Source organism: Streptomyces sp. 3330 (assembly GCF_031456635.1).
GTDB lineage: Bacteria > Actinomycetota > Actinomycetes > Streptomycetales > Streptomycetaceae > Streptomyces.
Genome location: NZ_JAVDVA010000012.1, coordinates 57672 through 114482, shown reverse-complemented (window position 1 = coordinate 114482; position 56811 = coordinate 57672). Strand labels below are relative to the sequence as shown.

Genomic DNA, 56811 nt, shown 5'->3' with positions numbered 1-56811 from the left:
GAGGGCGGGCGGGTCGTCGGTGTCGCCGCCCCAGGTGAAGATGCCCTCGGCGGGCGGGCTCGCGAAGGGGACCTCGCCCTCGAAGCGGTCGACCGGGACGGGGGCGGGGTCGTCGGCGCCGGACGCGCCGGCGGCGGTGGTCATCGGGAGCAGTGCGGCCAGCAGGGCGGCGGAGGCGAGCAGGGCGGTTCTTCGCATGGAACGTCCCTCTACTCTCGTGGTCCACTCATGACTTAGATCACGGCGTGAGTTAACTGGTGGGCCGTGCCGCCGTCAAGACTTCACGCCGGAACTGGTACGGCCGCAACACCCGTCCGGATCAGGGGCGTTGTTCGTTCGACAGATGAACGCGCGACCCCTTGACGCGGCCCGGAAGCCGTCATTTACTCACGCCTCGCACGCCTCCCGTTCCCCCACCTCAGAAGGGCGGCGCTCCATGAGGAGATCCACTCGCGTCCTCCGGCTGCTCCTCGCCGGTCTGCTCACCTCCGCCGGGATCACCGCGGCGGTCGCGCCCGCGCACGCCGCCGGGGAGCAGGTCACGGCCTGGCTCACCACCACGGACGACGCCGGCGGACGGCACGTGGTCCGCGGTCTGCAGGCCCAGCCCGCGTTCGCCTTCCAGTCGGGCGCCGGCGGCGGCGGCGAGAACATCACCGTCGACGAGAACACCGGGTACCAGACCTTCACCGGCGGCGGCGCGTCCTTCACCGACACCGCGGCCTGGCTGATGAACGGCAGCGGCGCGCTGTCCGCGGCGACCCGGGAGGCGACCATGCGCAAGCTGTTCTCGCCGACCGAGGGCATCGGCCTGTCGTTCCTGCGCAACCCGATGGGCGGTTCGGATCTGGCGCGCTTCGGCTACACCTACGACGACGTGCCGGCCGGCCGGACGGACCCCGCGCTGTCGCAGTTCTCGATCGCGCACGACCTGGCGGACGTGGTGCCGCTGACCCGGCGGGCCCGGGAACTGAATCCGGCGCTGACCGTGATGGCGTCGCCGTGGACGGCGCCCGCCTGGATGAAGGACGGCGGGCGGCTCGACGGGGGCTGGCTGAAGGCGGAGAACTACGGGGCCTACGCCTCGTACTTCGTGAAGTACCTCCAGGCGTACCGGGACCAGGGCGTACCGGTGGCGTACGTGACGGCCCAGAACGAACCGACGTGCTGCTCGGGCTACCCGTCGATGAGCTGGAACGCGTCGGGCCTGGCGTACTTCACGAAGAGCGAGCTCCTGCCGAAGCTGGCGGCGGCGGGGCTGTCGACGAAGGTGCTGGCGCACGACTGGAACTGGGACACGTACGACGCCTACGCGGCGCAGACGGTGGACGACGCGGCGGTCCGCTCGCACCCGAACTTCGGCGGGATCGCCTGGCACGGCTACGGCGGGGACGTGGCGAAGCAGACGTCGGTGCACGACCGGTACCCGCAGCTGGACGCCTTCGGCACCGAGCACTCGGGCGGGACGTGGATCGCCGACCAGCAGCGCGAGGACATGCTCAACATCGTGGACTACACCCGCAACTGGGCGAAGTCGGTGACGAAGTGGTCGCTGGCGGTGGACCAGAACCGGGGGCCGCACAACGGGGGCTGCGGGACGTGCGACGGATTGATCACCGTGCACGACGGGGACGGGGCGAGCGGGACCGTCGACTACACGATCGAGTACTACACGATGGGGCATCTGACGAAGTTCGTCCGGCCGGGCGCGCAGCGGATCGCGTCGACGGCGTCGTCGTCGGTGCCGAACGTGGCGTGGCGCAACCCCGACGGCTCCAAGGCGCTGATCGCCTTCAACGACGGGTCGGCCGCGAAGACGGTGACGATCAACTGGGGTGCGCAGCACGCGACGTACTCGCTGCCGGGGAACACGTCGGCGACCTTCACCTGGTCGGGGACGCAGTCGGGCGGCGGCGCCCGGTCGGGGGCCTTCACCGGTCTGGCGGGCAAATGCCTGGACGTGGCCGGTGGTTCGAGCGCCAACGGGACGGCGGTGCAGCTGTACGACTGCAACGGATCTGCGGCCCAGCGGTGGACGGTGCAGACGGACGGCTCCGTCCAGGCACTCGGCAAGTGCCTGGACGTGACCTCGGCGTCGACGGCGGACGGGGCGAAGGTGCAGCTGTACGACTGCAACGGGACCGGGGCTCAGCGGTGGTCGTACGACGCGGCCACCGGTGATGTCGTGAACACCGCGGCGAACAAGTGCCTCGACGTCACGGACAACTCGTCGGCGAACGGGGCACGGGCGCAGATCTGGGCGTGCACGGGCGCCGCCAACCAGAAGTGGCAACTGCGGTAGGTCCGGGCCGTCGGCCGGGTGAGGGGCCTCGGCGGGCCCGAGCGGCTCGCCGAGGACTCCCGCCGGGTGCCGCCTACTCGGCGGGCTCGACCTTGGCCCGCAGCAGCCCGTACGTGTAGGCGTCCTCCAGGGCCTGCCAGGAGGCGGCGATCACGTTCTCCGCGACGCCCACCGTGGACCACTCGCCCGTGCCGTCCGTCGTGGAGATCAGGACGCGGGTCGTGGACTGGGTGCCGTGGACGCCCTCCAGGATGCGGACCTTGTAGTCGACCAGGTCGAGCTTGGCCAGCTGGGGGTAGATCTTCTCCAGCGCCACGCGCAGGGACCGGTCGAGGGCGTTGACCGGGCCGTTGCCCTCCGCCGTCGCGACGATGCGCTCGCCCTTGGCCCACAGCTTGACCGTGGCCTCGTTGGCGTGGGTGCCGTCGGGGCGGTCCTCGACGATGGCCCGCCAGGACTCGACCTCGAAGTACTTCAGCGGCCGGCCCTCGACCTCGGCCCGCAGGAGCAGCTCGAAGGAGGCGTCCGCCGCCTCGTAGGTGTAGCCCTGGAGCTCGCGTTCCTTGACCCGCTCCACCACCCGGCCGACCAGTTCGCGGTCGTCGCCCAGGTCGACGCCGAGCTCCTTGCCCTTGAGCTCGACCGAGGCCCGTCCGGCCATGTCCGACACCAGCATCCGCATGGTGTTGCCGACCTGCTCGGGGTCGATGTGCTGGTAGAGGTCCGGGTCGACCTTGATGGCCGAGGCGTGCAGGCCGGCCTTGTGGGCGAAGGCCGAGACCCCCACGTACGGCTGGTGCGTGGACGGCGTCAGGTTGACGACCTCGGCGATCGCGTGCGAGATGCGGGTCATCTCGCGCAGCCGGCCCTCGGGCAGGACCTTCTTGCCGTACTTCAGCTCCAGGGCCGCGACCACCGGGAACAGGTTCGCGTTGCCGACCCGCTCGCCGTAGCCGTTCGCCGTGCACTGGACGTGCGTCGCGCCCGCGTCCACCGCGGCGAGGGTGTTCGCCACGGCGCAGCCGGTGTCGTCCTGGGCGTGGATGCCGAGCCGGGCGCCGGTGTCGGCGAGGACCGTCGAGACGACCGCCTGGATCTGCGCGGGCAGCATGCCGCCGTTGGTGTCGCAGAGGATGACCACGTCCGCGCCGGCCTCGGCGGCGGCCCGGACGACCGCTTTCGCGTACTCGGGGTTGGCGCGGTAGCCGTCGAAGAAGTGCTCGCAGTCGACGAAGACCCGGCGGCCCTGTTCCTTCAGGAACGACACCGTGTCGCCGACCATCGCCAGGTTCTCGTCCAGCGTCGTGCGCAGGGCCAGCTCGACATGCCGGTCGTGGGACTTCGCGACCAGGGTGATCACCCCGGCCCCCGACTCCAGCAGCGCCCTGACCTGCGGGTCCTCGGCTGCCTTCGCGCCCGCCCGGCGGGTGGCGCCGAAGGCGACCAGCTGGGCGTGCTTGAAGTCGATCTCCTCCTGGGCGCGGGCGAAGAACTCCGTGTCGCGCGGGTTGGCGCCGGGCCAGCCGCCCTCGATGAAGCCCACGCCGAAGTCGTCCAGGTGCCGGGCGATGGCCAGCTTGTCGGCGACGGTGAGATTGATGCCCTCACGCTGCGCGCCGTCGCGCAGGGTGGTGTCGAAGACGTGGAACGAGTCGTCGAGTTCGCTGGTTGCGGTCATGGTCTGAAGGCTCCTGTGTCGGATCTCGGTCGTTACCGGAATGACCGGCTCCACCATCCCCCCATGCTCCCTCGCGCTCTCGCTCCCGGCTGTGGGTGGGCCAGAAAAGCGAAAAACCCCTCGCGGGTGCGAGAGGTCTGCGCGCGGGTCGAGGACGACGATGGCCGCTCGTACCTGGTCGTACGGAGCGGTCACTGCGGACCGGCGCGCCTGCTGCCAATAATCATGGCGAACGAGAGCACGGCGGCAGTCTGGCACAGACCGTCCGATTGCTCACCGACTGTCTCAGGATGCGAGCGGTCCGTTCTCGCGGATCACCCGGAACCCCCGGCACGGATCACGCCCGCCGCCACGCAGCCGCGTCCCCGCCCGTCCGTGATCTCACCCGTCCACGAGCAGGCTCTCGGCCAGGAACTCCCGGACGTGTCCGAGGACCTGTTCGCGGCCCGTGCCCCGCAGTCCGATGGCCACGTGGATGGAGAAGCCGTCGAGGAGGGCGCGCAGCCGGGCCGCGAACCGGTCGGGGTCCACGCGCCGGAACTCGCCCCGCGACACCCCTTCCGCCAGCAGGGCGGCCAGGTCGCGGTGCCATGCGCCCTCGATGGCCGCCTGGCGGTCCCGGGCGGCCGCGTCGACGGCGGCGTTCTGCGACCGGTTCCAGACCTCCAGCCAGAGCGTCCAGTGCGGATCGCGGGGGCCGTCGGGGACGTACAGGCCGACGTAGGCGTCGAGGCGCTCACGGGCGGGGGCCGCGCGGGCCAGCAGCCGCGCGCGCTCGGCGCCGAGCCTGCCCTCGCTCCACTCCAGGGTGCGCAGCAGGAGTTCGTCCTTGGAGTGGAAGTAGTAGAGGAGATGGCCGCTGCTCATCCCGACCTCACGGCCGAGCCCCGCCATGGTGAGCTTCTCCAGACCGCGCTCGGCGATCATCTCCATGGCGGCGGCGAGGACGTCCTCGCGGGGCGGTGCGTTCCTGCGTGCCCGTGCCGCTGCGGCCATGGCCGGCTCCCCTTCGTCTCGTCGCCCGGATCTCAGACCCTCGGCTGCTGCTGGGTGATGCAGTGGATGCCACCGCCGCCGGAGAAGATCGTACGGGCGTCCACCAGCGTGACCGTGCGCTCCGGGAACAGCCGGCGGAAGACGCCCGCGGCGAGCTCGTCGCGCGGGTCGTCGAAGCCGCAGAGCACGACGCCGCCGTTGCAGAGGTAGTGGTTGATGTACGAGTAGTCGGCCCAGCGGCCGTCGGCCTCCAGCACGGTCGGGGCGGCGACCTCGACGACCTCCAGTCGGCGGCCCCGCGCGTCGGTCTGCGCCCTCAGCAGTCCGATGACCTCCCTCGTCACCTCGTGGTCGGGGTGGGCCGGGTCGGGCTGGTGGTGGGCGACGACGACTCCCGGGCGGGCGAAGGCGGCGACGATGTCGACATGGCCGAGGGTGCCGAAGCCGTGCGGAGGATAGTCGCCGGTGAGTCCGCGGGGCAGCCAGATCGCCTTGCGGGTGCCGAGCATGGCGTGGATCTCCGCCTCGACCTGCTCCCGCGTCCACCCCGGATTGCGCTCCGGGCCGAGCTGGACCGTCTCCGTCAGCAGGACCGTGCCCTCGCCGTCGACATGGACGGCGCCGCCCTCGTTGACCAGCTTCGAGGCGTACGTCCGCGCGCCCGCGAGGTCCGAGACATGTGCGGCGATCTTCGCGTCGTGCTCCCAGCGGGCCCAGCCCTGGGCGCCCCAGCCGTTGAACGTCCAGTCGACGGCGGCGAGCCGCCCGTCCGCTGCGGTCAGGAAGGTGGGGCCGATGTCCCGCATCCAGGCGTCGTCGAGCTCGCGCTCGACCGTGTCGACGCCCGGGCCGAGGAGGGCGCGGGCGTCCGCCGACTGTCCGGGGCCGCACACCACCGTCACGGGCTCGAAGCGGTGGACCGCGCGGGCGACCGAGGCCCAGGCGGCCCGGGAGGCGGTCAGGTCCTCGGGATCCTCGAACGTGGGGTTGGGGCCCGGCCACGCCATCCAGGTGCGCTCGTGCGGGGCCCATTCGGCGGGCATGCGGAAGCCGTCGGCGGCAGCAGACATCAGGGGTCCTCAGAGGAAGTACAGGCGGTTGAGGGAGACGGACTCGGCCGGCTCGGAGCGCAGCGGTTCGCCGTCGAGGGTGACCAGGCCGGTGCGCTGGTCGACGTCGACCGCGCCGGTACGGGAGTTGCGGAGCAGGTCGGCGGGTCCGATGCCGCGGGTGCCGCGGACGGCGACCCTGCGGCGGCGGGTCGGCATCGAGTCGCCGCCCTGGTCGAGGGCGGCCCGGGCGACGAAAGCGACCGAGATGTCGGCGGGCGTGGCCCCGTACGCCCCGAACTGCGGTCCGAGGACCAGGGGTTCGCAGGTGTCGGTGGCCGCGTTCGGGTCGCCGACCACTCCGTACGCGGGGAAGCCGGACTTGAGGACGAGCTGCGGCTTGGCGCCGAAGTACTCGGGGCGCCACAGCACGATGTCGGCGAGCTTGCCCACCTCGATCGAGCCGACCTCGTGCGCGAGGCCGTGGGCGAGGGCGGGGTTGACGGTCAGCTTGGCGATGTAGCGCAGGACGCGCTCGTTGTCGTGGTCGGCGTCCGGGGCGCCGAACTCGGCCTTCATCTTCCCGGCCATGGCGAAGGTGCGGCGGACCGTCTCGCCCGCCCGGCCCATGCCCTGGGCGTCGGACGAGGTGATGCCGATCGCGCCCAGGTCGTGCAGGACGTCCTCGGCGCCCATGGTGCCGGCCCGGATCCGGTCGCGGGCCATGGCCGCGTCGCCGGGCAGGTCGGTCTTGAGGTCGTGGACGGAGACGATCATGCCGTAGTGCTCGGCGACGGCGTCCCGGCCGAACGGGAGGGTGGGGTTGGTGGAGGAGCCGATGACGTTGGCGACGCCCGCCATCTTCAGCACGTTCGGCACGTGACCGCCGCCGCAGCCTTCGATGTGGAAGGCGTGGATGGTCCGGCCCTCCAGCACCCTCAGGGTGTCCTCGACCGACAGGCACTCGTTCAACCCGTCGCTGTGCAGGGCGACTTGGACGTCGTGCTCCTCGGCGACGCGCAACGCCGTGTCCAGCGCCCGGGTGTGGGCGCCCATGTCCTCGTGCACCTTGAAGCCCGAGGCGCCGCCCTCCGCGAGGGCCTCCACCAGGGGCGCGGCGGAGGAGGACGAACCCCGGCCGAGGAAGCCGATGTTGACCGGCCAGGCGTCGAACGCGGCGAAGGCGTGCCGCAGCGCCCAGGGCGAGTTGACGCCGACACCCCACACGGGCCCGAACTCCTGCCCGATGACCGTGGTCACCCCGGAGGCGAGCGACGCCTCCATGATCCGCGGCGACAGCAGATGGACATGGGTGTCGACGGCGCCGGCGGTGGCGATCAGCCCCTCGCCGGACACGATGGACGTGCCCGTGCCGACGACGACGTCGACGTCGTCCAGGGTGTCGGGGTTCCCGGCCCGTCCGATCGCGTGGATCCGGCCCTCGCGGATGCCGATCGACACCTTGCGGATGCCCTGCACGGCGTCGATCACGACGACGTTGCTGATCACGACGTCACAGGTCTCGCGGACGGCGGCGGCCTTGAGGTGCAGCCCGTCCCGGGCGGTCTTGCCGAAACCGGCCAGGAACTCGTCGCCGTGCAGCTGCGCGTCCGACTCGACGCGGACGACGAGCCCCGAGTCGCCGAGACGGACGCGGTCGCCGGCCCGGGGGCCGTGGGTGGCGGCGTACTCGTACGGGTTCATCGGGTCCCTCCGGCTGCCGCTCCCAGGTATCCGCAGGCGGCGGCCCGGCGCAGGGCCTCGTCCTTCGCCCCCGGCGCGTCGAGCGGTCCGTCGACCAGACCGGCGAAGCCGATCGCGACCCGGGCGCCGCCGATCGGGACGAGCCCGACCTCGCTGCTCTCCCCCGGCCCGAAGCGGACCGAGGATCCGGCGGGGACGGCGAGCCGCATGCCGTAGGTCTTCTCCCGGACGAAGTCGAGCCGCGGGTTGGCCTCGAAGAAGTGGAAGTGGGAGGTGACGGAGACGGGCACGGTCGCGGTGTTCGTGACCGTCAGCCGGACGGCGGCCTCGGGCTCGGCGTGCTCCGGCCCCGGCAGCAGGGCTCCCGGCGCCCGGTCCCCGAGCGTGCCCCCGGCGATGGGGTCGGCGACGACCGCGAGCCGCGAGCCGTCGTCGAAGACGGCCTCGACATGCACCTCGGTGACGACGTCCGCGACGCCCGGCAGCACGTCGTCCGGGCCGAGGACCGATCGGGCGCGCTCGATCGCCTCGGCGAGCCGGGCGCCGTCGCGGGCGGCCTCGCACACCGTGTCCGCGATCAGCGCGGTCGCCTCCGGCACGTTGAGCCGCAGCCCGCGGGCCCTTCTCGCCCGGGCCAGCTCCGCCGCGCCGAACAGCAGCAGACGGTCCCGTTCGGTGGGAGTGAGTCGCACGATGCTCTCCCTTTCTTTGAGCAGCACTCTAAACGTTCGACTCGATGATCAGAAGACATGACGAGCAGATTTTGAGCGCTGCTCAAACAGTGGACAGCCCCGAGAACGCGTCAGGGCCACCCCGGACGGGGTGGCCCTGACGGGAAAGAGGCGACTAGCCCAGCTCGTGCATCCAGCCGTGCTTGTCCTCGGCCGTGCCGCGCTGGATGTCCAGCAGGGCCTGACGGAGCTTGAGGGTGACCTCGCCGGGCTCGCCGCCCGACTGCCGCCACTCGCCCGCGGTGCGCTTGACCGTGCCGACCGGGGTGATCACGGCGGCGGTGCCGCAGGCGAAGACCTCCTTGAGGGCGCCGCTCTCGGAGTCGCGCTGCCACTGCTCGACCGAGACCCGGCCCTCCACGGCCTCGTAGCCGAGGTCGCGGGCGACGGTGAGGAGGCTGTCGCGGGTGACGCCCTCCAGGATGGAGCCCGTGAGCGACGGCGTGATGATCTTGTCGTCGTACACGAAGTACAGGTTCATGCCGCCGAGCTCCTCGACCCACTTGCGCTCGACCGCGTCGAGGTAGCAGACCTGGGCGCAGCCCTGGGCGGCGGCCTCGGCCTGGGCGAGCAGGGACGCGGCATAGTTGCCGCCCGTCTTGGCGTCGCCCATGCCGCCGGGCACGGCGCGCACGTGCTCCTCGGAGACCCAGATGGAGACGGGCTTGACGCCGCCCGGGAAGTAGGCGCCGGCCGGCGAGGCGATGACGAGGAACAGGTACTCGTTGGCCGGCTTCACGCCCAGGCCGACCTCGGTCGCGATCATGAACGGCCGCAGGTACAGGGACTCCTCGCCGCCGTGGGCGGGCACCCAGTCCTTGTCCTGGCCGACCAGCGCGTCGCAGGCCTCGATGAACGTCTCGACCGGCAGTTCGGGCATGGCCAGGCGGCGGGCCGAGCGCTGGAAGCGCTTGGCGTTCTGGTCCGGGCGGAAGGTGGCGACCGAGCCGTCGGGGCGGCGGTACGCCTTCAGTCCCTCGAAGATCTCCTGCGCGTAGTGCAGGACGTTCGTGGCCGGGTCGAGGGGGATCGGCGCGTACGGAACGAGCTGACCGTCGTGCCAGCCCCGGCCCTCGGTCCACTTGATCGTCACCATGTGGTCGGTGAAGTGGCGGCCGAACCCGGGGTTCGCCAGGATCGCCTGCCGCTCGGCGGCGGAGGTCGGACTGGCGGAGGGCTTGAGCTCGATCGTGGGCGTCGTCATGAGTGGTTGTCCTTCACCGGTTGTAGTGACGGGCCGCGCTCACGCCCGTACGGCCAGTGGCCGGTGCTAGGACGTCCGAGCATTGCCTCATACCGCGGCTCCGCGTTCGATTATCGCAAGCGGCGGACCAGGTCCAAAACGGCGTGAATGCGACCCAGGGTTGATGGTGGCACCCGGCGGGGGACATGCGGAAGCCGCCGGGTGCGGTTGCGACCCGGCGGCTTCGAAAGGTTTCGCGCAGCGCGGGGTCAGCCGGCTACGCGTACGGCGAGCGCGTCGCCGATCTCGGAGGTGCTGCGCGCGGGCAGCGAGCCGCGCTCCTCCAGGTCGGCGGAGACGGCCTCCTCGATGCGGACGGCCTCGGCCTCGTGGCCGAGGTGGCGCAGCAGCAGGGCGACGGACAGGACCGTGGCGGTGGGGTCGGCCTTGCCCTGGCCGGCGATGTCCGGGGCCGAGCCGTGCACCGGCTCGAACATGGACGGGAACTCGCCGGACGGGTTGATGTTCCCGCTCGCGGCGACGCCGATGCCGCCGGAGACGGCCGCGGCGAGGTCGGTGATGATGTCGCCGAAGAGGTTGTCGGTGACGATGACGTCGAACCGCGCGGGGTCCGTGACGAGGTAGATCGTCGCGGCGTCCACGTGGATGTAGTCCGTGGTGACGTCGGGGAACTCCTCGGCCACCCGGTGGAAGACGTTCGTCCAGAGGTGCCCGGCGAAGGCCAGCACGTTGTTCTTGTGGACCAGCGTGAGCTTCTTGCGGGGGCGGGCCTGGGCGCGGGCGAAGGCGTCCCGGACCACGCGCTCGACACCGAAGGCCGTGTTCACGGAGACCTCGGTGGCGACCTCGTGCGGGGTGCCCTTGCGGATCGTGCCGCCGTTGCCGGTGTACGGACCCTCGGTGCCCTCGCGGACCACGATGAAGTCGATCTCGGGCTGGCCCGCCAGCGGGGTGGCGACACCCGGGAGGAGCTTCGACGGACGCAGGTTGACGTGGTGGTCGAAGAGGAAGCGCAGCTTGAGCAGGAAACCCCGCTCCAGGACGCCGGAGGGGACGCTCGGGTCGCCGATCGCGCCGAGCAGGATGGCGTCGTGCCGCTTGAGCGCCTCGGCGTCCGCGTCGGTGAGGGTCTCACCGGTGGCGTGGTAGCGCCGGGCGCCGAAGTCGTACTCCTCGGTCTCCAGCTTCACATCCTGCGGGAGGACGGCGGAGAGGACCTTGAGACCTTCGGCCACGACCTCCTGGCCGATGCCGTCACCGGGAATCACTGCGAGATTGAGGCTGCGAGACATACGGGAACCGTACTCCTCGTCCCATGGGATGACATGGACTGTCCGCCATACGGACACAGAAGTCGCGGCGCGGACCCGGTGGAGCGGATCCGGCAAGGGGTGCGGACCGGCGTGCGCATCGGGGTGGGGGGCGGAGTGCGGCGCGGTCCCGAAGTCCCGTTCGGGGTCCGCGCCGCACCCCGTGCGGGTGCGGCTCCCGGACTGCTGGGCGGCTCGGCTCAGTGGCCGGTCTCGCCACCGTTGTCACGGCGGTCGAGGGCGCGCTGGAGCGCCGCGGCGGCGTTCTTGCGGTCGGAATCGCTCGTACGGGAGATGTGACGGACTCGGCGGCGGACGGTCGTCTCGGCCATGGGAAATCGACTCCTTCGAATTCCAGGGAGTGCGGAAGGGGGTTGCGAGACGCCGGATGGGGCGGGGAGCGGGCCGCAGGGGTTGCCTGCGTGGGGCCCGGCTCACGACCGCCATTCGCTTGGTCGAGCGAGACGTTCGGCTCCTACAAAGCTAAGGGAGGAGCACGCGACTGTCTCCACAATTACTCGGGCTTCCTACTATCTGAGACGGCGCTCCGGCTCACCCCGTGCCGACCTGCGGTTTCGCCGACGACCTCAATTCCCGGACGAGTGCCCGGACGGCCGACGCCGCGGCCGACCCCGGGGTCGTGACACAGCCGACCCTGACGGGTGGGCCGCTCGGGGCCCAGGTCGGTGATCTCCGCCCCGGGGGGCGTCCGGGCGAGGGAGAGCACGGGCGTGATCGCCGTCCCCGGACCGCCGCCCACCCTCGACAGCGCCGCCCCCGTCGTCCTCGCGGACGCGCCGGACGCGGGCGCCGGCCGGGGCGGTCCGGGCGCCGAACGTCCGCGCCCGAACAGGACGACCCCCACCATGACCTCGATGCCCCAGCGGATCGTGGACGCGTTCCTGCCGATGCCGCGCGGCGGGAACACGGGGAAGATCCCGGCATGCCGGTCACCTAACCCTTAAAAGTCTCTTGACCGGTTAGTGACGTCCGTGGTGCACTCGGTGCATGACCCTCCACGCCCCTCGCCAGGTCCGTCACCGCACCACCACCGTCCGCGGCCACGAGGTGTACTACCGGGAGGCAGGCCCGGCCGACGCGCCGGTCCTGCTGCTTCTGCACGGCTTCCCGAGCAGCTCCCACATGTTCCGCGACCTGATCCCGCTGCTCGCCGACAGCCATCGCGTCATCGCCCCCGACCACATCGGCTTCGGCCGGTCGGCCGCGCCCGCGGACTTCCGGTACACCTTCGACGAACTGGCCGCCGTCACCGGGGAGTTCACCGAGCAGCTCGGCCTGAAGGAGTTCGCGCTCTACATCCAGGACTACGGCTCCCCCATCGGCCTGCGCCTCGCCCTCGCCCACCCCGACCGGGTGACCGCGATCGTCACGCAGAACGGCAACGCCTACGAGGAGGGGCTCGGGGAGCAGGCATGGGCGCCGGTGCGGGCGCTGATCGCGGAGCGGACCCCGCGGACCGAGGCGGCGGTGCGGGAGATCAGCAGCCCGGAGGGGATCAGGTGGCAGTACCTGCACGGGGTCCCGCCGGAGCGGCAGGAGTTCGTGAGCCCGGACGCCTACGAGCACGACACGGCCCTGATGGCCCGGCCCGGCCGGCCGGAGATCCAGCTCGACCTGATCTCCGACTACGGCTCCAACTTCGCCCTCTACCCGGCCTTCCAGGAGTACTTCCGCACCCGTCAGGTCCCGCTGCTGGCGGTCTGGGGCGCGGGCGACGAGATCTTCGTCCCGGCCGGCGCGCTCGCGTTCCGCCGCGACCTGCCGGGGGCGGAGGTGCACCTGCTGCCCACCGGGCACTTCGCCCTGGAGACGCACGCGGGCCAGATCGCGGCGCTGATCGAGGACTTCCTCGGAAGGGTCCGCACCCGCTGAGGCGGGGGAACGCGGAGGCGGGGAGCGGCGCGACGGGGGGAGGGGACGGGCGTCCGCCCGTCCCCTCCCCCCGTCGTACGACGACGCGTCAGCCCATGTGCGGGTACGCGTAGTCGGTCGGCGCGACCAGCGTCTCCTTGATGGCGCGGGTCAGGGTCCAGCGCATCAGGTTCTGCGGCGCGCCGGCCTTGTCGTTGGTGCCGGAGGCACGGCCGCCGCCGAAGGGCTGCTGGCCGACCACGGCGCCGGTCGACTTGTCGTTGATGTAGAAGTTGCCGGCCGCGTAGCGCAGCTTCTCCATCGTGTACGCGGCGGCCGCGCGGTCGCCCGAGACGACCGAGCCCGTCAGCGCGTAGTCCGAGACCGACTCCATCTGCGTCAGCATCTCGTCGTACGCCTCGGGCGAGCTGTCGTCGTACACGTGCACGGCGAGGAACGGGCCGAAGTACTCGGTCGTGAAGACCTCGTTCTCCGGGTCGGTGCACTCGACGACGGTCGGGCGGACGAAGTAGCCGACCGAGTCGTCGTAGGAGCCGCCCGCGACGATCGTGCAGGTCGGGTCCGCCTTCGCGCGGTCGATCGCCGCCTTGTTCTTGGCGAACGACCGCTCGTCGATGACGGCGCCGATGAAGTTCGACAGGTCGGTGACGTCACCCATCGTGAGGTAGTCGACCTCGGCCGCGAACTCCTCCTTGAAACCGGAGTTCCAGATCGACGCCGGGATGTACGCGCGGGAGGTCGCGCTGCACTTCTGGCCCTGGTACTCGAAGGCGCCGCGGGTGAGGGCGGTCTTCAGGACCGCGCGGTCCGCGCTCGGGTGGGCGACGACGAAGTCCTTGCCGCCGGTCTCCCCGACCAGACGCGGGTAGGAGCGGTACTTCTCGATGTTGGCGCCGACCGTCTTCCACAGGTGCTGGAAGGTCTTCGTCGAGCCGGTGAAGTGGATGCCGGCGAGGTCGCGGTGGTTGAGGGCGACCTCGGAGACCTCCAGGCCGTCACCCGTGACCAGGTTGATCACGCCCTTGGGCAGACCGGCCTCCTCCAGCAGCTGCATGAGCAGCACGGCGGCGTGCGTCTGCGTCGGGGACGGCTTCCACACGACGACGTTGCCCATCAGCGCGGGCGCGGTCGGCAGGTTGCCCGCGATGGCCGTGAAGTTGAACGGCGTGATCGCGTAGACGAAGCCCTCGAGCGGCCGGTGGTCGAGGCGGTTCCACACACCCGGGGAGTTCGCCGGGGGCTGCTCGGCCAGGATCTGGCGGGCGTAGGCCACGTTGAAGCGCCAGAAGTCGACCAGCTCGCAGGGACAGTCGATCTCGGCCTGCTGGGCGGTCTTCGACTGGCCGAGCATGGTGGAGGCGGCGAGCGTCTCGCGCCAGGGGCCGGCGAGCAGTTCGGCGGCGCGCAGGATGATCGCGGCCCGGTCGTCGAAGGACATCGCGCGCCAGGCGGGCGCGGCGGCGAGGGCCGCGTCGACGGCGTCCTGCGCGTCCTGCCGCGTGGCGTTGGCGTAGGTGCCGAGGCGGGCCTTGTGGTTGTGCGGCTGCACGACGTCGAACCGCTCGCCGCCGCCCATCCGTCGCTCGCCGCCGATGGTGCAGGGCAGGTCGATCGGGTTGTCGGCCAGCTCCTTGAGCTTGGCCTCCAGCCGGGCGCGCTCCGGCGAGCCGGGGGCGTAGCCGTGCACCGGCTCGTTGACGGGGGTGGGGACCTGGGTTACCGCGTCCATGTCTTCCGTTACTCCTTCTGAGCGGGTGTTTCTGGCGGGGGGTGCGGGCTCAGCCCTTGCTGATCATCGAACGGACGAAGAACCGCAGGTTGGCCGGCTTCTCCGCGAGCCGGCGCATGAAGTAGCCGTACCAGTCGGTGCCGTAGGCGGTGTAGACGCGCATGCGGTGGCCCTCGGCGGCCAGCCGCAGGTGCTCGTCGCCGCGGATGCCGTACAGCATCTGGAACTCGTACTCGTCCAGCTTGCGCCCGGCCTTGCGGGCGAGCTCCTGCGCGATGGAGATCAGGCGCGGGTCGTGGGACCCGATCATGGGGTACCCCTCGCCCTCCATCAGCGTGCGCAGGATCCGGACGTACGCCTTGTCGATCTCGTGCTTCTGCTGGTAGGCGACCTCGGCGGGCTCCTTGTACGCGCCCTTCACGAGCCGTACCCGGCTGCCGCTCGCCGCGAGGCGGCGGGCGTCGGCCTCGGTGCGGAAGAGGTAGGCCTGGATGACACAGCCGGTCTGCGGGAAGTCCTTCCGCAGTTCCTCGTGGATGGCGAACATCGAGTCGAGGGTGGTGTGGTCCTCGGCGTCGAGGGTGACGGTGGTGCCGATGGCGGCGGCGGCCTCGACCACCGGGCGCACGTTGGCGAGGGCCAGCTCATGGCCGCCGTCCAGCGCCTGGCCGAACATCGACAGCTTGACGGACATCTCGACCCGCTCGCCGAGCTCCAGCTCCGCGAGCCGGTCGATCAGCGCCAGGTAGGCGTCCCGGGCGGCGGCGGCCTGCTCGGGGGTGGTGATGTCCTCACCGACGACGTCCATCGTCAGCTCCAGCCCGGAGGCGGTGAGCTCCTCGACGATCGGGACGATGTCGTCGACCGTCTCACCGGGGATGAAGCGGTCCACGACCTGCTTCGTCACCGGGGCCGCCGAGATCAGGCGTCGCATCCGGTCGCTGCGCGAAGCGGCGAGAATCACGGGACCCAGCACGGGGCACCTCCACATACCAACCCATACGAGGCCGTCGCCCGACGATCGGGGAACGGCACGGAGAACCACCGTGAAACCTAAGGATCCCTCCGATCGTGGGCCATCGACAGCTGTCACGCATCCGCGTCGTGGATCTCAGACAGATGTATGAAAGGGCGGCGGTCATGCGGGAGAATGCCTGGGTGACAGCCGACCACACAGGTGACCACCAGGAGCTCGTCGACGAGATCTCCGAACTGCTCGGCGCTCCCGCGACCCTGGAGAACCGGGATTTCGAGCTGATCGCCTTCGGCGCGTACGACAGCGAGGGCGAGCTCGACGCGTCGGCGCTGGATCCGGTGCGCACCCGCTCGATCCTGACCCGGCGCTCCACGGCCGCGGTCCGCACCTGGTTCGAGGGCTTCGGCATCACCCGCGCGACCGGCCCGGTGCGGATCCCGCCGACCCCGGAGGCCGGCGTGTACCGGGGGCGCGTCTGTCTCCCCGTACGGCACCGGGGAGTCGTCCTCGGCTACGTCTGGCTGCTCGACGACGACCCCGGGCCCTCGGACGCCCAGCTGGCGGCCGCGATGGAGGTCACCGGCCGGATCGGCGCCCTGCTCGCCGACGAGGCGCAGCACGGCGCGGACCTCACCCGTGAGCTGCGCGCGGTGCTCACCGCTCGGCCCGACTGGCAGCGGGACATGGCGGTGGCGGAGCTGCGCACCGCGCTCGGCGCCCGCGCGGACGGCCCGCACACGGTGGTGTGCGTGACGCCCTGGCCGTCCGCCGACCCGGACGACGCGCCCTCGCTGCGTACGCTGCCGGGGGCGACGGCACTGTGCACCGTCCCCCGGGGCGCCGCTTCCCAGTCCCTGGCCCTGCTGGTCCGGCTGCGCTCGACGGACACCCTGACCCCGGCGACCTCGGCGGCGGCCCGGCTGCTGGAGCGCGCGGGGGCGTCCGCCGCGGGCGTGGCCGCGGGGCGGGTCGGCCTGGCGGAACTCGGCGCCGCCTGGCAGGAGGCGTCGGCCTCGGCACGGGCGGCGCTCGCGGAGCCCGGCCTCGGCCCGGTCGCCCGGTGGGCGTCCATCGGCCCCTACCGCCTGCTGACCACCCTGCCCAGGGAGACCGCCAAGGACCCCGCCGTCCGCACGCTGTTGGCGCCCGCCCACCGCGAACTCGCCCGCACGGCCGAGGTCTACCTCGACCGCGCGGGCCAAGCGGGCCGCACGGCGGCCGAGTTGGGAATCCACCGGCAGACCCTCTACTACCGGCTGTCCCGGGTGGAACAGCTGACCGGCCTGGACCTGGACGACGGCGAGGACCGGCTCCTCCTGCACATGACCCTCAAGGCGGCCCGGCTGCCCTAGGCGCCTGTCCGGCGGCCCGGCGGCTCAGCTCTTCGTGGCGCCCTTCATCACCCGGCGCAGCCCTTCGGTGAGCTGTGCCGCGTCGGTCGCCGAGTCCGGGTCGAAGAGCCACTGGACCATGAGCCCGTTGAGGAGCGTCTGGTAGAAGCGGCCCTCCGTGTCGACGGTCTCCTTGTCGAGCTGGTCCTCCGGGACGCCGTTGAACATGGGCACGATCCCCGAGCGGCCCTCCTCCTGTGCCGCGGCCAGCAGCGTGCGCACCTCGGGGAGCCGGTCGCCCTGGACGATGAGCTCGAAGCTGAGCAGCCAGACGGCCCGCGTCCGGGGCACCGAGCCGATGATGCCGGCCCACACCTCCTGGAAGCGCTCCAGCGAGCCGGGGGCCGCCGCCGTCTCGCCCCCCACGCCCCAGCCGGGGTCGAACTCGTCGCCCGCACCCTCGATCAGCGAGACGTACGCCTGCACCAGGAGCGCGTCCTTCGAGCCGTAGTGGTAGCCGATGGACGCCAGGTTGGTCCCCGACTCCTTGACGATGTCCCGCGCGGTCGTCCGCAGGAACCCCTTCTCCAGCAGGCAGCGCTTGGCGCCTTCGAGCAGATCCTCACGGTGTCCCATGGCCGCCAGCCTACCTTCGATCCATACAGCCGTCCTATACGTATGACTTATACATGTGTTCTAGACAAGCGTTTAATACGCTCGTACAGTCACCGCCATGACCCACTCCGCGAACCCGACGAACCCGACCGGCACGAAGACCCCGGCGGACTCCCCCGCGCCCCCCGCGGGCCGTGCCGGCCGCCGTGAATGGACCGCGCTGGGCGTCCTGATGCTGCCGCTGCTGCTGGTCTCCATGGACGTCTCCGTCCTCTACTTCGCCATCCCGGCGATCAGCGCGGACCTGCGGCCGACGGGCACCCAGCAGCTCTGGATCTTCGACATCTACGCCTTCGTCCTGGCGGGCCTGCTGATGACGATGGGCTCGCTCGGCGACCGCATCGGCCGCCGCAGGCTGCTGCTGATCGGCGCCGCCGCCTTCGGCGCCGCCTCGCTGATCGCCGCGTACGCGGACAGCGCCGAGACCCTGATCGCGGCCCGCGCGGTGCTCGGCATCGGCGGCGCGACCCTGATGCCCTCGACCATGGCCCTGATCCGCACGATGTTCACCGACCCGGCCCAGCGCGCCAAGGCGATCGGCCTGTGGTCCGCGGTGATGACGGGCGGCATCGCGCTCGGTTCGGTGATGAGCGGCCTGCTGGTCGAGTACTTCTGGTGGGGCTCGGTCTTCCTGGTCAACCTGCCCGCGATGGTCCTGCTGCTGGTCCTCGGCCCGGTCCTGCTGCCGGAGTCCCGCGACCCCGCCCCCGGCCGCTTCGACCGGCTGAGCGTCCCGCTGTCGATGGCCGCCGTACTGCCCGTGATCTACGGCCTCAAGGAGATCCCGTCCGAGGGCTGGCACGCGCGGTACGTCGTCTCGGTCACCGTCGGACTGCTCTTCGCGGCCCTCTTCGTCCACCGCCAGCGCACCACGGCCTCACCGATGATCTCCCCGGCCCTGTTCCGCGGGTACGGCTTCGCCCCCGCCCTCGCCCTCAACCTGGTCTCCGCCTTCGGCATGATGGGCTCGGCGTTCTTCACCACCCAGTACCTCCAGTCCGTCCTCGGCAGGAGCGCGCTGGAGGCAGCCCTGTGGGCCCTGCTCCCCTCGGTGCCGATCGGCCTCGCGGCCCCGGTGGCGACCTCCCTGGTCCAGAGGGGCGTCCACCGCGCCTACGTGGTGACGGCCGGCTTCGCGATCGGCGCGAGCGGCTATGCGCTGCTGGCCCTCGCGGGCACGGACTCGATGTGGCTCGTGCTGACCGCCTGCGCGGTCCTGGCCTGCGGGATCGTCATGGTCCTGTCCCAGATGACGGACCTGGCGCTGAGCGCGGCCCCGGTCGAACGCGCCGGATCCGCGTCCGCGCTGCTGGAGACCGGCACCGAGTTCGGCGGCGCCCTCGGCATGGCCGTCCTCGGCTCCATCGGCACGGCGATCTACCGTCACGACATCCCGGCCACGGCCCCGGGCGAGGCCCGCGAGACCCTCGGCGGCGCCCTGGCGGTGGCGGGCCGGCTCCCGGGGCGCACGGGAGACGCCCTGGCGGCGACGGCACGCGAGGCGTTCACGAGCGGGATGCAGGGCGCGGCGATCGCCGGCGCGCTCCTCCTGGCCGGAGCGGCGGCAGCGGCATCGGTCACGCTGCGGCGGATCCGGGTCGACGGCAAGAGGTGACCCACGCGGAAGGAGCCGGGCGGGCTGGATCGCACCAGCCCGCCCGGCTCCTTCGTCCGAGTCGCGTTCAGTGAGGTGAGGCCACCTCAGACGAGGTTCACCGCACGCGCGGACGTCGCGCCGATCTCCTCGGCGACCTCCGCCAGCACCGCGGCGGGAACGGTGTCGTCCACCGTCAGCACGGCCAGCGCCTCGCCGCCCACGGCCGCACGCGCGACCTGCATACCGGCGATGTTGATGCCCGCCTCGCCGAAGACCCGGCCCACGGTGCCGACGACACCCGGACGGTCCTCGTACTTGAGGACGACCATGTGATCGGCGAGCGCGAGGTCGACGTCGTACTCGCCGACCGCGACGATCTTCTGGAGGTGCTTCGGACCGGCCAGCGTGCCGGAGACCGACACCTCCTCGCCGTCCGAGAGCGTGCCGCGCACGGTGACCACGTTGCGGTGGTCGGCCGACTCGGAGCTGGTGGTCAGCCGCACCTCGACGCCGCGCTCCTGCGCGAACAGGGGGGCGTTGACGTACGAGACGGTCTCGTCGACGACGTCCTCGAAGACGCCCTTGAGCGCCGACAGCTCCAGCACCTTCACGTCGTGCTGGGTGATCTCGCCGTACACCTCGACGTCGAGGCGGACCGCGACCTCACCGGCGAGTGCGGTGAAGATCCGGCCGAGGCGCTCGGCGAGGGGCAGACCGGGCTTGACGTCCTCGGCGATGACCCCGCCCTGGACGTTCACCGCGTCCGGCACCAGTTCCCCCGCGAGGGCGAGGCGCACCGAGCGCGCGACCGCGATACCGGCCTTCTCCTGGGCCTCGTCGGTCGAGGCGCCGAGGTGCGGGGTGGCCACGACCTGGTCGAACTCGAAGAGCGGGGAGTCCGTGCAGGGCTCCTTCGCGTACACGTCGAGGCCGGCGCCGGCGACGCGGCCCTCCTTCAGCGCCGAGTACAGCGCCTCCTCGTCGACGATCCCGCCGCGCGCGGCGTTGACGATGCGCACGCTCGGCTTGACCTTGCGCAGCGCCTCGTCGCCGATGAGACCGACCGTCTCCGGGGTCTTCGGCAGGTGGACCGTGATGAAGTCGGAGACCTCGAGCAGCTCGTCCAGCGAGAGGACCTTCACGCCCATCTGCGCGGCGCGGGCGGGCTGGATGTAGGGGTCGTACGCGACGACCTTCATGCCGAAGCCGGACATGCGCTGCGCGACGAGCGCACCGATGCGGCCGAGGCCGACGACGCCGAGGGTCTTCTCGGCCAGCTCGACGCCCGTGTACTTGCTGCGCTTCCACTCGCCGTTCTTCAGCGCGGCGTTGGCCTGCGGAATGTGGCGGGCGGTGGCGAGCAGCAGACCGCAGGCCAGTTCGGCCGCGGTCACGATGTTGGAGGTCGGGGCGTTGACGACCATCACGCCGGCCTTGGTGGCGGCGGGCACGTCGACGTTGTCCAGGCCGACGCCGGCTCGTGCGACGACCTTCAGTTTCTTCGCGGCGGCGATCGCCTCGGCGTCCACCTTGGTGGCCGAGCGGATCAGGATCGCGTCGACATCGGCGATGGCCGGGAGCAGTTCGGCTCGGTCCGCTCCGTTGGCGTGCCGGATCTCGAAGTCCGGGCCAAGCGCGTCCACGGTCGCGGGCGACAGCTCTTCAGCGATGAGTACGACAGGTTTCGAGCTCACGTGAGTCCTCACAAGTCCAATGCGTGCGGACGGCCGTCCCGACGGCCGCAGGCGGAGGAGGGGCTAGCCGCGTGGAAGACGCACGACGCTGTGGGCCTGACGCGTATGTAGTGCAGCAGTGTAGTGCTGCGACGGAGGTCGCCTTACGCCTCCGCGGAAGGATCACCCGTCCGTGGTGGGACAGGATGGACAACGGGGCCGGAGCGATCTGCTCCGGCCCCCCGGTCCGAGGCTTTACGCCTCCTCGTTCACCCAGCTCATCAGCTTGCGCAGCTGCTTGCCGGTGGTCTCCAGCAGGTGCTCGGAGTCCGCGTCCTTGTACTCGTTGTACTTCTTCAGACCGCCGTGGTACTCGTCCATCCAGTTCTGGGCGAAGGTGCCGTCCTGGATCTCGGCGAGGACCTGCTTCATCTCGGCCTTGGTGGCGTCGGTGATGATGCGCGGGCCGGTGACGTAGTCGCCCCACTCGGCGGTCTCGGAGACGCTCCAGCGCATCTTCTCCAGGCCGCCCTCGTACATGAGGTCCACGATCAGCTTCAGCTCGTGCAGGCACTCGAAGTAGGCGATCTCCGGCTGGTAGCCGGCCTCGACCAGGGTCTCGAAGCCCGCCTTGACCAGCGCGGAGGTGCCACCGCAGAGGACGGCCTGCTCACCGAACAGGTCGGTCTCGGTCTCCTCGGTGAAGGTCGTCTTGATGACGCCGGCGCGGGTGCCGCCGATGCCCTTGGCGTAGGACAGGGCCAGCGCGAAGGCGTTGCCGGTCGCGTCCTGCTCGACGGCGGCGATCGCGGGGACGCCGCGGCCCTCCTCGTACTGGCGGCGCACCAGGTGGCCCGGGCCCTTCGGGGCGACCAGGGCGACGTCGACGCCGGCCGGGGCCTTGATGAAGCCGAAGCGCACGTTGAAGCCGTGGGCGAAGAACAGCGCGTCGCCGTCCTTCAGGTTCGGGGCGATGGACTCCTCGTAGACCTGGGCCTGGATCGGGTCCGGGATGAGGATCATGATGACGTCGGCCTCGGCGGCGGCCTCGGCGGGGGTCACCACGCGCAGGCCCTGCTCCTCGGCCTTGGCCTTGGACTTGGAGCCCTCGTGCAGACCGACCCGGACGTCGACACCGGAGTCACGGAGCGACAGGGCGTGGGCGTGGCCCTGGCTGCCGTATCCGATGACCGCGACCTTGCGGCCCTGGATGATGGACAGGTCGGCGTCGGCGTCGTAGAACAGCTCGGCCACTTTGGGTTCTCTCCTTGAGTGCAGGTGTTGCTTCCACCGTATGACGGCGAACGGAAGGGAAGTCTCGGGGTCTCGGCATACGGGCGGTCGGCGATCACCGACCGCCCGGATCCGTTCGTGCGAAGACCGGTTGTGTACTTACGCCGACCGGTCGAGAGCGCGCAGCGATCGGTCCGTGATCGAACGCGCGCCCCGGCCGATGGCGATCGTGCCGGACTGGACCAGTTCCTTGATGCCGTACGGTTCCAGCATCTTCAGCATGGCGGACAGCTTGTCGTTGCTGCCGGTGGCCTCGATGGTCACGGCCTCCGGGGAGACGTCGACGGTCTTGGCGCGGAACAGCTGGACGATCTCGACGATCTGCGAGCGCGTCTCGTTGTCGGCACGCACCTTCACCAGAACGAGTTCGCGGTGAACGGCCTGTCCCGGCTCCAGCTCGACGATCTTCAGCACCTCGACGAGCTTGTTGAGCTGCTTGGTGACCTGCTCGAGCGGCAGGGCGTCGACACTCACCACGATCGTGATGCGGGAGATGTCGGCGTGCTCGGTGACGCCCACGGCGAGCGAGTCGATGTTGAAGCCCCGGCGGGAGAACAGGGCGGCGATCCGGGCCAGGATGCCCGGCTTGTTCTCCACCAGGACGGAGAGCGTGTGCTTGGACATGTCTTCTTACGTCTCTCTCGCTCAGTCGTCTTCGTTGTCGCCGAAGTCGGGGCGGACGTCCCGTGCGGCCAGGATCTCGTCGTTGGAGGTGCCGGCGGCGACCATCGGCCACACCATCGCGTCCTCGTGGACGATGAAGTCGACGACGACGGGACGGTCGTTGATGGAGTTCGCCTCCTCGATGACCTTGTCGAGGTCGTCCGGGGACTCGCAGCGGATCGCGTAGCAGCCCATGGCCTCCGACAGCTTCACGAAGTCGGGGACGCGCGTACCGCGGGCGTCCGGGTTGACGTCGTTGGGGCCGGAGTGCAGCACGGTGTTGGAGTAGCGCTGGTTGTAGAACAGGGTCTGCCACTGGCGGACCATACCGAGGGCGCCGTTGTTGATGATGGCGACCTTGATCGGGATGTTGTTCAGGGCGCAGGTGGTGAGTTCCTGGTTGGTCATCTGGAAGCAGCCGTCGCCGTCGATGGCCCAGACGGTCCGCGCGGGCGCGCCCGCCTTGGCGCCCATCGCGGCCGGGACGGCGTAGCCCATCGTGCCCGCGCCGCCGGAGTTCAGCCAGGTGGAGGGCTTGTCGTACTGGATGAAGTGGGCGGCCCACATCTGGTGCTGGCCGACGCCCGCCGTGAAGATCGTGCCCTCGGGGGCGAGCTGTCCGACGCGCTCGATGACCTGCTGCGGCGAGAGCGAGCCGTCGCCGGGCTGGTCGTAGCCCAGCGGATAGGTCTCGCGCCAGCGGTCGAGGTCCTTCCACCAGGCGGTGTAGTCGCCGGTCTGGCCCTCGCTGTGCTCCTTCTGCACCGCCTGGATCAGATCGGCGATGACCTCGCGGGCGTCACCGACGATCGGCACGTCGGCGGCGCGGTTCTTGCCGATCTCCGCCGGGTCGATGTCCGCGTGCACGATCTTGGCGTAGGGGGCGAAGCTGTCGAGCTTGCCCGTGACGCGGTCGTCGAAGCGGGCGCCGAGGGCGACGATCAGGTCGGCCTTCTGGAGACCGGTGACGGCGGCCACCGAGCCGTGCATGCCCGGCATGCCCAGGTGCTGCGGGTGGCTGTCGGGGAACGCGCCCAGCGCCATCAGCGTGGTGGTGACGGGGGCGCCGGTCAGCTCGGCGAGGACCTTCAGCTCGGCGGTGGCGCCGGCCTTGACGACACCGCCGCCGACGTACAGGATCGGCCGCTTGGCGGCGGTGATCAGCTTGGCGGCCTCACGGATCTGCTTGGCGTGCGGCTTGGTCACCGGGCGGTAGCCGGGCAGGTCCATGACCGGCGGCCAGGAGAACGTCGTCCTCGTCTGGAGGATGTCCTTGGGGATGTCGACCAGGACCGGGCCGGGGCGGCCGGTGGAGGCGATGTGGAAGGCCTGCGCGATCACCCGGGGGATGTCCTCGGCCTTGGTGACCAGGAAGCTGTGCTTGGTGATCGGCATGGTGATGCCGACGATGTCCGCCTCCTGGAAGGCGTCCGTGCCGATCGCCTTCGACGCCACCTGGCCGGTGATCGCCACGAGCGGCACCGAGTCCATGTGGGCGTCGGCGATCGGGGTCACCAGGTTGGTGGCGCCCGGGCCCGAGGTGGCCATGCACACGCCCACCCGGCCGGTGGCCTGCGCGTAGCCGGTGGCCGCGTGCCCCGCGCCCTGCTCGTGGCGGACCAGGACGTGGCGGACCCTCGTCGAGTCCATCATCGGGTCGTAGGCGGGCAGGATCGTGCCGCCGGGAATGCCGAATACCGTGTCGGCGCCGACCTCCTCGAGAGAACGGATGAGGGACTGCGCACCCGTCACGTGCTCGACGGTCGCGGAGTGTCCTCCGGATCGGGGCCGCGGCTGCGGATGGGCCCCGGTGGCCTGCTCGGTCATCGGCATTCTCTTCTCGATGCTGAGGGTTTTACTGAGGGTTTCGCTGGGGTCTTGCGTGGGGGGAGCTTTTCCGCTGCGGCACGAGTGCCGCGGCGGGTTTTGTGCAACAAAAAACCCCTCGTGCCAAAAGGCAAGCGAGGGGAGCGCGCCGGGTGGGGTCGCTGGGAGTTCCGGGTCCGTCCGGAGCGTCACCAGCTTCAGCCGACGCGCTTTCCAAGTACGAGAATTCGGGTGCGCATGGCATTGACCCTCCCCCCGGCGCGCACCGACTGTCAAGTGGGTGGGACGGGCGTCTCATTATGTGAGCGAAGGGCACTTCCGCTCCCCAGGACGGCCGTGACACCGCCGGACACTCCGCCGGCGTGGACACCACCGGTGTACACCCCCGCGCCACCGCCCGCGAACGCGGGCTCGGCCGGCCCGTGCGGCACCGGATAGCGGCCGGTCGCGAGCGCCCGGCGCAGCCGGTACTCGTCGAGCGGCCCGGAGAAAGCCATGCCCTGGCCGTGCGTGCAGCCCATCGCGCGCAGGGCGACCACCTGCTCGGGCAGATCCACGCCCTCGGCGACGGACTGGAGCCCGAGATCGGTGGCGATCCGCAGCAGCCCGCTGGTGATCTTGTGCAGCCGCGCGGACTCGACGACCCCCTCGACCAGCGAGCGGTCGAGCCGGAGCACGTCGACGGGGAGCCGCCGCAGCGCCGTGAGGGCCGCGTAGCCGCTGCCGAAGCCGTCGAGGGCGATCCGCACCCCGAGGCGCCGCAGCGCCCCCAGCCGGCGCTCCAGCTCGTCCAGCGGCACCCTCGGATCGGTGTCGGACAGCTCGACCACCAGGGATCCCGACGGCAGCCCGTGCCGGGTCAGCAGCGCCTCCACCGAGCCCAGCGGCAGCGACCGGTCCAGCAGCCGCCGGGCGCCCACCCGCACGACCACCGGCAGGGTGAGCCCGCTCGCGGCCCGGTCGGCGGCCTGTTCGACCGCCTCCTCCAGCATCCAGCGCCCCAGCTCGGCCGTCCTGTCGCCGTCCTCCGCGACCCGCAGGAACTCGGCGGGCGTGAAGAGCACCCCTTGGGAGGAGCGCCAGCGGGCCTGGGCGGCGACCGACGAGATCCGGCCGTCCTCCAGACGCACGACGGGCTGGTGCAGCAGCGCGAACTCGCCGTCGTGCAGCGCGGCACGCAGCCGCGTGGCCAGCTCCGCCTTGCGTACGACGTCCTGCTGCATCTGCGGCTTGTACAGCTCGACCCGGCCCTTGCCGCCCGCCTTGGCGCGGTACATGGCGAGGTCGGCGTTGCGCAGCAGCTCACCGGCGCCCAGGCCGGCTTCGGCGAAGGCGACGCCGATGGAGGCGGCGACCCGGACCTCGTTGCCGTCGATGAGGTAGGGCTGCGACAGCGTGAGCCTGAGGCGGTCGGCGAGTTCCACTATGTGGCGTTCCCTGGCGGCTCGGTCGCGGGTGCCGTCGCCGACGATGAGGGCCGCGAACTCGTCGCCGCCCAGGCGGGAGGCGGTGTCTCCCTTGCGGACCGCGTCCTGGAGCCTGCGGGCGGCCTGGACGAGCAGTTCGTCGCCGGCGGCGTGGCCGATCGTGTCGTTGACGGCCTTGAAGCCGTCGAGGTCGATGAAGAGGACCGCCGTGTTGCGCAGCGCCGGACCCCGGTCGGAGCTGCGGCGGCCGGACAGGGCCTGCTGGACGCGCCGGGTGAACAGCGCCCGGTTGGGCAGGTCGGTGAGCGGGTCGTGTTCGGCGTTGTGCTGGAGCTGCGCCTGCAGCCGGACGCGCTCGGTCACGTCCCGGCTGTTGAAGATCAAGCCGCCGTGATGGCGGTTGACGGTCGACTCGACGTTGAGCCAGCCCTCCCCGCTCTCGGCTCCGTTCGAGCGGGAGGCGCCCCCGTCGCCCGAGCGGAAGCGGCACTCGATGCGTGTGGTCGGTTCCTCCAGGGGGTTGGCGGCGAGGAAACGGCGCACCTCGTGCACCACGCAGCCCAGGTCCTCGGGGTGGATGAGGTCGGCCAGTTCGGAACCCACCAGATCCTCGGCCGGCCGGCCGTACACCCCGGCGGCGGCCGGGGAGACATAGCGCAGGACGCCGCTGGGCGCGGCGATCATGATGACGTCGCTGGAGCCCTGCACCAGGGAGCGGAAGTGGTTCTCCTTCTGCGCCAGTTCCTGGGTGAGGGTGATGTTGTCGAGCAGCATGATCCCCTGGCGCACGACGAGGGCGAGCACGACCGTGCCGCCGGTCAGCAGCACCACGCGGTCGACGCTGCGGCCGTTGAGCACGTTGTAGAGGATGCCCAGGGTGCAGACGGCGGCGGCGAGATAGGGCGTGAGGGCGGCCAGGGAACCGGTGATGGGCCGGGTGACCGGGTACCGGCTGTGATCGCCGCCCTGGGGAGCGGCCTGGTCCGGGCGCTGGGCGGCCGCCTGTGCGGACGGGTGCGCGGACGCGTGTGCGGACGTCTGTGCGGACGCGGCGTCCGTCGTGCGTGACGGTCCGTGGGGGCGCCCGGTGGGGCGCTGGCCGGGTACGTGTTCGTGCACCACACGCGTGTGCCCCTCATCCGCGGCCGACCGCTGCTGGCGGGAGGCGGCCCAGGGCGCGTACGCCAGGAGCAGCGAGCCCGCGAACCAGCCCGCGTCGAGGAGCTGGCCCGAGCGGTAGTTGTTGTGCAGCAGCGGGGAGGTGAACAGGGCGTCGCACATCACGGTCAACGCGAGCGCGCCGACGGCCGTGTTGACCGCCGTGCGGTTCACCGCCGTACGCCGGAAGTGCAGTACCAGGACCATGCTCACCAGGGCGATGTCGAGCAGCGGGTACGCGAGCGACAGGGCGGCGTGCGCCACGCTCGGTCCGTCGAACTTCGCCGCCTGGGCGAGCGCGAGGCTCCAGGACAGGGTGAGCAGCGAGCCCGCGATCAGCCAGGCGTCCAGGGCCAGACAGACCCAGCCCGCCTTCGACATGGGACGGGCGGCGAGCACGAGCAGCCCCACGATGGCGGGGGGCGCGAAGCACAGGAAGAACAGGTCGGCGAAGCTGGGGCTGGGCACCGGCCGCCCCAGGACCACCTCGTACCAGCCCCAGACCAGGTTGCCGAGGGCCGCCATCGCCGAGGAGATCGAGAACAGCAGCCAGGCGGGTCGAAAGCGGACGCGGCGGCGGCGCGCGTAGAGGAAGCAGGACACGGCGGCGGTGCCCGCAGCGGCGGTCAGTCCGAAGTCGCCCATGATCAGCGCGAGTCGGTCGGAGCCCCAGCCGAGCGCGGAACCGACGGCGTATCCCGCGCTCAGGAGGGCCAGCAGCAGTTGGTGGACCAGATGGGTCCCGGTGGCGCCCGTGGACGGCGGCGCGGTGCGCGGCGCCCCCGCCGAAGGCTGCGTCCGCAGCGCTCCGTCGAGGACGGACGTGGAGGTCGGCGGCGGACTCACCGGGTCCTCCCGGTCCGCGTCACTCCCGGATCCCTCGGGTCCCGGACCGCCGGTGGCGCGTGCTTGCCCTGGCCGGCGCACCGGTGGCGGTGGCGGCCGGGGTGAGTTCCGTGACCGTGTCGGCGCGTGGTGGAGCGCCAGGGTCGCCGCCGGCGGCTCCGCCGCGTCGGATCGTTCGTCCATAGGCCGTGCATCGCCCGTCGCCCCCCTCACAAGTCTGAAATGTCCATCCCTGACGCCGAACGTGCGCGGCGTAGCCCCTGTCGGGACGATACACCAGTCTCGTCACTCAGGGACATAGTTCCTCTACGCTGCGTGACGATCATCGGCATATGCGCCCGGAAGAGGTACGGACCGCGTCCGGAGGACTGCGGAGGGTGCCCGAACCCGGCTACAGGTGTGCCCCGCCCGTCACGATCCGTTCGCCGTGCCCGTAGTGAGGATCACGTTGCGCAGCGGCTCCCGGTTCACGAAGCGGCCCAACTGGTCCACCAGCAACCGCACCGCGCGGGGCAGGAAGGCGGAGGTGGGTCCGCCGACGTGCGGGCTCACGAGGACGCCCGGCGCGCTCCACAGCGGGTGGCCCGGGGGGAGCGGCTCGGGATCGGTGACGTCCAGCGCCGCGGTGAGACGGCCGCTCCCGACCTCGTCGAGCAGGGCCTCGGTGTCGACGACCCCGCCGCGGGCCACGTTCACGAGCAGCGCGCCGTCCTTCATCCGGGCCAGGAAACCGGCGTCGACGAGGCCGAGGGTGCTCTCGTTCAGCGGCGTGCAGAGGATCACCACGTCCGCTTCGGGCAGCAGGGCGGGAAGTTCGGCGATCGGATGCACGGGGCCGCGCGCCGTCGTGCGCCAGGAGCGCGCGACGCGCGCCACCCGCGCCACCTCGAAGGGCACGAGCCGGTCCTCGATGGCGGAGCCGATGGAGCCGTACCCGACGATGAGCACGTTCTTGTCGGCGAGCGCGGGCCGGAACCCGGCGAGCCACTCCCCCCGGTCCTGGGCACGGACGAAGTCGGGGATGCCGCGCAGCGACGCGAGGATCAGGGTGAGCGTGAGCTCGGCCGTGCTCGCCTCGTGCACCCCGCGCGCGTTGCAGAGCCGCACGCCGGGCCGCAGCGAGGCGAGGGCCGGCACCACGTGGTCGATGCCGGCGGACAGGGTCTGGACGACCTCCAGCGAGGTCATCTCCGGCAGCGGGCGCTGCCCGAGAGCCGCGGGCTTCATGTAGGGGACGACGTAGAAGGCGCAGTCGGCCGGGTCCGCCGGAAAGTCCTCCTCACCGTTCCAGAAGCGGTAGGTCGGCCCCTGCGGGAGGCCCTCGATCTCTTCCGGGGGAAGGGGAAGCCAGACGTCAGCGCTCATGGTCAGGAGGCTATGTCAGGTACGCGCGCGTGCAGAGGTTAGGTTGGGGGCTCGGGAGAAGGAGGGTCACGGGCAGGTGGAGCGCAGGACGATCGGCGCGGGGGCGCTCGAGGTGGGTGCCGTCGGTCTCGGGTGCATGCCGATGAGCTGGGCGTACAGCGGGTCCCGGCAGCGGGGCGACGAGTCGCTCCGGGCGGTGCGCCGGGCGCTGGACGCGGGCTCGTCCCTGCTGGACACCGCCGACATGTACGGCCCGTTCACCAACGAGCTGCTGGTGGGGCGGGCGTTGAAGGAGCGGCGCGAGGACGCGTTCGTGTCGACGAAGGTCGGTCTGCTCGTCGGCGAGCAGCACATCGTGGCCAACGGCAGGCCGGGATACGTGCGGCGGGCCTGCGACGCCTCCCTGCGGCGCCTCCAGACGGACGTCATCGACCTCTACCAGCTGCACCGGGCCGATCCGGAGGTCCCGGTCGAGGAGACCTGGGGCGCGATGGCCGAGCTCGTCCGGGCCGGCAAGGTGCGGGCGCTCGGGCTGTGCGCGGTGGGGGCCCGGGGCGGCCGCCGTTCCGGCGGGCTGTACGACGGAACGATTCGCCAGTTGCGGCGCGTCCAGCAGGTCTTCCCGGTGAGCGCCGTGGAGGCGGAGCTGTCGGTGTGGTCGCCCGAGGCGCTGGAGACCCTGCTTCCCTGGTGCGAGGCGCGTGGCGTGGGCTTCCTGGCGGCGATGCCGCTGGGCAACGGCTTCCTCACCGGCACGCTCACCCCCGGCCAGGGCTTCGAACCGGACGACATGCGCGCCCGGCACCCCCGTTTCACCGCCGAGATGATGGCCGCGAACCAGCCGATCGTCGTCGGTCTGCGCCGGATCGCCGCCCGGCACGGCGAGGCCGTGACGGCCGCGCAGGTGGCGCTGGCCTGGGTGCTCGCCCAGGGCCGGCACGTGATCCCGGTCCCGGGCGCCAAGCGGGAGCGCTGGGTGGCGGAGAACGCGGCGGCGGCCGGCCTGCGGCTGACGCCGCAGGATCTGACGGAGGTGGCGGAGCTGCCCGGGGCCCAGGGATCGTGGGAGTAGTCCCGCTTTCGGGTCGCGAAGGCCCGGATCGGGAACCCGTGGGACGTGTACGGCGTAGGACAGGTGAGACCCGCCGCAGGAACCGCCGCGTCGAAGGGACCAGGATCGTGCAACGTCGAGCTGTGTCGGCCGTGTTGGCCGCGAGTGCTCTGCTGGTGACCGCCGGCTGCTCCTCCGACGCCGGGGGGTCCTCGGCCGCCTCGGCCAGCGCGTCCCCGGGCAGTACGGCGGCCCAGGCCTCCCCGTCCGCCGAGACGACCCCGCCCGCGAAGGGCACGGTCAAGGTGGTGCGCACGGTCGCCGAGGGCCTGAACACGCCCTGGGGCCTCGCACCCCTCCCCGAGGGCGGCCTCCTGGTCGCTTCACGGGACGAGGGCACGATCACCCGGGTGGACACGGAGACGGGCGGGAAGACCGAGCTGGGCGAGGTGCCGGGGGTCTCGGCGGCGGGCGAGGGCGGTCTGCTGGGCCTCGCCCTCTCCCCCGACTACGCCTCGGACCACATGCTCTACGCCTACTTCACCTCGGCCTCGGACAACCGCGTCGTCCGGATGATCTACGACCCCGCGCGGCCCTCCGGCGACCAGCTCGGGGCGCCCGACACGGTCTTCAAGGGCATACCCAAGGGCATGATCCACAACGGTGGCCGGATCGCCTTCGGACCCGACCGGCTGCTCTACGTCGGCACCGGCGAGAGCGGCGACCGGGGTCTGGCCCAGGACAAGAAGTCCCTCGGCGGCAAGATCCTCCGGCTGACCCCGGAGGGCGAGCCGGCCGCCGGCAACCCGTTCCCGGACTCCGCCGTGTACTCGTACGGCCACCGCAATGTGCAGGGGCTGGCCTGGGATTCCAAGCAGCGCCTGTTCGCCGCGGAGTTCGGCCAGGACACGTGGGACGAACTGAACGCGATCGCGCCGGGCGCCGACTACGGCTGGCCTGCGGCCGAGGGCAGGTCCGACGACAGCGCGTTCCGCGACCCGGTGTCCCAGTGGCACACCGACGACGCCTCGCCCAGCGGCATCGCCTACGCCGAGGGCTCGATCTGGATGGCGGGCCTGAGGGGGCAGCGCCTGTGGCGGATCCCGCTGAAGGGCACGGCGGCCTCGGCGGACCCGCAGGCCTTCCTCCAGGGCGACCACGGCCGGCTGCGCACGGTGGTGTCGGCGGGCGGCGACAAGCTGTGGGTCACGACCAGCAACACGGACGGCCGCGGCGACCCGGCGAAGGGGGACGACCGGATCCTGGAGCTGGAGGTGAGCTGAGAGCCGGAGGTGAGCCGAGCGGGGTCACTCGTCCCCGTCGGCCGGCGGCTCGGAGGGCCGTACCACGACCTTTCCGGACGCGAGGTCTATCGGCCCGCGCCCGGGATCGCCGTCGCCGACGTCCTCCCTGGTCAGTTCCAGCCGGTTCTGCTCGTCCCGGGTGTGCTTGCGGCCCGGCGCGAAGAGGTCCTCGAATGCGTTGAACATCGTTCTCCCAAGCCGGGCCGGATCACGGTCGGCGCCTGTACGGCTCCTCCCTGGTGGCCTGCCCCATTATCGCGCGATCAGCCGTTCTTCGGCCTCCGGCGGGAACAGCCCCAGCCGGTGCGCCACCGCCGCCGCCTCGCCGCGGCCCGAGACGTCGAGCTTGGACAGGATGTTCGAGACGTGGACGCTCGCCGTCTTCGGGGAGATGAAGAGCACCTCGGCGATCTGGCGGTTGGTGCGGCCGTCCGAGACCAGGCGCAGGACGTCGCGCTCCCGGCTGGTCAGACCCAGCGTCGCCAGCGGGTCGGCGGGCCCGGCCGCGGTGTCCGGCTCGATCGCGGCCGGGGCCAGGGGCAGCCGGGCGCGCCGGCCGAGCCGGGCGACGGCTTCGGCGAGGGGACGGGCGCCGAGGTGCGTGGCGACCGCGTGGACGAGGCGCAGCAGCTCGGCGGCCCGGTCGCGTTCGTCGTCGCCGCCGACGGAGAGCAGCGCCTCGGCCAGGCGGTGCCGGGTGCGGGCGAGGTCGTAGGGCCGTTCCAGGCACTCGAAGGCGGCGACCACCTCGGACCAGTCCTCCGGATCGGTCCGGCCCTCGGCGCGCAGGAGTTCGGCGCGGACCCAGCGTTCGTGGGCCTGCCAGACGGGGGCGATCGTGGCGAGCCGCTTGGCGGCGGCCCGGACGCGGTCGACGAGGTCGGCGCGCCCGGCGTCGGCGGCGGGCGTCGCGCGGGCGTCGCCCTCGGCGGAGGCCGCGGCGAGCAGCAGGGGCCAGGCGTAGCGCTGGGTGCCGGGGCGGAAGTCCTGTTCGAGGGCGCTAGCGAAGTGGGCGCGGGCCTCCAGCGGGCGGCCCTGGGCGGCGGCGAGTCCGACGGCGAGGCGGGTCAGCGGCAGCTGGTGCTGAGGGGCGTGTTCGTGGGAGCCGAAGAAGCCCTGGGCGGCGGTCAGTTGGCTTCCGGCTTCGGTGAGGTCGCCGCGGGCGAGGGCGAGTTCGGCGCGGAGACAGGCGTGACAGCCCCGGACGGCCACGCCCTGGGCCACCCGTCCGGCGGCGGCGCAGGCACGGTCGGCCTCGTCCCAACGGCCCAGGGAGAGAAGCGACTCGGCGAGGTTGCCCCACACCCAGGCCTCGGTGTCGGGCGGTCCGTGCCGCTCGGCGAAGGCGAGACCCTCCTCCAGGATCGGCACGGCCTCCCGGGAGCGGCCGATCCCCTCCAGTTCGGAGGGGAGGTTGACGTAGGCGTTCAGCGCGACGGAGGGGGTGTCCTCGGCGAGCGCCCGTTCCCTGACCTCGTGCAGCTCGGCGAGCCCGGCCTCGATGTGCCCGGCGTCGACCATGAGGACGCCGAGGAGCTGGCGGGCGTCGAGCTCGATCTCGCGGGCACCGACCATGCGGGCGTACTGCACGGCCCGTTCAGCGGCCCCGTAGGCCTCGGGGCCGGGGGCGTGGACCAGGGACCAGTTGGCGATGTGGGTGAGCACCTCGGCGTGCACCTCGTTGGGCGGCAGGCCGCGCACCAGGTCCTGGGCGGTGGCCAGTTCCTCGCGGCCGCTGCCCCGGCCCAGGGAATGCGTCAGCCGGGAGCGCTGCACCCAGAACCAGGCGGAGCGCAGCGGATCGTCCTCGTCCTCCAGCAGGCGCAGCGCCCGCTTGGTGATCTTCAGGGCGCGTTCGCGTTCCCCGCAGTAGCGCCCGGCGACGGCGGCCTCGGCCATCAGGTCGAGATAGCGCAGCGGTGTGGTGGCCGGATCGCAGCCGCACGGAGGATAGGCCTCCGTGTAGTCGACGGGGCGCAGGGCGGCCCGGGTGACCTCGGGCGCCGTATCCCACAGCTCCATCGCCCTTTCCAGCAGCCGTAGTTGCTCGCTGTGGGCGCGTCGGCAGCGGGCCTCGACGGAGGCGTCCAGGACGGCGGGCAGGGCCTTCGCCGGGTCGTGCGCGTGGTACCAGTAGCTCGCCAGCCGCATGACGCGTTCGTCGGCGGGGACGAGGGCCGGGTCGGCCTGGAGCGCCTCGGCGTAACGGCGGTTGAGGCGGGCGCGTTCGCCGGGGAGCAGGTCGTCGCTCACGGCCTCACGGACCAGGGAGTGGCGGAAGCGGTAGCCGTCGCCGTCGTGGGTGGTGAGCAGGATGTTGGCGCCGACGGCGGCGCGCAGGGCCTCGGTCAGGTCGTCCTCGGCGAGCCGGGCGACGGCGTCGAGCAGCCGGTACTCGACGGTGGAGCCGCCCTCGGCGATGATCCGGGCGACTTTCTGGGCGCTCTCGGGCAGCGCCTCGACGCGGACGAGCAGCAGGTCGCGCAGGGTGTCGGTGAGGCGGGTGCAGCAGCCCTCGTGTGCCGCGACGGCGAGTTCCTCGACGAAGAAGGCGTTGCCGTCGGAGCGTTCGAAGATGTCGTCGACCTGGGCGGGGTCGGGTTCGGCGGCGAGGATGCCGGCGACCTGGCGGCAGACCTCGTCCCGGGTGAAGCGGGCGAGTTCGAGGCGCTGGACGGTGCGCAGCCGGTCGAGCTCGGCGAGCAGGGGGCGCAGCGGATGGCGGCGGTGGATGTCGTCGGCGCGGTAGGTGGCGAGGACGACGAGGCGGCCGGTGCGCAGGGTGCGCAGCAGGTAGGACAGCAGGTGGCGGGTGGAGGCGTCGGCCCAGTGCAGGTCCTCCAGGGCGACCACGACCGTGCGCTCGGCGGCGACGCGCTCCAGGAGGCGGGCGGTGAGTTCGAAGAGGCGGGCCATGCCCTCCTCGTCGTGGCGTCGTCCGGGGGCCGTCTCCCGCAGTTCGGGCAGCAGCCGGGCGAGTTCCTCCTCCTGGCCGGCCGCGGCGGCGGCCAGTTCGTCCGGCAGGGCCCGGCGCAGGGCCCGCAGCGCGGTGGAGAACGGGGCGAACGGCAGTCCGTCGGCGCCGATCTCGACGCAGCCGCCGAGCGCGACGACGGCGCCCCCGCGGTGGGCGGCCGCGGTGAACTCCTCGACGAGTCTGGTCTTGCCGACGCCGGCCTCACCGCCGATGAGCAGCGCCTGCGGCTCTCCCGCGGTGGCGCGGGAGAGCGCGTCGTCCAGGGTGTGCAACTCGTCGGCGCGACCGACGAAGACGGGGCTGACGGACCGGGTCTCCACGGGGGCGAGCATCGCACGCGGGTGCGACGACGGCCCAGCGGATATCGCCGGGGCCCCGGCCGGAGGGCGGCCGACCCCCGTGCGGCCGCCCTCCCCCGCCCCCGCTCTCACGCCGGGCGGGCGAACCGGAGCCGATCGAGGAAGTGGGTATGCGATGCGCTCCCGGCGCCGCCGTCCGATCGCTCGGCGGCGCGTTCGGCGGCCTCGCGACGGGCGGCGCGACGGCCGCGGACCAGCCGGCGGGCCAGTCGCTCGTGCTCGGCCCGGCGGCGCATTTCGGCGGAACGGGCCTGCTGAAGCTCGTACTCGTACATGGTGTGTCCCCTGAGAGGTCGGTTGTTCCGGCTTCGCTCTTCGCGATGCCTCCACCTTCGTCTCCCAGGGGGGTCCGCCACATCGGGAGAGTTCCGCATCTTCCGCGGCGGTCGGCGCCTTAGACGTGACCGAGGGGCCTTAGAACGTCCGTGAGTGGCTCACGGTCGTCCTAAGGCCCCTCGTGGCCTGCGGGTACTCAGCTCGCGGACGGCAGCCCGAGCAGGGCGTCGGTGTACTTGAGCACGGCCAGCAGCAGGCCGATGACGCCGAGCGCGACGCCGGCCCAGGAGACGGACTTGATCCACGGGGCCTGCGGCCTGCCGGGGGCGCCGAAGGCGGGCCGGGCCAGGACGACCACACCGATGATCAGCGCGGCCAGCGCGAACAGGCCGGCCCACAGCGCGGTGGTCTGCCAGGCGTCGCCGTAGACCTCCTTGATCTGGGTGGCCACGCCGGCGCTCGACGAGGTCTGGAGCTGGCCGACCAGCGTCTCGCGGGCGGCGGCGACGGTGCCGATCCAGCCGCCGGTGAGCGACACGAGACCCAGCGCGGCGGAGACCACGGCGCCGGCGCCCTGGCCGACGCCGGTGGAGCCCTTGTCGGCGCCCTCCTCGGCGAGGACCTCGTCACCGTCCTCGGTGTCGTCGGCGGCGGCGTCCTCGACGGCCTCCGCCTCGGTCGCCTCGTCCGGTGCCCCGGTCTTCGTGACGTTCACCTTCTCCTCGTCGCGCTTCGCCTCGGTACCGGATTCCGTGCCGGCCTCGTCCACAGTCTTGGTTCCCATACCTCGCACCGTACGGACGCTCTCTGAGAGGTCCCTTAATGATCGTTGTGAGCGCCGCGCGCACGTGCGTCGCGCCACTCCTGGGCGAGCACGGACCACACCTCGAGGTCGTGCCGCACCCCACGATAGGGGTACGCCTGTCTGCGGACCCCGTCGCGGGTCATCCCCAGCCGCCGTGCGACGTCGAGGCTGGCGGTGTTGCCCGCGGAGGCGACCCATTCGACCCGCTGGATCCCGCGCTGCTCCACCGCGAAGTCGATCAGCACCCGCATGGCCCGGGTGACCAGGCCGCGCCCGACGGCGGCGGGTTCGAGCCAGCAGCCGACCTCGGTGTTCGCGTCCCGGGCGTCGAAGTTCAGGAAGAGGACACCGCCCACGAGCTTGCCGTCCAGCCACAGGCCGTGCAGCGAGCCGGTGTCGGCGGCGCGCATGTCGGCGTACCGCTGGAGCGTCTCCCGTGCGGTGGCCACGTCGGTGGCCTTCGACCCGAACGGGACGTACTGGTTGATGAACTCCCGGCCGCGCTCCAGATGCGCCAGGAACTCCTCCGCGTGCCAGGGCTCCAGCGGGCGCAGTTCGGCCCCGTCCTCACCCAGCGGTATCGCGTACATCCGGCCGTCGCTCCTTCTCCATCGCCTCGACCACCTCGGTGAGCCTCTCATGGGCGGCACGGCACTCGGGCGGCTCGATGCTGATCCGCGGCAGGTGCCGGTCGAGACGGCGGGGCAGCCACCAGTTGGCGCTGCCGAGCAGGTGCATCAGGGCGGGGACCAGCAGCGTCCGCAGGACGAACGCGTCGAGCGCGACGGCGGCGGCGAGGGCGATGCCGAACATGGCGATCACCCGGTCGCCGCTGAGCACGAAGGCGAGGAAGACGGAGATCATGATGACGGCGGCGGAGTTGATCACCCGGCTGGTCTCCGCGAGGCCGACCCGGACGGCGCGCCGGTTGTCGCCGGTCTCCAGCCACTCCTCGTACATCCGGCTGACCAGGAACACCTGGTAGTCCATGGAGAGGCCGAACAGAACCGACACCATGATCACGGGAAGGAAGGGCTCGATGGGCCCCGCGCGGCCGAGCCCCAGCAGCTCGCTGCCCCAGCCCCACTGGAACACGGCTACGACGATCCCGAAGGCGGCGGCGACGGCGGCGACGTTCATCACGGCGGCCTTGAGCGGTATCCCGACGGACCGGAAGGCGAGCAGGAGCAGCAGACAGCCCAGGCCGATGACGACGCCGACGAACAGCGGGAGCTTGCCGACGATGACGTCCGCGAAGTCGTCGTAGCCGGCCGTCACCCCGCCGACGTGCACGTCGAGGGAGGTGCCGGTCTCGGCGCGGGGCAGCACCTCGGTGCGCAGCCGGTCGACGAGGTCGCTGGTGCGCTGGGACTGCGGGGCGGAGTCGGGGACGACGGTGAGGTACGCGGTGCGGCCGCCGGAGCCGAAGGTCACCGGCGTCACCGAGGCCACGCCCTCGGTGACGCGCAGGGCGGTGTCGAGGTTGTCGAGGGCGAGCCGGTCCTCGGCGCCCGCGACACGCGTCACCAGGGTCAGCGGACCGTTCACCCCGGGGCCGAAGCCCTCGGCGAGGAGGTCGTAGGCCTGCCGGGTGGTGGCCGACTCGGGGCCGTTGCCCTGGTCGGAGGTGCCCAGGCGGAGGGAGAGGGTGGGGACGGCGAGGACCGCGATGACGACGAGGGCGAACGCGCCGAGCAGTTTCGGGTGGCGCTCCACGAACGCCGACCAGCGGGCGGCGAGCCCGGTCGGCAGCTCCGGCCGGGGTCCGTGTTCGGCGAGCCTGCGGCGTTCGCGGCGGCTGAGGGCGCGCATCCCGATGAAGGAGAGCAGGGCCGGCAGCAGCGTCACGGACGCGGCGACCGTCAGGAGCACGGTCAGGGAGGCGGCGATCGCCACGCCGTTGAGGAAGCTCAGGCGCAGGATCAGCATGCCGAGCAGGGCTATGCACACCGTGGCGCCCGCGAAGACGACCGCGCGTCCGGTGGTGGCGACGGCGCTCGCGGCGGCCTCGGGGACCGTGAGTCCCCGCTTCAGTCCGCGCCGGTGTCTGGTCACGATGAACAGCGCGTAGTCGATGCCGACGCCGAGCCCGACGAGCAGGCCGAGCATGGGCGCGAAGTCGGCGACGGTCATGGCGTGACCGAGGAGCACGATGCCCGCGTACGCGGTGCCGACGCCGACCAGGGCGGTGGCGATGGGCAGGGCGGAGGCGGCGAGGGACCCGAAGGCGAGGAACAGCACCAGCGCGGCGACGACCACGCCGACCACCTCGGCGAGATGTCCGCCGGAGGACTCGGTGAGGCCGATCGCGGAGCCGCCCAGCTCCACCTGGAGCCCGTCGGTCGCGGCGGCTTCCGCGGTGCGGACGACGGCCCGTGCCGCGGCCTCGTCGACGTCCCCGGCGCGGTCCTCGAAGGTGACGGTGGCGTACGCCGTGTGCCCGTCCTTGCTGATCCGCGCCTCGCCCTGGTCGTCGTAGGGGCCGTCGACGGAGGCCACGCCGGGCAGGTCGGCGATCTCGTCCAGGGCGCGGTTCATGGTCTGTTCGACGTCGGCGGCGCGGACGGAGGCCGAGGGGGTGTGCCAGACGACGGCGGCGCTGTCGCCGCCGAGGTCCGGGAATCCCGCCGTGAGCAGCCGGGTGGCGCGGTCGGACTCGGTGCCGGGGACTGCGTAGTCGTCGGAGTACGCGGAGCCGGCGGCGAGCGCGGCGGTCGCCGTGCCGCCGAGAGCGAGGAGCCAGATCAGCACCGCCATGAGGCGGTGGCGAACACACCAGCGTGCGAGGGCTGCCACTTGACGTGCTCCCGGAAGGTGAATGGTGGATCTTTGACCGGGAACCCTGGTGTCCGACCTGAACAGCCCGCAAAGAACGTATGAGCGATGTGAGGTCACTCTTGCAGGAGAAGTTGATCGTTTGCGGCGATCGTGGGGCTTTTCACAGGAATGCGAGGCGGATCACAGGACGATAACGGCCCACGTGTCCGACCTCGCCGGGCGTGCGTCCGCCTCGCGCGGCACGTGTCAGTCGGCCTGGTCGCCGATCGCCATCACCATCACGCCGGCGATCAGCAGCCACAGCGCGCGCCGGGTGCGGCCGCGGGAGCCCAGGAGGGCGGCGAGGGCGCAGACGGCGGCGCCGAGGGCGTAGGCCGCCGGGACGAGGGCGGGGGCGGAGCCGGTGAGGCGCAGGAGGGACGCGGCGAGTCCGGCGAGGGTGAGCAGCGCTCCGGTGCCGATCGCCGTCCAGCGGGCCCGCCGGGCGTCCTCGATGCCGTGTTCCTCGTCCGTGACGTGGTCCGCGTCGTCGTCCGGGCCGTCCGGTTCGGCCGCGTCGGCGGCTTCGGTCGCTCCGGTCGTTCCGGGTCGCGGGCCGTCGTGTATGTCGTCCTGGGTGTCGGAGTCGGTTCGTGCCCTCATGGCGGGCGAGCGTAGCGCGTCGGGCCCAGAAGAGGGACGCCCGGGGGGAATACGCCGGTGCGGCGCATTCCCCCCGGGCGGGTGGAGAACGGCGGGATCAGCCCTCGCTGACGCCCAGCTTCTCCAGGATCAGCTCCTTGACGCGGGCCGCGTCGGCCTGCCCGCGCGTCGCCTTCATCACCGCGCCGACCAGGGCGCCGGCCGCGGCCACCTTGCCGCCGCGGATCTTGTCGGCGATGCCCGGGTTGCCGGCGATGGCCTCCTCGACGGCGGTGGTGAGCGCGCCCTCGTCGGAGACGACCTTCAGACCGCGCTTCTCGACGACCTCGTCCGGGGTGCCCTCGCCGGCGAGGACGCCCTCGATGACCTGACGGGCCAGCTTGTCGTTCAGATCACCCTTGGACACCAGCTCGGTGACCCGCGCGACCTGCTGCGGCGTGATCGCCAGCTCGTCGAGCGAGACGCCCGACTCGTTGGCGCTGCGGGCCAGTTCGCCCATCCACCACTTGCGGGCGGAGGCCGCGTCGGCGCCGGCGTCGATGGAGGCGACGATCAGGTCCAGCGCGCCGGCGTTGAGGATCGACTGCATGTCCGCGGCGGAGATGCCCCACTCGGCGAGCAGCCGGTTGCGGCGGGCCAGCGGCAGCTCCGGCAGACCGCTCCGGATCTCCTCGACCCACGCACGGGACGGGGCGATCGGCACCAGGTCGGGCTCCGGGAAGTACCGGTAGTCCTCGGCCTCCTCCTTCACGCGGCCCGAGGTCGTCGACCCGGTGTCCTCGTGGAAGTGGCGGGTCTCCTGGACGATCGTGCCGCCGCCGTCGAGCACGGCGGCGTGCCGCTGGATCTCGAAGCGGGCCGCGCGCTCCACGGACCGCAGCGAGTTCACGTTCTTCGTCTCGGACCGGGTGCCGAACTTCTCCTGGCCGTGCGGGCGCAGCGACAGGTTCACGTCGCAGCGCATCTGGCCCTGCTCCATGCGGGCCTCGGAGACGCCGAGCGCCTTGATCAGCTCGCGCAGCTCACGGACGTACGCCCGCGCGACCTCGGGGGCGCGCGCGCCCGCTCCCTCGATCGGCTTGGTGACGATCTCGATCAGCGGGATGCCCGCGCGGTTGTAGTCCAGCAGGGAGTGGGACGCGCCGTGGATACGGCCGGTGGCGCCGCCGACGTGCAGCGACTTGCCGGTGTCCTCCTCCATGTGGGCGCGCTCGATCTGCACCCGGAAGGTCTCGCCGTCCTCCAGCTGGACGTCGAGGTAGCCGTCGAAGGCGATCGGCTCGTCGTACTGGGAGGTCTGGAAGTTCTTCGGCATGTCCGGATAGAAGTAGTTCTTCCGGGCGAAGCGGCACCACTCGGCGATCTCGCAGTTCAGCGCGAGACCGATCTTGATCGCGGACTCGATGCCGATCGCGTTGACGACCGGAAGCGCGCCCGGCATGCCGAGGCAGGTGGGGCAGGTCTGCGAGTTGGGCTCGGCGCCCAGCTCGGTCGAACACCCGCAGAACATCTTCGTCTTGGTGCCGAGTTCGACATGGACCTCGAGGCCCATGACGGGGTCGTACGACGCCAGCGCGTCCTCGTACGACACCAGGTCGGTCGTGGTGGTCACGGTGAAACTTCCCTCTCAGCCCAGCAGGACGTCGTCGTCGCCCAGCCGCTTCAGCTCGCGGTAGAGGATGGCGAGGCCGGTGACGATGGCGACGGCGGACACGGTGGCGTCGATCAGGACCAGGGTGTCCTTCTCGGCGCGGGCCTTCTTCAGCCGCTTGGCGACGCCGAACGCGCCGAACGCGGTGCCGGCGATGGACAGGTACGTACCGGACTTGGACTTCTTGAAGCCCTTGGCCTTGTTCAGTGCGCTCACAGCGACGGAGCCTCCTCGAGAAGCGGGTGCCCCCACCTTTCCACGAAGGCGGCCTCGACGGCGGCGCCGACCTTGTACAGCCGGTCGTCCTTCAGCGCCGGGGCGATGATCTGGAGACCGACCGGGAGGTTGTCCTCCGGGGCGAGGCCGCAGGGCAGCGACATGGCCGCGTTGCCCGCGAGGTTGGTCGGGATGGTGCACAGGTCGGCCAGGTACATCGCCATCGGGTCGTCGGCGCGCTCGCCGATCGCGAAGGCGGTGGTCGGCGTCGTGGGCGACACGATCACGTCGACCTGCTCGAAGGCTTTCTCGAAGTCCCGCGTGATGAGCGTGCGGACCTTCTGGGCCGAACCGTAGTACGCGTCGTAGTAGCCCGAGCTCAGGGCGTACGTGCCGAGCATGATGCGGCGCTTGACCTCGGGGCCGAAGCCCGCCTCTCGGGTGAGAGAGGTGACCTCCTCCGCCGAGTGGCTGCCGTCGTCGCCGGTCCGCAGGCCGTAGCGCAGGCCGTCGAAGCGCGCGAGGTTGGACGAGCACTCGGACGGCGCGATCAGGTAGTACGCCGACAGGGCGAGGTCGAAGGACGGGCAGTCCAGCTCGACGATCTCGGCGCCCAGTTCCTTCAGCAGCGCGACGGACTCGTCGAACCGCTGGATGACGCCGGCCTGGTAGCCCTCGCCGCGGAACTGCTTCACGACACCGACGCGCATGCCCTCGACGCTGCCGTTGCGGGCGGCCTCGACGACCGGCGGGACGGGCGCGTCGATGGACGTGGAGTCCAGCGGGTCGTGCCCGGCGATGACCTCGTGCAGCAGCGCCGCGTCCAGGACCGTACGGGCGCAGGGGCCGCCCTGGTCGAGGGAGGACGAGAAGGCGACCATGCCGTACCGCGAGACCGCGCCGTAGGTCGGCTTCACGCCGACCGTGCCGGTGACGGCGGCCGGCTGGCGGATCGAGCCGCCGGTGTCGGTGCCGATGGCCAGGGGCGCCTGGAAGGAGGCGAGCGCGGCGGAGGAGCCGCCGCCGGAGCCGCCGGGGATCTTGGTGAGGTCCCAGGGGTTGCCGGTCGGGCCGTAGGCGCTGTTCTCGGTGCTCGACCCCATGGCGAACTCGTCCATGTTGGTCTTGCCGAGGATGACGACGTCGGCGGCCTTGAGCCGCTTGGTGAGCGTCGCGTCGTACGGCGGGATCCAGCCCTCAAGGATCTTCGAACCGACGGTCGTCGGGATGCCCTCGGTGGTGAAGATGTCCTTGAGCGCGAGCGGGACGCCGGCCAGCGGGCCGAGCTTCTCGCCCCGCTCCCGCTTCTCGTCGACGGCGCGGGCCTGGGCCAGCGCGCCCGCACGGTCGACGTGCAGGAAGGCGTGGACCTTCTCGTCCACGGCCTCGATGCGCGCCAGGTGCGCCTCGGTGACCTGGACGGCCGTGAGCTCGCCGGAGGCGATCTTCGCGGCGGTCTCGGCGGCCGTGAGCTTGATGATGTTGACGTTGTCCGTCATGGCGGTTTAGTCCTCCCCCAGGATCTGCGGCACCTTGAAACGCTGCTGCTCCTGGGCCGGGGCGCCGGAGAGCGCCTGCTCGGGGGTGAGCGACGGACGGACCTCGTCCGCCCGCATGACGTTCGTCAGCGGGAGCGGGTGCGAGGTCGGCGGTACGTCTTGGTCGGCGACCTCGCTGACGCGGGCGACCGCGCCGATGATGTCGTCCAGCTGTCCCGCGAAGTGTTCGAGCTCTTCGGGCTTCAGCTCCAGACGCGCCAGCCGGGCGAGGTGGGCGACCTCCTCGCGCGTGATGCCAGGCATGCAGCGTTCCTCTGGGGTGGAGTGAGTGAGTGTGTGGTTTGGCCCAATCCTAGGGGGCCGCGCAGCATGCCCGTGAAACGGTTTGCCTCGCTCTCCGCCTTCTCGCCGGCTTCCACCCGGCTTCCGCGCCCTCGGCGGGCCTCACCGCACGGGAAAGCGGTGGACGGCCGAACGGGCGGACCCAGGGGCCTGCTACTCGTCGGAGGCCGCTGCCGGGAGTGCCGCAGCGGGGCGCTGCCAGCCGCGTGAGCCGCGGGCCCGCAGCCACGCGGTGGTCTCCTCCGGGGGCATCGCCGCGGCCACCAGCCAGCCCTGGACGGCGTCGCAGCCCAGGTCGCGCAGCCGTTCCCAGGTCTCGTCGTCCTCGACGCCCTCGGCGACCACCAGCAGCCCGAGCGAATGCGCGAGGTCGACCGTGCACCGCACGATCTCGGCGTCCTCGGTGTCGACGGCCAGCCGGGCCACGAAGGAGCGGTCGATCTTCAGTTCGCTCACGGGCAGCCGGCGCAGGTGCACCAGGGAGGAGTAGCCCGTCCCGAAGTCGTCCAGCGACATCTTCACGCCGTGTCCGGTCAGGCCGTTCAGGGTGTCCGCGGCGCGCTGCGGGTCCTCCAGCAGGACGTGCTCCGTTATCTCCAGTTGGAGCGCTCCCGCGGGCACTCCGTGCCGGGCCAGCCGGGCCGCGACGGAGCCCGCGAAGCCCGGGGTGTGCACGTCACGGGGGGAGACGTTGACCGCGACCGGCACGAACAGCCCCTGGGCCCGCCACCGCGCGACCTGGCCGAGCGCCCTCTCCAGCACGTACTCCGTCAGATGGGGCATGAGCCCGGACGACTCGGCGATCGCTATGAACTCGTCCGGCGGCACCTTCCCGCGCTCCGGGTGCACCCAGCGGACCAGCGCCTCCAGCCCCGCCACCTGTCCGTCGAAGCGGACCTTCGGCTGGTAGTGCAGCTCGACCTCGTGGGCGTCGAGCGCGCGGCGCAGGTCGCCGAGGAGGCCGAGCCGGTCGGGGGTGTTGGAGTCGCGCTTGGACTCGTAGACCTCCACGCCCGTGCGGTCCCGCTTGGCCTGGTACATCGCCACGTCGGCCCGGCGCAGCATGCCCTCCGCGTCGAGGGCGTGGTCGGGGAAGACGGCGACGCCCGCGCTGGCCTCCAGGACGAGGGTGAGCCCGTCGAGGTCGAGCGGCGAGCCGAGGTCGGAGACCAGTCCGCGGGCGATGCGCGACGCCGAGGTCGTCGAGTCGGCCACGGGCAGTAAGACGGCGAACTCGTCCCCGCCGAGCCGCGCCACCTCCGCCCCGCGCGGCAGCGCGAGCTTCAGCCGCTCGGCTATCTGGAGCAGCAGCCGGTCGCCGGCGAGATGACCGAGGGTGTCGTTGACCGAGCGGAAGCGGTCGAGGTCTATCAGCATCAGGGCGGCCCGGGCGCCGATGCGCTCCGCGTCGTCCAGGGCGGTCCAGATGCGCTCCAGCAGCCACTGGCGGTTGGGCAGCCCGGTGAGCGGGTCGCGCAGCTGCTCCTCGGCGCGGGCGCGGGCGATCCACAGGGTGGAGTCGAGGGCGATGAGCGGGATGGCGAAGAGCGGCAGCAGGATCGGCTTGGCCACGGCCACCACGCAGATCAGCGGCGCGATGCCCAGCAGGGCGACCGCGACCAGGCCCTGTCGGACCAGGGCCGTACGGGCGACGGTGGGCAGTCCGCCGGCGCGCGGGGCGTGCAGGTACCAGAGCAGGACCCGGGTGACCGCGAGGTAGGCGACGGCGACCAGGACCACCTGAGGTCCGGTGTAGACCGTCCAGTTGTCGGGGGTCCAGGGCCGCTCCACGGACGGTATCGGCCCGCAGGCGGCCAGCAGCAGCGCGCCCGCGCCGATGCCGAGGATGTCCACCGCGCCGTGCAGGACGCCCTGCCGCCAGCGGTGGCGCCGGGCTATGCCCACCAGGACGACGACGGTGAGGCTGACCAGTCCTGCGGGCACCCAGCCGTACAGCAGCAGGACGGCGAGGGTGAGCGCGGCGCCGGAGCCGGTGCCGCCCCACCAGCGGGCGCGGCCGAGCAGGACCAGATGGCCGACGATGACGCCGGCCAGCACGGCGAGGGCCCAGCCGGCCGTGCCGGACGGGAACAGCGCGTGGTGGCCGGTGAAGGCGCGGTAGAAGCCGGCGCCGAGGGCGAAGGCGGCCGCGGAGACGACCGAGGCGGGCAGCGCGGGCCAGGCCTGGTGCCGGTCGGCCTCGCTCTCGGGCATCCCGGGGTGCGGGGCGGAGGTGACGCGGAGTTCCGGGGCGGGGTGCGGCGACGTGTACGGCGCGGTGTGCGGCACGTAGGCCTCCGCGCCCGCGGGCCGTTCGGAGCGCGCCGTCCACCGGCTCCCCCACCAGACGCCGGCGACCCGGCGTCGGCGCAGCCGTGCGTCCGGGGCGGCGCTCTCGGTCGGTTCCATTCCCGTCCCTCTCACAGCCGGCGGTGCCCACACCACGCGACCCGTTGCCCGACAACCCCGGGCGGCGCCGCGTCGGAGAACCCTTCCTCCTGCTCGCCAGGAGCACGGGGGTGCACCGGCCGCGGCTGGGCACGGCAGGCGCACGTCTCAACAGTAGGCCGCGGAAGGCTTCCACGGGCAGCGGTCGTCGACGGTTGCCCGAATGCGCCCCGGCCACCCGTATGCATCTGGTATGCGCCGATCGGGTGACCTTCAACCGCCACGCGCGCTACTCCTCGGTCGGAAGGGCCACTTCGGCAGCCGCCTCGGGTCCCTGTTCCAGGAGGACGGTGAAGCCGTCCTCGTTCAGGACCGGCACCTTCAACTGCATCGCCTTGTCGTATTTCGATCCCGGATTGTCACCCACAACAACGAAAGATGTCTTCTTCGAAACCGAACCGGTCACCTTCGCCCCTTGGTTCTGCAGGGCGTCCTTGGCGCCGTCGCGGGTGAACTGCTCGAGCGTGCCGGTGACGACCACCGTCAGCCCTTCGAGGGGGCGCGGTCCCTGGTCCTCCCCGGAGCCCTCCTCCTCCATGCGGACGCCGGCGGCCCGCCACTTGCGCAGGATCTCCTGGTGCCACTCCTCCGCGAACCACTCCTTGAGCGAGGCGGCGATGATGGCGCCCACCCCGTCGGTGGCCGCCAGCTCCTCCTCCGACGCCTGCTCGATGCGCTCGATCGAGCGGAACTCGCGGGCCAGCGCCTCGGCCGCGACCGGTCCGACATGACGGATGGACAGGCCGGTGAGAATGCGCGCCAGCGGGCGTTCCTTGGCGGCGGCGATGTTCTCCAGCATGGCGACGGCGTTCTTCTTCGGTTCGCCCTGCTGGTTGGCGAAGACCGTGACGATCTTCTCCTCACCCGTCTTCGGGTCCCGCTTGGGCAGCCCGCTGTCCTGGTCGAGGACGTACGCCTTGATGGGCAGCAGCCGCTCGATGGTGAGGTCGAAGAGGTCGCCCTCGTCCCGCAGCGGCGGGTCGGCCGGCTCCAGCGGGTTGGTGAGGGCCGCCGCGGCGACGTAACCGAACTGCTCGATGTCCAGCGCCTTGCGGCCGGCCAGGTAGAACACCCGCTCGCGCAACTGGGCCGGGCAGGTACGGGCGTTGGGACAGCGCAGGTCGATGTCCCCCTCCTTCATCGGCCGCAGCGCCGTACCGCACGCCGGGCACTCGGCCGGCATCACGAACTCGCGCTCGCTGCCGTCGCGCAGGTCGGCGACCGGACCGAGGATCTCCGGGATCACGTCACCGGCCTTGCGCAGCACCACGGTGTCGCCGATCAGGACGCCCTTGGCCTTGACGACCTCCTGGTTGTGCAGGGTCGCGAACTCAACCTCGGAGCCCGCCACCGTGACCGGCTCGACCTGGGCGTACGGCGTCACGCGGCCGGTACGGCCGACGCCCACCCGGATGTCGACGAGCTTGGTGTTGACCTCCTCCGGCGCGTACTTGTAGGCGATCGCCCAGCGGGGCGCGCGGGCCGTGGCGCCGAGCCGCCCCTGGAGGCGGATCTCGTCGAGCTTGACGACCACGCCGTCGATCTCGTGCTCCACCGAGTGCCGGTTCTCGCCGTAGTAGGCGATGAACGCCCGTACGTCGTCCAGGTCGCCGACCACCTTGTTGTGCGGGGAGGTGGGCAGGCCCCAGGTCTTGAGCAGGTCGTAGGCCTCGGAGAGGCGGGTGAGGCCCTCGTAGCCCTCCAGCGCGCCGATGCCGTGCACCACCATGTACAGCGGGCGCGAGGCGGTGACCCGCGGGTCCTTCTGGCGCAGTGAACCGGCGGCCGCGTTGCGCGGGTTGGCGAAGGGCTTCTCGCCCGCCTCGACCAGACGGGCGTTCAGCTCCTCGAACTTCTCCATCGGGAAGTAGACCTCGCCCCGGATCTCCACCAGGGACGGCACCCCGTCGCCGGTGAGACGGTCGGGGATCTCCGCGATGGTGCGCACGTTGGGCGTGATGTCCTCGCCCGTGCGGCCGTCCCCACGGGTCGCCGCGCGCGTGAGCCGGCCGTTCTCGTAGGTGAGGTTGACGGCCAGGCCGTCGACCTTCAGCTCGCACAGGAAGTGGTACGCCGAGCTGCCCACGTCCTTGTGGACGCGCTCGGCCCACGCCGCGAGCTCCAGCGCGTCGAAGGCGTTGTCGAGCGAGAGCATCCGCTCGCGGTGCTGGACGGCCGTGAACTCCGTCGCGTACGCGCCCGCGACCTTCTGGGTCGGCGAGTCGGGGGTGCGCAGCTCGGGGTACTCCTGCTCCACTTCCTCCAGGGCGCGCAGGAGCCGGTCGAACTCCGCGTCGCTGATGACGGGAGCGTCCTTCACGTAGTACCGGAAGCGGTGCTCCTCGATCTGCTCAGCCAGCTGCGCGTGCTTCTCCCGTGCCTCGCTGGGCACCGTCGTCTCCGCTTGCATGTCGCCGGCCACCGTGTCGTCCTCCCGTTACTCTGGGTTGTCCGCGAGGGATCTCGCCGCCCGGACGCAGTGGGCGAGAGCCTCGCGCGCGTACCCGGGGGAGGCGCCCGCGAGGCCGCACGACGGCGTGAGCGTGACCGCCTCCGTGAGCAACCCCGGGGCCAGCCCCAGCCTGCGCCACAGCGTCCTGACACCCATGACGCTACCGGCAGGGTCCGACAACGGGGTGTCCACGCCCGGCACGACACCGGCGAACAGCCGGGTCCCGCCTTCCACCGCCTCGCCGATCGCGTCGTCGTCACGCTCGGTGAGCAGCGAGAAGTCGAAGGACACCGCCGCCGCGCCGGTCCGGCGCAGCAGGGCGAACGGGACGTCCGGGGCGCAGGAGTGGACCACGACGGGGCCGTCGCCGTGCACCCCGACGACCTCCCGCAGGGTGGCCTCCACGGCCTGCCGGTCGACGGCGCGGTAGGTGTGGTAGCCGCTGGCGGTCTTCACCTGGCCGCGCAGGACGGCGGTCAGGGAGGGCTCGTCGAGCTGGAGCACGACCCGCGCGCCGGGCAGGCGGCGGCGCACCTCGTCGAGATGCAGGCGCAGCCCCTCGGCGAGGGAGCCGGCGAGGTCGCGGCGGGCCCCGTGGTCGGAGAGCACCGACTGACCGTTCTTCAGCTCCAGCGCGGCGGCGAGGGTCCAGGGCCCGACGGCCTGGACCTTGACCTGGCCCTCGTAGCCCTGCGTGAACTCCTCCAGCGCGTCGAGGTCCTCCCCCAGCCAGGACCGGGCCCGTTTGGTGTCCCGGCCCGGCCGGTCGCCGATCCGCCAGCCGCTGGGCTCCACGCGCGCGAACAGCTCGACGAGCATCCCCGCGGTGCGGCCGATCATGTCGGCGCCCGGCCCCCGGGCCGGCAGCTCGGCGAGAAACGGGAAGTCCTCGAAGGACCCGGTGGCGGCCCTGGCGGCCTCGCGGGCGTCACCGCCGGGCAGGGAACCGACGCCGGTGGCGGGGCCGAAACTGAAATGTGCGTTCACGGGATGAAGCCTACGTAGGCGCGGGGGTGCGCCTCGCCCCCGCGGGCGGCCTCACCGCCCCGGCCGCACCGTCAGGTCGTTGACCTCGGCGTCCCGGGGCAGGTCGACGGCCATCAGGATCGTCGTCGCGACCGACTCGGGGTCGATCCACTCCCCCGGGTCGTAGGCCTTGCCCTCCTGCTGGTGGACCTTGGCCTGCATGGGGCTCGCGGTGCGGCCGGGGTAGACGGAGGTGACCCGCACGCCGTTGCCGTGCTCCTCGGCGCGCAGCGCGTCGGCCAGCGCCTTCAGGCCGTGCTTGGAGGCGGCGTACGCGGACCAGTCGGCGCTCGCCCGCAGCCCCGCGCCGGAGTTCACGAAGACCACGTGCCCGCGGGCGGCCCGCAGCTGGGGCAGGAAGTGCCGGGTCAGTTCGGCCGGGGCGATCAGGTTGACGTCGAGCTGGTGACGCCAGGACTTCGGGGTCAGGTCGCCGACCGGACCCAGGTCGACCACGCCGGCGATGTGCAGGAGGGAGTCCACCCGGTCGGGAAGCGTCTGGTGGGAGAAGGCCCAGCTCAGCTTGGCGGGTTCGGCCAGGTCGCCGACCAGGGTCCGGGCCCCGGGGAACTCGGCCGCCAGCTCCCTCGCGCGGCCCGCGTCGCGCGCGTGCAGCACGAGTTCGTCCCCGCGCGCGTGCAGGCGGCGGGCGACGGCCGCGCCGATGCCGGAACCGGCTCCGGTGATCACATGAGTAGCCATGCCCGCCATGCTCGCATCACCGAGGAGTCACGCGACGCCCTGGCTCTCTTCCAGGTACGCGAGGGCGCCGACCGGCTCCTCCGCGAAGAACACCAGGTCGCTGAGGGGGCGGGGCAGGAAGCCCTCGGCCTCCATCCGCCGGAACTGCTCCTTGAGGCCGTCGTAGAAGCCCGCGGTGTTGAGCAGCACGACGGGCTTGTCGGTGTGCCCGTGCTTCTTCAGTTCGAGGATCTCGGTGGCCTCGTCCAGCGTCCCGGTACCGCCGACCATGATCACGACGGCGTCGGACTTCTCCAGGAGGAGCCGCTTGCGCTCGGCGAGGTCCCGCGCGACGACCATCTCGTCCGCCCCCGAGCGCGCCTTGGCGGCGAGGAAGACCACCGACACCCCGCACAGCCGGCCGCCCGACTCCTGCACGCCGTCCGCGACCACCTTCATCAGGCCGGTGTCGGAGCCGCCCCACACGAGGGTGTGGCCGCCCTTGCCGAGCAGTTCGGCGAACTCGCGCGCGGGGCGGGTGTAACGGTCGTCGAGGTCGGCGGCGGAGAGGAAGACACAGATACGCATGCGGCCACGGTACGCGGGAAGAATCGGCGCCCCGCAGGCGCTTTCCCGTCATGACCCGAGGACACACGATCACGATCGAGCGGGACGACCGGCACATCAGGGTCGTCCACGGGGGCCGGGTGCTCGCCGAGACCGACCGGGCGCTCGCCCTGCGCGAGACCGGTTGTCCGGTGCGGTACTACATCCCCGCCGAGGACGTACGGCTCGACCTGCTGACCCCCTCCGACACCCGCACGCACTGCCCCTTCAAGGGAACGGCGTCCTACTGGTCGCTGCCGGACGCGGCGGACCTCGTCTGGGCGTATCCCGATCCCAAGCCCGACGTCGCCGAGATCAGGAACCACCTGTGCTTCTACGAAGTGGAGGTCCCGGAGGCGGAAGTGCCGCAAGCGGAGGTGTCGTAGGCCGATGACCGCCGTGCCGTGCGGCAGTCTGCATGGGCATGGACAAGAAGACGATTTCGCGCGACGGCACCGAACTCGCGTACGCACGCGCCGGCGAGGGGCCCGCGGTCATCCTGGTGAGCGGGGCGATGTCCACGGGCGGCACCATGGCGCCCCTGGCCGGCCTGCTCGCCGACCGCTTCACCGTCCTGCGGTACGACCGCCGGGGCCGGGGCGAGAGCGGCGACACCGCGCCGTACGCGGTGGACCGCGAGGTGGAGGACCTGGCGGCCCTCATCGAGGCGGCGGGCGGCGAGGCGGCGCTCTACGGCGTCTCCTCGGGCGGCGCGCTGGTGCTGGAGGCGGCGGCCGCCGGACTGCCGGTGCCGCGGGTCGCCGTGTACGAGACGCCGTACGCCGTGGACGAGGAGGGCGCGCGGGAACGCGCCGCCTACACGGCGGACCTCACCGAGGCGCTCGCGCAGGAGCGGCGCGGGGACGCCGTCGAGCTGTTCCTGCGGCTGACGGGGCTCGCCGAGGAGATGATCCGGGGCGCCCGTCAGTCGCCGATGTGGGCCGGGATGGAGGCCATCGCGCCGACCCTCGCCTACGACGACGCCGTCATGGGCGGCGGCGTGCCGCCCCGGGAGCGGCTGGCCTCGGTCGGCGCCCCGGTGCTCGCCCTGGCGGGCGAGGCCAGTCCGCCGTGGCTGCGCGAGGCCACGCGTGCCGTCGCGGACGCGGTCACGGACGGCGCCTACCGCGTGCTGGAGGGCCAGACCCACATGGTGGACCCGAACGTGCTGGCGCCGGTGCTGGCGGAGTTCTTCGGGCCTCGCGGCTGACGGTCAGGACACCCCGGCCGTCGCCCGCACGGTGGTCGCGATCGTCGCCGAGCCCACTACACGCGTGTCGTCGTAGAGCACGATCGCCTGGCCGGGGGCCACGCCCCGGACGGGCTCCGTGAAGGTGACCTCCAGGGTGCCGTCGACGAGTTCGGCGCGCACCTCGGTCTCGCCGCCGTGGGCGCGCAGCTGGGCGGTGTAGGTGCCGGGGCCGGTCGGCGCGGCGCCGCACCAGCGGGGCCTGATCGCGGTCAGGGCGCCGACGTCCAGGGAGGCGGCCGGGCCGACCGTCACGGTGTTGTCCACCGGGGAGATGTCGAGGACGTAGCGCGGCTTGCCGTCGGCGGCCGGGGTGCCGATGCGCAGGCCCTTGCGCTGGCCGATGGTGAAGCCGTACGCGCCCTCGTGGGTGCCCACCTTCGCGCCGGACTCGTCGACGATGTCGCCTTCGGCGCGGCCGAGCCGGTTCGCGAGGAAGCCCTGGGTGTCGCCGTCGGCGATGAAGCAGATGTCGTGGGAGTCGGGCTTCTTGGCGACCGCCAGGCCCCGGCGCTCGGCCTCCGCGCGGATCTCGTCCTTCGTCGTCACCGTGTCGCCGAGGGGGAACAGCGCGTGGGCGAGCTGCCGGTCGTCGAGCACGCCGAGGACGTACGACTGGTCCTTGGCCATGTCGGAGGCGCGGTGCAGCTCGCGCGTGCCGTCCTCGCGGACCAGCACCTTCGCGTAGTGGCCGGTGCACACCGCGTCGAAGCCCAGGGCGAGCGCCTTGTCGAGCAGCGCGGCGAACTTGATCTTCTCGTTGCAGCGCAGACACGGGTTCGGGGTACGGCCGGCCTCGTACTCGGCGACGAAGTCGTCGACGACGTCCTCGCGGAAGCGGTCGGCGAGGTCCCAGACGTAGAACGGGATGCCGATGACGTCGGCCGCGCGACGGGCGTCACGCGAGTCCTCGATGGTGCAACAGCCTCGCGCGCCGGTCCGGAACGACTGCGGGTTCGCGGAGAGGGCGAGGTGGACGCCGGTCACGTCGTGGCCGGCTTCGGCCGCGCGGGCGGCGGCGACGGCGGAGTCGACCCCGCCGGACATGGCGGCGAGTACGCGAAGGGGGCGGGAGCGCTGCGAGGTCTCAGTCATAACGCTTCCAGGGTACGGGTCCGCGGGAACCGGAGCCCGCGGGTATCCGTTGACGATCCCGAGGGGCGAGGAAGGGCACGGGCATGGGGGACGGGAAGAGCGACTCCGACCGGCGGATAGGGCGGCGCGCCCTGCTGATCGGTGGGGCGGCGGCCGCGGTCGGCACGGGCGTCCTCGCGCGGGACGAACTGGCGCGGCTGTACTGGCGGCTGCCGGGCGTGCGCAGGCAGCGGGTGGAGGGCGCCGTCGACTTCCGGGGCGCCCGGTGGGTGGCGGCGTCGGAGGCGAACTTCCGCTGGGCGGACCGGCCGGACGACTACGGGATCGACATGGTCGTCATCCATGTCACGCAGGGCGATCTCGACAGCGCGGTGCAGGCGTTCGAGGACCCGGGGCACAAGGCGGCCGCCCACTACATCGTCGCCAAGGACGGGCACGTCACGCAGATGATCCGGGAGCTGGACGTGGCGTACCACGCGGGCAACCGCGCGTACAACGAGCGCAGTGTCGGCATCGAGCACGAGGGCTTCGTGGACCGGCCCGAGGACTTCACCGACGCGATGTACGCCGCCTCCGCCCGGCTGACCGCCGCGATCTGCCGGCGCTACGGCATAGCCGTCGACCGCGAGCACATCATCGGGCACGTGGAGGTGCCGGGCACGGATCACACCGACCCGGGCGAGCACTGGGACTGGGACCGGTATCTGCGCCTCGTGCGGGAGGCGCAGGCCACCACCGCCTGAACACAGGTTGTGCGGCACCGGTCGCATGCGGCCGACATCGGGCTCCGTCAAGATCGCCATGAGGTGCGCCGACTTCACCGACGAAGCGCGCACCTGCGTGTACGTGTTCCGGCGCCGCCTTCTCCAGCGTGGGGACGAGGGCGGTCGGGCCGTGACGCGGTCGTGGCGCACGGGACCGCGCCCCCTGGATGCCCGCTGCGTGTCGGCACCCGGCGGGCATCCGTCGTCGGCCTCACGTCAGTCCGGCGGCCCGCGCCCGCTCCACGGCCGGGCCGATGGCCTTGGCGACCGCCTCGACGTCGGCCTCGGTGGAGGTGTGACCGAGGGAGAAGCGCAGGGTGCCGCGGGCCAGATCCGGGTCCGTGCCGGTGGCGAGCAGGACATGGCTGGGCTGGGCGACGCCGGCGGTGCAGGCGGAGCCGGTGGAGCACTCGATGCCCTGGGCGTCGAGCAGCAGCAGCAGGGAGTCGCCCTCGCAGCCCGGGAAGGTGAAGTGGGCGTTGGCCGGGAGCCGGTCGACCGGGTCGCCGCCGAGGATCGCGTCCGGGACGGCCGTGCGGACGGCGTCGATCAGCGCGTCGCGCAGGGCGCCGATCTCGCGGGCGAACCACTCGCGCTGCTCGGCGGCGAGGCGTCCGGCGACCGCGAAGGAGGCGATGGCGGGGACGTCGAGGGTGCCGGAGCGGACATGGCGCTCCTGACCGCCGCCGTGCAGGACGGGGACGGGGGTGTGCTCGCGGCCGAGGAGAAGGGCGCCGATGCCGTACGGGCCGCCGATCTTGTGGCCGGAAACCGTCATCGCGGCGAGGCCGGAGGCGGTGAAGTCGACGGGGACCTGACCGAAGGCCTGGACCGCGTCGGCGTGCAGCGGGACACCGAACTCGGCTGCCACGTCCGCCAGTTCGCGCACCGGCAGAATCGTGCCGATCTCGTTGTTCGCCCACATGACGGTGGCCAGGGCCACGTCGTCGGGGTTGCGGGCGAGGGCTTCGCGGAGCGCCTCGGGGTGGACCCGCCCGTAGGAGTCGACCGGGAGGAACTCGACCGTGGCGCCCTCGTGCTCGCCGAGCCAGTGCACGGCGTCGAGGACCGCGTGGTGTTCGACCGGGCTGGCCAGGACGCGGGTGCGGGCCGGGTCCGTGTCACGGCGGGACCAGTACAGGCCCTTGACCGCGAGGTTGTCGGCCTCGGTGCCGCCGGAGGTCAGGACGACCTCGCTGGGACGGGCGCCGAGCGCTTCCGCGAGGGTCTCCCGGGCTTCCTCGACCGTGCGGCGGGCCTGCCGGCCGGCCGCGTGGAGGGAGGAGGCGTTGCCGGTGACGCCCAGGTGCGCGGTGAGTGCCTCGACCGCCTCGGGGAGCATCGGCGTGGTCGCGGCGTGGTCGAGGTATGCCATGGTGGCCCCGATTCTACGGGGGCCGGGTGGCCCGCCTCGCTGGCAGGTGAGCCCGGGCGCTCAGAAGCTCCAGGAAACCGTCGAGTCGGCCTGCATGAACGCCACCAGGACCAGCAGGTCGGCGACGCCCAGCCCCAGTCCGAGGAAGGCGCGTCCGCGGCGGGCCGTGCCGCGCCAGAGGGCGACCGACGCCAGGACGATGGCGATCGGACCGAGGAAGACGTTGAGGACGAGCAGGCCGAGGAGCCCGAGGACGAAGGACGCGACGGCCATGCCGTCGGTGTCCCGGATGCCGGTGCGGCGGGTGGCCGGTGCGGTGAGGTGCATGGCTGGTCAGCTCCTGTGGAGGAAGGTGCGACGGGTCAGTGGGTCGAGGTGCGCCGGCGGCGGCCGTGGCGCTCGCGGAGCGCGAAGACGCCGAGCCAGGCGGCGATCACCGCGGCGGCGACGAGGGTGAAGGTGAACGGCGCGTGGGCCACGGTGCCCATGACGACGCCGAACAGCAGCAGAGCCGCAACGAGGAACAGCATGAGATCGGATCCCCCTCCGTCAATTTTGGGTGAACAGTTGTAGTTACAGTTGTTCACTGACTCTTGAGTCTAGCGTGTACCCCGGCTTTTCAATTCCAGAGAACAGTTGTTAACTGGATGATATGAGTCACACCCTCGGCATCCGGCAGGCCCAGAAGCAGAAGACCCGGCAGGCGCTCATGGACGCGGCATTGGTGCTGCTGGAGGAGCAGAGCCTGAGCAGCCTGGGACTGCGCGAGGTCACCCGTGCCGTCGGGGTCGCCCCGACCGCCTTCTACCGCCATTTCCGCTCCACCGCGGATCTGGGCGTGGCCCTGGTCGAGGAGGCGCTCGGCAGCCTGCACCCGATGATCCGCACCACCGTGACCACGGCCGACACGAGCGAGGAACGCATCGCGCGCGCTGTCGAGTTGATAGCCGGTCACGTCACCGCGTACCCCGCCCCCGTCCGTTTCATCGCCCGTGAGCGACATGGCGGAGTCCAGCCGGTGCGGGAGGCGATCCGGGACCAACTGGCCCGGTTCGCCGAGGAGGTGAGGACCGAGCTGGCCAAGGACGCCGAGTCCGCGGGCTGGAGCGACGGCGACCTGCTGATGCTCTCGCACCTCTATGTCGACCAGATGCTCGTCACGGCCTCGCTGTTCCTGGAAGCGCTGGAGTCCCCGCCGGAGGAGTGGGAGCGGGTCGGCCTGCTCGCCGCCCGCCAGATGCGGCTCATCAGCATCGGCCGCCGGCACTGGCTGGACTGACGCCCGCGGCGCACCCGTACGCCACAGGGGCGGCGCGCCCGTTGCCGGGTGCGCCGCCCCTGTGGCCTAAAAGCCGTCAGCCCTGCTGCTGGGCCTGCTGCCCCTGACCTCCGCCCGGACCGCCGCAGCCGCCGCCGGGGCCGCCCTGGCCGCCACCGCCGGGACCCCCGCTCGGCATGCCCGAGGGGGCGCCCGACGGAAGACCGGTCGGCGTTCCGGTGGGCGTGCCCGTCGGCTGCCCCGAGGGCGCGCCGCTCGGCGTGCCCGACGGGGCCCCGGAGGGGGCTCCGCCGGGCATGCCCGACGGGTTGCCGGACGGCGGCTGACAGGACTGCTGTGCGGACGTCCCGCTGCTCGAGGAGGAGTCGTCCGAGCCGCAGGCCACCAGGGCGAGCGGCGAGAGCGCCAGGAGGGCAACCGCGGGGGCGAGACGGACGGGCATCAGCGCACGCTTCATGAGAAACAGCTCCAGGGAAGATGAGGACGACCTGAGACCGGCACTCAACCAA

The 56811-nt window shown here is 72.0% G+C and carries 50 protein-coding genes (1 of these 50 cut by a window edge); 11 read left to right on the top strand and 39 right to left on the bottom strand.

Annotation, left to right across the window (positions count from 1 at the left end; translation table 11 throughout):
- Positions 1-198 carry the start of a glycoside hydrolase family 3 N-terminal domain-containing protein gene (locus J2X68_RS21195; RefSeq protein ID WP_310434113.1) on the bottom strand. 2829 nt of this gene lie to the left of the window's left edge, so 198 of the gene's 3027 nt are visible here — the first part of the coding sequence; it begins with the start codon at positions 196-198; its stop codon lies beyond the left edge, outside the window.
- A 238-nt stretch (positions 199-436) separates the two neighbouring features.
- Here J2X68_RS21195 and J2X68_RS21190 point away from each other — a divergent pair, with 238 nt between their 5' ends.
- Positions 437-2302 (top strand): lectin, encoded by a 1866-nt coding sequence (locus J2X68_RS21190; RefSeq protein WP_310434112.1) that lies wholly within the window; start codon positions 437-439, stop codon positions 2300-2302.
- Between the two features lie 73 nt (positions 2303-2375).
- On the opposite strand, the gene cimA is transcribed toward J2X68_RS21190, so the two are convergent.
- From cimA to J2X68_RS21150, 8 genes are all read right to left on the bottom strand, one after another.
- Entirely contained in the window at positions 2376-3980 is a 1605-nt protein-coding gene (gene cimA, locus J2X68_RS21185) for a citramalate synthase (protein ID WP_310434111.1), read from the bottom strand.
- A 381-nt stretch (positions 3981-4361) separates the two neighbouring features.
- Positions 4362-4976 (bottom strand): TetR/AcrR family transcriptional regulator, encoded by a 615-nt coding sequence (locus tag J2X68_RS21180; protein ID WP_310434110.1) that lies wholly within the window; start codon positions 4974-4976, stop codon positions 4362-4364.
- A 32-nt stretch (positions 4977-5008) separates the two neighbouring features.
- Positions 5009-6046, bottom strand: coding sequence for an agmatine deiminase family protein (locus tag J2X68_RS21175; protein ID WP_310434109.1), 1038 nt, complete (start codon positions 6044-6046; stop codon positions 5009-5011).
- Between the two features lie 9 nt (positions 6047-6055).
- The gene (locus J2X68_RS21170) at positions 6056-7729 is read right to left on the bottom strand and encodes an urease subunit alpha (protein WP_310434108.1); all 1674 of its coding nucleotides are present in this window, start codon (positions 7727-7729) and stop codon (positions 6056-6058) included.
- On the bottom strand, positions 7726-8421 hold the full coding sequence (ureA, locus tag J2X68_RS21165) for an urease subunit gamma (protein WP_310434107.1): 696 nt from the start codon (positions 8419-8421) through the stop codon (positions 7726-7728). Before ureA ends, J2X68_RS21170 begins: the two co-directional genes overlap by 4 nt.
- A 154-nt stretch (positions 8422-8575) precedes the next feature.
- The gene (locus tag J2X68_RS21160) at positions 8576-9664 is read right to left on the bottom strand and encodes a branched-chain amino acid aminotransferase (protein ID WP_310434106.1); all 1089 of its coding nucleotides are present in this window, start codon (positions 9662-9664) and stop codon (positions 8576-8578) included.
- Positions 9665-9912: 248 nt separating this feature from the next.
- Positions 9913-10956: a 3-isopropylmalate dehydrogenase gene (locus J2X68_RS21155; RefSeq protein WP_310434105.1), complete on the bottom strand. Its 1044-nt coding sequence runs from the start codon at positions 10954-10956 to the stop codon at positions 9913-9915.
- 218 nt (positions 10957-11174) lie between these two features.
- Positions 11175-11306 carry a hypothetical protein gene (locus tag J2X68_RS21150; RefSeq protein WP_133930177.1) on the bottom strand — a complete coding sequence of 44 codons (132 nt, stop codon included), beginning with the start codon at positions 11304-11306 and terminating at the stop codon, positions 11175-11177.
- Positions 11307-11705: 399 nt separating this feature from the next.
- On the opposite strand from J2X68_RS21150, the gene J2X68_RS21145 reads away from it, so the two are divergent.
- Both J2X68_RS21145 and J2X68_RS21140 read left to right on the top strand, forming a co-directional pair.
- On the top strand, positions 11706-11939 hold the full coding sequence (locus J2X68_RS21145) for a hypothetical protein (RefSeq protein WP_310434104.1): 234 nt from the start codon (positions 11706-11708) through the stop codon (positions 11937-11939).
- Positions 11940-11982: 43 nt separating this feature from the next.
- On the top strand, positions 11983-12867 hold the full coding sequence (locus J2X68_RS21140; RefSeq protein WP_310434103.1) for an alpha/beta fold hydrolase: 885 nt from the start codon (positions 11983-11985) through the stop codon (positions 12865-12867).
- 88 nt (positions 12868-12955) lie between these two features.
- On the opposite strand, the gene pruA is transcribed toward J2X68_RS21140, so the two are convergent.
- Positions 12956-14596 carry an L-glutamate gamma-semialdehyde dehydrogenase gene (gene pruA, locus J2X68_RS21135; RefSeq protein ID WP_310434102.1) on the bottom strand — a complete coding sequence of 547 codons (1641 nt, stop codon included), beginning with the start codon at positions 14594-14596 and terminating at the stop codon, positions 12956-12958.
- Positions 14597-14645: 49 nt separating this feature from the next.
- Entirely contained in the window at positions 14646-15572 is a 927-nt protein-coding gene (locus tag J2X68_RS21130) for a proline dehydrogenase family protein (RefSeq protein ID WP_310434101.1), read from the bottom strand.
- A 164-nt stretch (positions 15573-15736) separates the two neighbouring features.
- On the opposite strand from J2X68_RS21130, the gene J2X68_RS21125 reads away from it, so the two are divergent.
- Positions 15737-16924: a helix-turn-helix domain-containing protein gene (locus tag J2X68_RS21125; protein WP_310434100.1), complete on the top strand. Its 1188-nt coding sequence runs from the start codon at positions 15737-15739 to the stop codon at positions 16922-16924.
- A 24-nt stretch (positions 16925-16948) separates the two neighbouring features.
- Here the strand turns inward: J2X68_RS21125 and J2X68_RS21120 are convergent, their stop codons facing one another.
- Positions 16949-17539 (bottom strand): TetR/AcrR family transcriptional regulator, encoded by a 591-nt coding sequence (locus tag J2X68_RS21120; protein WP_310434099.1) that lies wholly within the window; start codon positions 17537-17539, stop codon positions 16949-16951.
- A gap of 97 nt (positions 17540-17636) precedes the next feature.
- On the opposite strand from J2X68_RS21120, the gene J2X68_RS21115 reads away from it, so the two are divergent.
- Complete coding sequence (locus tag J2X68_RS21115) at positions 17637-19193, top strand: MFS transporter (protein ID WP_399040446.1); 1557 nt, start codon at positions 17637-17639, stop codon at positions 19191-19193.
- 86 nt (positions 19194-19279) lie between these two features.
- Here the strand turns inward: J2X68_RS21115 and serA are convergent, their stop codons facing one another.
- From serA to J2X68_RS21085, 6 genes are all read right to left on the bottom strand, one after another.
- The gene (serA, locus tag J2X68_RS21110; protein WP_310434098.1) at positions 19280-20869 is read right to left on the bottom strand and encodes a phosphoglycerate dehydrogenase; all 1590 of its coding nucleotides are present in this window, start codon (positions 20867-20869) and stop codon (positions 19280-19282) included.
- A gap of 234 nt (positions 20870-21103) precedes the next feature.
- Positions 21104-22102 carry a ketol-acid reductoisomerase gene (ilvC, locus tag J2X68_RS21105; RefSeq protein ID WP_190152578.1) on the bottom strand — a complete coding sequence of 333 codons (999 nt, stop codon included), beginning with the start codon at positions 22100-22102 and terminating at the stop codon, positions 21104-21106.
- Positions 22103-22240: 138 nt separating this feature from the next.
- Positions 22241-22765: an acetolactate synthase small subunit gene (ilvN, locus tag J2X68_RS21100; RefSeq protein ID WP_020131429.1), complete on the bottom strand. Its 525-nt coding sequence runs from the start codon at positions 22763-22765 to the stop codon at positions 22241-22243.
- Between the two features lie 21 nt (positions 22766-22786).
- Positions 22787-24631, bottom strand: a complete 1845-nt coding sequence (locus J2X68_RS21095) for an acetolactate synthase large subunit (RefSeq protein ID WP_310434097.1) — start codon at positions 24629-24631, stop codon at positions 22787-22789.
- 272 nt (positions 24632-24903) lie between these two features.
- On the bottom strand, positions 24904-28062 hold the full coding sequence (locus J2X68_RS21090; protein WP_310434096.1) for an EAL domain-containing protein: 3159 nt from the start codon (positions 28060-28062) through the stop codon (positions 24904-24906).
- Positions 28063-28473: 411 nt separating this feature from the next.
- On the bottom strand, positions 28474-29427 hold the full coding sequence (locus J2X68_RS21085) for a 2-hydroxyacid dehydrogenase (protein ID WP_310434095.1): 954 nt from the start codon (positions 29425-29427) through the stop codon (positions 28474-28476).
- A gap of 76 nt (positions 29428-29503) precedes the next feature.
- Between J2X68_RS21085 and J2X68_RS21080 the strand changes: the two genes are divergently transcribed.
- A complete protein-coding gene (locus J2X68_RS21080; RefSeq protein ID WP_310434094.1) occupies positions 29504-30499 on the top strand; it encodes an aldo/keto reductase in 996 nt (331 codons plus the stop codon).
- 122 nt (positions 30500-30621) lie between these two features.
- A complete protein-coding gene (locus tag J2X68_RS21075; RefSeq protein WP_310434093.1) occupies positions 30622-31761 on the top strand; it encodes a PQQ-dependent sugar dehydrogenase in 1140 nt (379 codons plus the stop codon).
- Between the two features lie 24 nt (positions 31762-31785).
- On the opposite strand, the gene J2X68_RS21070 is transcribed toward J2X68_RS21075, so the two are convergent.
- From J2X68_RS21070 to J2X68_RS20995, 16 genes are all read right to left on the bottom strand, one after another.
- Positions 31786-31968 (bottom strand): DUF6191 domain-containing protein, encoded by a 183-nt coding sequence (locus J2X68_RS21070; protein WP_310434092.1) that lies wholly within the window; start codon positions 31966-31968, stop codon positions 31786-31788.
- A gap of 66 nt (positions 31969-32034) precedes the next feature.
- Complete coding sequence (locus J2X68_RS21065; RefSeq protein ID WP_310434091.1) at positions 32035-35091, bottom strand: AAA family ATPase; 3057 nt, start codon at positions 35089-35091, stop codon at positions 32035-32037.
- Between the two features lie 95 nt (positions 35092-35186).
- Positions 35187-35393, bottom strand: a complete 207-nt coding sequence (locus J2X68_RS21060) for a hypothetical protein (RefSeq protein ID WP_310434090.1) — start codon at positions 35391-35393, stop codon at positions 35187-35189.
- 197 nt (positions 35394-35590) lie between these two features.
- Entirely contained in the window at positions 35591-36178 is a 588-nt protein-coding gene (locus J2X68_RS21055; RefSeq protein ID WP_310434089.1) for a hypothetical protein, read from the bottom strand.
- A 35-nt stretch (positions 36179-36213) separates the two neighbouring features.
- Positions 36214-36789: a GNAT family protein gene (locus J2X68_RS21050; RefSeq protein WP_310434088.1), complete on the bottom strand. Its 576-nt coding sequence runs from the start codon at positions 36787-36789 to the stop codon at positions 36214-36216.
- Positions 36767-38995, bottom strand: a complete 2229-nt coding sequence (locus J2X68_RS21045) for an MMPL family transporter (protein ID WP_310434087.1) — start codon at positions 38993-38995, stop codon at positions 36767-36769. Before J2X68_RS21045 ends, J2X68_RS21050 begins: the two co-directional genes overlap by 23 nt.
- 228 nt (positions 38996-39223) lie before the next feature.
- A complete protein-coding gene (locus tag J2X68_RS21040) occupies positions 39224-39619 on the bottom strand; it encodes a hypothetical protein (RefSeq protein WP_310434086.1) in 396 nt (131 codons plus the stop codon).
- Between the two features lie 97 nt (positions 39620-39716).
- Positions 39717-41231 (bottom strand): Asp-tRNA(Asn)/Glu-tRNA(Gln) amidotransferase subunit GatB, encoded by a 1515-nt coding sequence (gatB, locus tag J2X68_RS21035; protein WP_310434085.1) that lies wholly within the window; start codon positions 41229-41231, stop codon positions 39717-39719.
- 15 nt (positions 41232-41246) lie between these two features.
- A complete protein-coding gene (locus J2X68_RS21030; protein ID WP_020131415.1) occupies positions 41247-41486 on the bottom strand; it encodes a hypothetical protein in 240 nt (79 codons plus the stop codon).
- Positions 41483-42985: an Asp-tRNA(Asn)/Glu-tRNA(Gln) amidotransferase subunit GatA gene (gene gatA, locus J2X68_RS21025; RefSeq protein ID WP_310434084.1), complete on the bottom strand. Its 1503-nt coding sequence runs from the start codon at positions 42983-42985 to the stop codon at positions 41483-41485. The genes J2X68_RS21030 and gatA overlap by 4 nt, the downstream gene beginning before the upstream one ends.
- A gap of 6 nt (positions 42986-42991) precedes the next feature.
- Positions 42992-43288, bottom strand: a complete 297-nt coding sequence (gene gatC, locus J2X68_RS21020) for an Asp-tRNA(Asn)/Glu-tRNA(Gln) amidotransferase subunit GatC (RefSeq protein ID WP_007384860.1) — start codon at positions 43286-43288, stop codon at positions 42992-42994.
- 192 nt (positions 43289-43480) lie between these two features.
- Positions 43481-45736, bottom strand: a complete 2256-nt coding sequence (locus J2X68_RS21015; RefSeq protein WP_310434083.1) for a bifunctional diguanylate cyclase/phosphodiesterase — start codon at positions 45734-45736, stop codon at positions 43481-43483.
- Between the two features lie 268 nt (positions 45737-46004).
- The gene (gene ligA, locus J2X68_RS21010) at positions 46005-48197 is read right to left on the bottom strand and encodes an NAD-dependent DNA ligase LigA (RefSeq protein WP_310434082.1); all 2193 of its coding nucleotides are present in this window, start codon (positions 48195-48197) and stop codon (positions 46005-46007) included.
- A 15-nt stretch (positions 48198-48212) separates the two neighbouring features.
- Positions 48213-49214, bottom strand: coding sequence for a methionine synthase (locus J2X68_RS21005; RefSeq protein ID WP_310434081.1), 1002 nt, complete (start codon positions 49212-49214; stop codon positions 48213-48215).
- A gap of 51 nt (positions 49215-49265) precedes the next feature.
- The gene (locus J2X68_RS21000) at positions 49266-49964 is read right to left on the bottom strand and encodes an SDR family oxidoreductase (protein ID WP_310434080.1); all 699 of its coding nucleotides are present in this window, start codon (positions 49962-49964) and stop codon (positions 49266-49268) included.
- An 18-nt stretch (positions 49965-49982) separates the two neighbouring features.
- Positions 49983-50522, bottom strand: a complete 540-nt coding sequence (locus tag J2X68_RS20995) for a TIGR00730 family Rossman fold protein (protein ID WP_310434079.1) — start codon at positions 50520-50522, stop codon at positions 49983-49985.
- 50 nt (positions 50523-50572) lie between these two features.
- Between J2X68_RS20995 and J2X68_RS20990 the strand changes: the two genes are divergently transcribed.
- The gene (locus tag J2X68_RS20990; RefSeq protein ID WP_310434078.1) at positions 50573-50926 is read left to right on the top strand and encodes a DUF427 domain-containing protein; all 354 of its coding nucleotides are present in this window, start codon (positions 50573-50575) and stop codon (positions 50924-50926) included.
- A 38-nt stretch (positions 50927-50964) separates the two neighbouring features.
- Positions 50965-51750, top strand: coding sequence for an alpha/beta hydrolase (locus J2X68_RS20985; protein ID WP_310434077.1), 786 nt, complete (start codon positions 50965-50967; stop codon positions 51748-51750).
- A gap of 3 nt (positions 51751-51753) precedes the next feature.
- Here J2X68_RS20985 and mnmA read toward each other — a convergent pair whose 3' ends face one another.
- Complete coding sequence (mnmA, locus tag J2X68_RS20980; RefSeq protein WP_310434076.1) at positions 51754-52884, bottom strand: tRNA 2-thiouridine(34) synthase MnmA; 1131 nt, start codon at positions 52882-52884, stop codon at positions 51754-51756.
- An 83-nt stretch (positions 52885-52967) separates the two neighbouring features.
- Here mnmA and J2X68_RS20975 point away from each other — a divergent pair, with 83 nt between their 5' ends.
- On the top strand, positions 52968-53627 hold the full coding sequence (locus J2X68_RS20975; protein WP_310434075.1) for an N-acetylmuramoyl-L-alanine amidase: 660 nt from the start codon (positions 52968-52970) through the stop codon (positions 53625-53627).
- Between the two features lie 232 nt (positions 53628-53859).
- Here the strand turns inward: J2X68_RS20975 and J2X68_RS20970 are convergent, their stop codons facing one another.
- Genes J2X68_RS20970 through J2X68_RS20960 form a run of 3 tightly spaced genes read right to left on the bottom strand, consistent with a single transcriptional unit; the run spans position 53860 to position 55553 of the window.
- The gene (locus J2X68_RS20970; RefSeq protein WP_310434074.1) at positions 53860-55023 is read right to left on the bottom strand and encodes a cysteine desulfurase family protein; all 1164 of its coding nucleotides are present in this window, start codon (positions 55021-55023) and stop codon (positions 53860-53862) included.
- 60 nt (positions 55024-55083) lie between these two features.
- Entirely contained in the window at positions 55084-55350 is a 267-nt protein-coding gene (locus tag J2X68_RS20965; RefSeq protein ID WP_310434073.1) for a DUF4190 domain-containing protein, read from the bottom strand.
- Between the two features lie 35 nt (positions 55351-55385).
- Entirely contained in the window at positions 55386-55553 is a 168-nt protein-coding gene (locus J2X68_RS20960; protein WP_310434072.1) for a hypothetical protein, read from the bottom strand.
- 122 nt (positions 55554-55675) lie between these two features.
- Here J2X68_RS20960 and J2X68_RS20955 point away from each other — a divergent pair, with 122 nt between their 5' ends.
- Entirely contained in the window at positions 55676-56302 is a 627-nt protein-coding gene (locus J2X68_RS20955) for a TetR family transcriptional regulator (protein ID WP_310434071.1), read from the top strand.
- Between the two features lie 76 nt (positions 56303-56378).
- Here the strand turns inward: J2X68_RS20955 and J2X68_RS20950 are convergent, their stop codons facing one another.
- Positions 56379-56759: a hypothetical protein gene (locus J2X68_RS20950; protein ID WP_310434070.1), complete on the bottom strand. Its 381-nt coding sequence runs from the start codon at positions 56757-56759 to the stop codon at positions 56379-56381.
- Positions 56760-56811 lie beyond the last annotated feature (52 nt).

Bases quoted from the DNA above. Each gene is read 5' to 3' on its own strand.
- J2X68_RS21190 (WP_310434112.1), top strand. From the start codon at position 437: ATGAGGAGATCCACTCGCGTCCTCCGGCTGCTCCTCGCCGGTCTGCTC.
- cimA (WP_310434111.1), bottom strand. From the start codon at position 3,980: ATGACCGCAACCAGCGAACTCGACGACTCGTTCCACGTCTTCGACACC.
- J2X68_RS21180 (WP_310434110.1), bottom strand. From the start codon at position 4,976: ATGGCCGCAGCGGCACGGGCACGCAGGAACGCACCGCCCCGCGAGGAC.
- J2X68_RS21175 (WP_310434109.1), bottom strand. From the start codon at position 6,046: ATGTCTGCTGCCGCCGACGGCTTCCGCATGCCCGCCGAATGGGCCCCG.
- J2X68_RS21170 (WP_310434108.1), bottom strand. From the start codon at position 7,729: ATGAACCCGTACGAGTACGCCGCCACCCACGGCCCCCGGGCCGGCGAC.
- J2X68_RS21160 (WP_310434106.1), bottom strand. From the start codon at position 9,664: ATGACGACGCCCACGATCGAGCTCAAGCCCTCCGCCAGTCCGACCTCC.
- J2X68_RS21155 (WP_310434105.1), bottom strand. From the start codon at position 10,956: ATGTCTCGCAGCCTCAATCTCGCAGTGATTCCCGGTGACGGCATCGGC.
- J2X68_RS21150 (WP_133930177.1), bottom strand. From the start codon at position 11,306: ATGGCCGAGACGACCGTCCGCCGCCGAGTCCGTCACATCTCCCGTACG.
- J2X68_RS21140 (WP_310434103.1), top strand. From the start codon at position 11,983: ATGACCCTCCACGCCCCTCGCCAGGTCCGTCACCGCACCACCACCGTC.
- pruA (WP_310434102.1), bottom strand. From the start codon at position 14,596: ATGGACGCGGTAACCCAGGTCCCCACCCCCGTCAACGAGCCGGTGCAC.
- J2X68_RS21125 (WP_310434100.1), top strand. From the start codon at position 15,737: ATGCGGGAGAATGCCTGGGTGACAGCCGACCACACAGGTGACCACCAG.
- J2X68_RS21120 (WP_310434099.1), bottom strand. From the start codon at position 17,539: ATGGGACACCGTGAGGATCTGCTCGAAGGCGCCAAGCGCTGCCTGCTG.
- J2X68_RS21115 (WP_399040446.1), top strand. From the start codon at position 17,637: ATGACCCACTCCGCGAACCCGACGAACCCGACCGGCACGAAGACCCCG.
- ilvN (WP_020131429.1), bottom strand. From the start codon at position 22,765: ATGTCCAAGCACACGCTCTCCGTCCTGGTGGAGAACAAGCCGGGCATC.
- J2X68_RS21095 (WP_310434097.1), bottom strand. From the start codon at position 24,631: ATGACCGAGCAGGCCACCGGGGCCCATCCGCAGCCGCGGCCCCGATCC.
- J2X68_RS21085 (WP_310434095.1), bottom strand. From the start codon at position 29,427: ATGAGCGCTGACGTCTGGCTTCCCCTTCCCCCGGAAGAGATCGAGGGC.
- J2X68_RS21070 (WP_310434092.1), bottom strand. From the start codon at position 31,968: ATGTTCAACGCATTCGAGGACCTCTTCGCGCCGGGCCGCAAGCACACC.
- J2X68_RS21065 (WP_310434091.1), bottom strand. From the start codon at position 35,091: ATGCTCGCCCCCGTGGAGACCCGGTCCGTCAGCCCCGTCTTCGTCGGT.
- J2X68_RS21060 (WP_310434090.1), bottom strand. From the start codon at position 35,393: ATGTACGAGTACGAGCTTCAGCAGGCCCGTTCCGCCGAAATGCGCCGC.
- J2X68_RS21055 (WP_310434089.1), bottom strand. From the start codon at position 36,178: ATGGGAACCAAGACTGTGGACGAGGCCGGCACGGAATCCGGTACCGAG.
- J2X68_RS21050 (WP_310434088.1), bottom strand. From the start codon at position 36,789: ATGTACGCGATACCGCTGGGTGAGGACGGGGCCGAACTGCGCCCGCTG.
- J2X68_RS21040 (WP_310434086.1), bottom strand. From the start codon at position 39,619: ATGAGGGCACGAACCGACTCCGACACCCAGGACGACATACACGACGGC.
- gatA (WP_310434084.1), bottom strand. From the start codon at position 42,985: ATGACGGACAACGTCAACATCATCAAGCTCACGGCCGCCGAGACCGCC.
- gatC (WP_007384860.1), bottom strand. From the start codon at position 43,288: ATGCCTGGCATCACGCGCGAGGAGGTCGCCCACCTCGCCCGGCTGGCG.
- J2X68_RS21015 (WP_310434083.1), bottom strand. From the start codon at position 45,736: ATGGAACCGACCGAGAGCGCCGCCCCGGACGCACGGCTGCGCCGACGC.
- J2X68_RS21000 (WP_310434080.1), bottom strand. From the start codon at position 49,964: ATGGCGGGCATGGCTACTCATGTGATCACCGGAGCCGGTTCCGGCATC.
- J2X68_RS20995 (WP_310434079.1), bottom strand. From the start codon at position 50,522: ATGCGTATCTGTGTCTTCCTCTCCGCCGCCGACCTCGACGACCGTTAC.
- J2X68_RS20990 (WP_310434078.1), top strand. From the start codon at position 50,573: ATGACCCGAGGACACACGATCACGATCGAGCGGGACGACCGGCACATC.
- J2X68_RS20985 (WP_310434077.1), top strand. From the start codon at position 50,965: ATGGACAAGAAGACGATTTCGCGCGACGGCACCGAACTCGCGTACGCA.
- mnmA (WP_310434076.1), bottom strand. From the start codon at position 52,884: ATGACTGAGACCTCGCAGCGCTCCCGCCCCCTTCGCGTACTCGCCGCC.
- J2X68_RS20975 (WP_310434075.1), top strand. From the start codon at position 52,968: ATGGGGGACGGGAAGAGCGACTCCGACCGGCGGATAGGGCGGCGCGCC.
- J2X68_RS20970 (WP_310434074.1), bottom strand. From the start codon at position 55,023: ATGGCATACCTCGACCACGCCGCGACCACGCCGATGCTCCCCGAGGCG.
- J2X68_RS20965 (WP_310434073.1), bottom strand. From the start codon at position 55,350: ATGCACCTCACCGCACCGGCCACCCGCCGCACCGGCATCCGGGACACC.
- J2X68_RS20960 (WP_310434072.1), bottom strand. From the start codon at position 55,553: ATGCTGTTCCTCGTTGCGGCTCTGCTGCTGTTCGGCGTCGTCATGGGC.
- J2X68_RS20955 (WP_310434071.1), top strand. From the start codon at position 55,676: ATGAGTCACACCCTCGGCATCCGGCAGGCCCAGAAGCAGAAGACCCGG.
- J2X68_RS20950 (WP_310434070.1), bottom strand. From the start codon at position 56,759: ATGAAGCGTGCGCTGATGCCCGTCCGTCTCGCCCCCGCGGTTGCCCTC.